Raw genomic sequence first — 57,671 nt, 5'->3', positions numbered from 1 at the left:
GTCACTCAGTGTGGAGGACCATCCTCATGGCAAAGGCGCTTCTCGGTTACGTCGGCGGCTCCGACCCGCGACTCCTCGCCGAGATGCGACGGCTCCAGCAGCGTGTCCAGGACCTGGAATCCGAGCTCGTACGGATCCAGGACGAGAACGACGCGCTCACCGCCGCCGCCCAGCACCAAGAGTCGCTGCTCGACAGCATCGACATCGACGTACCTCAGGCGGAGCCGGCGCTGACCTGACCGATGGGCCCTCGTGGCCGGTCGGGTCCGTAAGCGTCAGCCGCCGGGATCATCACCCGGATCGTCGCCGGAATCACCGTCGGATCATTGAAGATCACTGCTCTTGATCTGTCACTTCCGTGACATGTCGTTGATCCGGCATGCGCAGCTGCACCAGAACCACCGTGCGGAGCACCGCACAAGATTTACCAAGGGGCGCTTCGGCGTCCCTTTTTCTTTTCCGTCCGCACCCGCGTCCGGCGTCATTTCCGCCCGGACGTGCACGGAGCCCGCCCCCCGGCGTACCCCTTCCCTTAACGTCTGATGTGCCCTGCACCTTCATGGGTGAAACCGAGAGTGAAAGGTAGAGTCCGGCGGCGTGCACCTCAAGGCCCTGACCCTGCGTGGTTTCAAGTCGTTCGCCTCCGCCACGACGCTCCGGTTCGAACCCGGTATCACCTGTGTCGTCGGCCCCAATGGCTCCGGCAAATCCAATGTGGTGGACGCGCTCTCCTGGGTCATGGGGGAACAGGGAGCCAAATCCCTGCGCGGCGGCAAGATGGAGGACGTCATCTTCGCCGGTACCACCGGGCGCCCGCCGCTCGGCCGGGCCGAGGTGTCGCTGACCATCGACAACTCCGACGGCGCGCTGCCCATCGAGTACGCCGAGGTGACGATCACCCGGATCATGTTCCGCAACGGCGGCAGCGAGTACCAGATCAACGGCGACACCTGCCGCCTCCTGGACATCCAGGAGCTTCTCTCCGACTCCGGCATCGGCCGCGAGATGCACGTCATCGTCGGCCAGGGCCAGCTCGACTCCGTGCTCCACGCCGACCCGGCCGGCCGCCGCGCCTTCATCGAGGAGGCCGCAGGCGTCCTCAAGCACCGCAAGCGCAAGGAGAAGGCGCTGCGGAAGCTGGACGCGATGGGCGCCAACCTCGCCCGCGTCCAGGATCTCACCGACGAGCTGCGACGGCAGCTGAAGCCGCTCGGCAGACAGGCCGCCGTGGCGCGCCGGGCCGCCGTCATCCAGGCCGACCTGCGCGACGCCAGACTGCGGCTGCTCGCCGACGACCTGGTCACGCTCCGCACGGCGCTGCGCGACGAGATCGCCGACGAGGCCGCGCTCAAGCAGCGCCGCGAGGCCGCCGAGACGGAGCTGAGGGCGGCGCTCGGCCGTGAGGCGGAGCTGGAGGAGGAGGTGCGGCGCCTCGCGCCCCGGCTCCAGCGGGCCCAGCAGACCTGGTACGAGCTCTCCCAGCTGGCCGAGCGGGTCCGCGGCACGGTCTCGCTGGCCGACGCCCGGGTCACGAGCGCCGCCGCCCCCGTGGAGGAGGAGCGGCGCGGCCGCGACCCCGAGGACATGGAGCGGGAGGCCGTCCGGATCCGCGAGCAGGAGGCGGAGCTGACCGCCGCGCTCACCGCGGCCGAGCACGCCCTGGAGGACACCTCGGCCCACCGCGCCGAGCTGGAACGGGAGCTGGCGGCCGAGGAGCGCCGCCTCAAGGACGCCGCCCGCGCCATCGCGGACCGCCGCGAGGGGCTCGCCCGGCTGACCGGCCAGGTCAACGCGGCCCGGGGACGGGCCGCTTCGGCGCAGGCCGAGATCGACCGGCTGGCCGCGGCCCGGGACGAGGCACGGGAGCGGGCGGTCGCCGCCCAGGAGGAGTACGAGCAGCTGAAGGCCGAGGTGGCCGGGCTGGACGCCGGGGACGAGGAACTCGGCGAACAGCACGAGACCGCCCGGCAGGAACTGGCCCGGGCGGAGGCGGAGCTCACCGCGGCCCGGGAGACGGCCACCGCCGAGGAGCGGCGGCGGGCGGCGGTGGCGGCCCGTCACGACGCGCTGGCCCTCGGGCTGCGCCGCAAGGACGGTACGGGCGCGCTGCTCGGGGCGCGGGACCGGCCGGCCGGGCTGCTCGGTCCGGCCGCGGAACTGCTGACCGTGGCGGCGGGGTACGAGGTGGCGGTCGCGGCGGCGCTCGGCGCGGCGGCCGACGCGGTCGCGGCGACGGACCCGGCCTCGGCGGCGGAGGCCATCCGGCTGCTGCGCAAGCAGGACGCGGGGCGGGCCGCGCTGCTGCTGGGCGGGGGGCGTGCCGGGGCGGCGCGGCAGGTGGCCCCGGCCGTCCGCGTGGATACCGGGCCGCCCGCCGTGGCCGATCTGGTCGGCGGTCCCGCCGAACTGGTGGACGCCGTACGCGTACTGGTGCGGGGCATGGTGGTCGTCGCCACCCTGGAGGACGCCGAGGACCTCGTCGAGGCCCGCCCGGAGCTGACGGCCGTGACCGCCGAGGGCGACATCCTCTCCGCCCACTTCGCGCACGGCGGCTCCGCCGGTGCGCCCAGCCTCCTCGAAGTGCAGGCGTCGGTCGACGAGGCCGCCGCCCAGCTGGAGGAGCTGGCCGTGCGGTGCGCGGAGTCCGCCGAGGCGCAGCGGGCCGCCGGGGAGCGGCGCCGGGCCGCGGCCGGGCTCGTCGACGAGCTGGGGGAGCGGCGCCGGGCCGCCGAGCGGGAGAAGTCCGGGGTCGCCCAGCAGCTGGGGCGGCTGGCCGGGCAGGCCCGGGGCGCGGCGGGCGAGGCCGAGCGGACGACCGCCTCCGCCGCCCGCGCACAGGAGGCCCTGGACCGGGCGGTCGAGGAGGCCGAGGAGCTGGCCGAGCGGCTGCTGGTCGCCGAGGAGGTCCCCGTGGCGGACGAGCCGGACACCGCCGTACGGGACCGGCTCGCCGCCGACGGCGCCAACGCCCGCCAGACCGAGATGGAGGCCCGCCTCCAGGCCCGTACCCACGAGGAGCGGGTCAAGGCGCTCGCGGGCCGGGCGGACGCCCTCGACCGGGGCGCCCGTGCCGAACGGGAGGCCCGGTCCCGCGCCGAGCGGCGCCGGGCCCGCCGCCGCCACGAGGCCCAGGTGGCCGCCGCGGTGGCCTCCGGCGCCCGCCAGCTCCTCGCCCACGTCGAGGTCTCCGTCGTACGGGCCGAGCGGGAGCGGGCCGCGGCCGAGGCGGCGAAGGGGGAGCGGGAGCGGGAGCTGGCGGCGGAGCGAGGCCGGGGCCGCGACCTCAAGAGCGAGCTGGACAAGCTCACCGACTCCGTGCACCGGGGCGAGGTGCTCGGCGCCGAGAAGCGGCTGCGGATCGAGCAGCTGGAGACGAAGGCGCTGGAGGAGCTGGGCGTCGAGCCCGCAGGGCTGACCGCCGAGTACGGCCCCGACCAGCCCGTGCCGCCGTCCCCGGCGGCGGAGGGCGAGGAACTGCCCGAGGACCCGGAGCATCCGCGCAACCGGCCGGCCCCCTTCGTCCGGGCCGAGCAGGAGAAGCGGCTCAGGTCGGCCGAACGGGCGTACCAGCAGCTCGGAAAGGTGAATCCGCTCGCCCTGGAGGAGTTCTCGGCGCTGGAGGAGCGGCACAAGTTCCTCTCCGAGCAGCTGGAGGACCTGAAGAAGACCCGGGCCGATCTGGTCCAGGTCATCAAGGAGGTCGACCAGCGGGTCGAGCAGGTGTTCACGGAGGCGTACCGGGACACCGCCCGCGAGTTCGAGGGCGTCTTCTCGCGGCTCTTCCCGGGCGGCGAGGGCCGGCTCGTCCTGACCGACCCGGAGAACATGCTCGCGACCGGGGTGGACGTCGAGGCACGGCCGCCCGGCAAGAAGGTCAAGCGGCTCTCGCTGCTCTCCGGCGGGGAGCGCTCGCTGACGGCGGTGGCGCTGCTGGTCTCCATCTTCAAGGCCCGGCCGAGCCCGTTCTACGTGATGGACGAGGTGGAGGCGGCGCTCGACGACACCAACCTCCAGCGGCTGATCCGGATCATGGAGGAGCTCCAGGAGAGCTCGCAGCTCATCGTGATCACGCATCAGAAGCGGACGATGGAGGTCGCCGACGCGCTGTACGGCGTGTCGATGCAGGGCGACGGCGTCTCCAAGGTGATCAGCCAGCGGCTGCGCTGAGCCGGGTGCCCGGCGTCCACCGCCCGAGTGGTGGACGCCGGAAAGATGTGCGCCACTGGGGGATGACCCGTCAGGAGCACATGTGACCAGTACAGCGCAGGGACCGGCGGCCGGGGCGAGCCAGCCCGACCACCTCGGCCACGTCATCTTCATCACCGCGGCCGCCGCCATGGGCGGCTTCCTGTTCGGCTACGACAGCTCGGTCATCAACGGCGCCGTCGAGGCCATCCGCAGCCGCTACGACATCGGCTCCGCCACCCTCGCCCAGGTCATCGCCATCGCCCTGATCGGCTGTGCGATCGGCGCGGCCACCGCCGGCCGGATCGCCGACCGCATCGGCCGCATCCAGTGCATGCGGATCGCCGCCGGGCTCTTCACCATCAGCGCGGTCGGTTCGGCCCTGCCGTTCGCCCTCTGGGACCTGGCGATGTGGCGCATCATCGGCGGCTTCGCCATCGGGATGGCCTCGGTGATCGGCCCCGCGTACATCGCGGAGGTCTCGCCACCCGCCTACCGGGGCCGGCTCGGCTCCTTCCAGCAGGCGGCGATCGTCATCGGCATCGCCATCTCCCAGCTGGTCAACTACGGCATCCTGCAACTCGCCGACGGCGACCAGCGCGGCCGGATCGGCGGCCTGGAGGCCTGGCAGTGGATGCTCGGCGTGATGGTCGTCCCGGCCCTCCTGTACGGGCTGCTCTCCTTCGCGATCCCCGAGTCGCCACGGTTCCTGATCTCGGTCGGCCGCACGGAGCGGGCCCGCAGGATCCTCGCCGAGGTCGAGGGCAAGGGCGTCGACCTCGACGCCCGGGTGGCCGAGATCGAGACCGCCATGCACCGCGAGCACAAGTCCACCTTCCGGGACCTGCTCGGCGGCCGCTTCGGCTTCCTGCCGATCGTCTGGATCGGCATCGGCCTCTCGGTCTTCCAGCAACTCGTCGGCATCAACGTGGCGTTCTACTACTCGGCGACGCTCTGGCAGTCCGTCGGCATCGACCCGACCGAGTCCTTCTTCTACTCGTTCACCACGTCCATCATCAACATCATCGGTACGGTCATCGCGATGGTCCTGGTCGACCGGGTGGGCCGCAAACCGCTCGCCCTCGCGGGCTCCACCGGCATGGCCGTCGCCCTCGCCTTCGAGGCCTGGGCCTTCTCCGCGAAGCTGGTCGACGGCAAACTGCCCAGCCCGCAGGGGGCGGTGGCGCTCGTCGCGGCCCATGTCTTCGTGCTCTTCTTCGCCCTGTCGTGGGGCGTCGTCGTCTGGGTCTTCCTCGGCGAGATGTTCCCGAACCGGATCCGCGCCGCCGCGCTCGGCGTCGCCGCCTCCGCCCAGTGGCTCGCCAACTGGGCGATCACCGCGAGCTTCCCGAGCCTGTCCGAGTGGAACCTCTCGGCCACGTACGTCATCTACGCCTGCTTCGCCACGCTCTCCATCCCCTTCGTGCTCCTCTTCGTCAAGGAGACCAAGGGCAAGGCGCTGGAGGAGATGGGCTGAGCGGCGCTCGGGCCCCTCAGTGCCCGAGCGCCGCGCAGAACAGCCGCAGGCTGCGCCACCCCTCCTCGACCGGCATCCCGCCGCACAGCGGATGCAGCACCAGGCTGTCCAGCTCCCCGGCCGCCGCCGAGCACTCCTCGGGGGTGAGGACCCGGTAGACCCCCTCGGCCCGCAGCTCCGCCACCGTCGTCGCCGCCGAACGCACCGCCGAACGGATGTCCTTGGACTGCCAGGAGGCGTACGTGCGCGCCTCGTGCAGGAAGTGCTCGCCGTACACGGCCCACGTCCGGTCCGGATCCTCGGAGACGTGCAGCAGCGGCGTCACGGCGGACGGCATCATGCAGAAGCCGTCCGTCCCGAACGCGGCGCGCCGCTCGTGGTAGTACGCCTCCAGCTCCGGCAGGTGCGCGCTCGGGAAGAACGGCAGCCCGAGCCGGGCCGCCCGCCGCGCCGCCGCCCGCGAACTGCCGCCCACCAGCAGCATCGGGTGCGGCTGGGTGTACGGGCGCGGCGTGACCCGCACCGTCCGCCCCCGGTACGGGAACGGCTCGCCGGTCCACGCCTGGAGCAGCGTCTCCAGCAGCTCGTCCTGGAGCCGCCCGCGCCTGCCCCACTCGACGCCCGCCTGCTCGTACTCCTCGGGCCGGTAGCCGATCCCGGCCACCGTCACCAGCCGGCCGGCGCTCAGCAGGTCCAGTACGGCGATGTCCTCGGCCAGCCGCAGCGGATCGTGCAGCGGGCCGATGATCGCCGAGACCGTGACCGCTATCCGGGAGGTGGCGCCGAAGACGGCGCCCGCGAAGGCGAAGGGGGAGGGCAGCCAGGAGTTGGCGGTGCCGTGGTGCTCCTCGGTCTGCACGGTGTCGACGCCGTGCCCGTCGGCGTACGCGGCCATCTCCAGCGCGGCACGGTAGCGGGCCGAGAGCGGCTCGGGCGCGGCGTCGGGATCGACGAGATTGAACCGGACCACTGTGAAGGCCATGAGACGTGTCCCCATCGTCGGCGGGCGCGGCGAACGGGACATTAGCTGACGAGGCGTCAGATGTGTAGGGGTGCGTCCTCGGTCCTTCCGCCGTCGGCCCGGGGCTGTCCGGCGGGGCGCGGCAGTACGGCGTACAGGGTGGCGGAGACCGCGATCGCGGCCGCCCAGCCGAGCCCCAGGCGCCCGGCCCAAGTGGTGGCGAGCGGGCCGGTGAACCACCGCACCCGGGTGAGCAGCAGTCCCGTCGCCAGGCCGGCGGCCCAGGCGGCCACGGCCGGTACGGCGAAGCCCCGGGTGTACCAGTAGGCGCTGGACGGCGTGGTGTCCAGGAGCGCCGCCGGGTCGTACGCCCGGCCGCGCAGCAGGTCCACGGCGAAGACGCCGATCCAGGCGGAGAACGTCACGGCGAGCAGCGTCAGGAAGGAGACGAACGCGTCCAGGAAACCGGCCGCCGTGAACATCAGCCAGATCCCCAGACCCAGGCTGATCACGGCGTTCATCCCGACCGCCCACGCGCGCGGGACCCGGAACCCCAGCGTCTGCGCGGTGAACCCGGCCGAGTACAGCGACATCGCGTTGATCAGCACCATTCCGGCCACGACGAACAGCAGGTACGGCACCGCGAGCCACCCCGGCAGCAGCGGACCGAGGAACGCGACCGGATCGCGGGCGGCGGCCAGCCCCGGCTCGGCGACGGCCATCACCGCCCCCATCGCCACCATCGGCAGATAGACGAGAGCGGCACCGGCCACGGTCGCCCCGGTCATCGCCCAGCCGGACGCCGTACGCGGCAGGTAGCGGGCGAAGTCCGGGCTCGACGGGGCCCAGCTGATCCCGCCCGCCGCCAGCGTGCCGACCCCCGCGACCACCATCGCCGCCGGCCCGGGCGGCCGGGCGAGCACGGCGTGCCAGTCCGTCGCACCGGCCAGATGGACCAGTACGAGCACGCTGACGCCGCCGAAGAGGTACGCCGACCAGGTGCAGCACACCCGCAACGCCCCTATGCCCAGCCCCGACACCAGCCAGCTGCACCCCACGAAGACGAGCAGGACCACCAGGGTCGTGCGCCGGCCGGCCGGGACGCCGAGGAGTCGGTCCAGCACCGCCAGCGCCGCGTAGGTGCCGGTGACCGCGTTCACCGTCTCCCAGCCCCAGCGGGCCACCCAGGTCAGCGCACCGGGCAGCAGGTTGCCGCGCTGCCCGAAGACGGCCCGGGACAGCGCCATGCCCGGCGCCCCGCCCCGGCTGCCCGCGACCGAGACCAGGCCGACCAGCCCGAAACCGAGCACCGAGGCCAGCGCCGCGACCGCCAGCACCTGCCAGAGGTTCAGCCGGTCGAGGACGACGAGCCCCGCGCCGATGGTGAGGAGGAGCACGGTCAGATTCGCGCCGACCCAGGTGGGGAAGAGGGCCCGGACCCGGCCGGTGCGCTCGCTGTCGGGGACGGGCTCCAGGCCACGGGTCTCCACAGGCAGGATCGTACCTTTCCTCCCAAAGAGTGCATAACGATCGGGCGGATGTCCGGGCGATCCTTCGGGACGGTCCCGCCGGTCGGACGTGACTGATACTGGGTGGGTTATGGAATTCGTCATCCTTGCTGTAGTCATCGCCCTGGTCGCGGTCGGCGTGATCAGCGGGCTCGTGGTCAGCGGCCGCAAGAAGAAGCAGCTGCCCCCGGCACCGTCGAGCACGCCGACCATCACACCTCCCGCCGAGCCCCATGTCGGCGAGGAGGCCGAGACGCCGCGCGAGGAACCGCGCCGCACCATCGAGGAGGTCGGCCCGCCGGAGGCCGGGGCCCCCGCCGAGGAGGCCCCCGGGGCCGTCGAGCCGGAGGCGCCCGCCGTCCCGGCCATCGAGGTGCCCGAGCCCACCGCCGGCCGGCTGGTACGGCTGCGCGCCCGGCTCGCCCGCTCGCAGAACTCCCTCGGCAAGGGGCTGCTCACGCTCCTGTCCCGGGACAACCTCGACGAGGACACCTGGGAGGAGATCGAGGACACCCTCCTCACCGCCGACGTCGGCGTCGCCCCCACCCAGGAGCTGGTGGAGCGGCTCCGCGAGCGCGTCCGGGTGCTCGGCACCCGTACCCCCGAAGGGCTGCGCGGGCTGCTGCGCGAGGAGCTCCTCACCCTGCTCGGCACCGACTTCGACCGCGCGGTCAAGACGGAGAGCGGTCTCGACACCCCCGGCGTCGTGATGGTCGTCGGCGTCAACGGCACCGGCAAGACCACCACCACCGGCAAGCTGGCCCGGGTGCTCGTCGCCGACGGCCGCAGCGTCGTGCTCGGCGCGGCCGACACCTTCCGCGCCGCCGCCGCCGACCAGCTCCAGACCTGGGGCGAGCGCGTCGGCGCCCGCACCGTACGCGGCCCCGAGGGCGGCGACCCCGCCTCGATCGCCTTCGACGCGGTCAAGGAGGGCATCGCCGAGGGCGCCGACGTGGTGCTCATCGACACCGCCGGTCGGCTGCACACCAAGACCGGCCTCATGGACGAGCTCGGCAAGGTCAAGCGGGTCGTCGAGAAGCACGGTCCGCTCGACGAGATCCTGCTCGTCCTCGACGCCACGACCGGGCAGAACGGCCTGGTGCAGGCCCGGGTGTTCGCCGAGGTCGTGGACATCACCGGCATCGTGCTCACCAAGCTGGACGGCACCGCCAAGGGCGGCATCGTCGTCGCCGTCCAGCGCGAGCTGGGCGTGCCGGTCAAGCTGGTCGGTCTCGGCGAGGGCCCGGACGACCTGGCCCCCTTCGAGCCGGAGGCGTTCGTCGACGCCCTGATCGGCGACTGACCCCGTCCTCGGACCCGTCCGGGAGCCCGACCGTACGGCACCGCCGCGGTCGGGCTCCCGGCGTCAGGGGGGTGCCCGGTGGTCCCGGGTCAGCCGCAGAGGGGGGCGCGGTGGCAGCTGTACGCCAGGGTGCCGAGCAGCAGCCGGGCCTGCGGCGGGGTGGCCGCCGTGTCCAGCACCGGGGGGCGCAGCCAGCGGACCGGGCCCAGGCCGCCCTCGTCGGAGGGCGGGGCCGTGATGTGGCAGCCGGGCCCGAGCGCCTTCAGGTCCAGCCCGGCGTCGTCCCAGCCCATCCGGTAGAGCAGCTGCGGGAGCTCGGCGGCGGCCCCGGGGGCCACGAAGAACCGCGCCCGCCCGGCCGGGGTCACCGCGACCGGGCCGAGCGGCAGTCCCATCCGTTCCATCCGCACCAGCGCCCGGCGCCCGGCCGCCTCCGCGACGTCCAGCACGTCGAACGTACGGCCCACCGGCAGCAGCATCGCGGCACCCGGCACCCGGGCCCATGCCCGGGCCGCCGCGTCGAGCGTGGCACCGGCGGGTACCTCGGGGGCGCCGTCCAGCGGATGGGCGCCGGGGGAGGGGCAGGCGGCCTCGCCGCACGAGCAGCGGCCCGCAGCGGCCCGCGCACCCGGCGCGACGGCCCAGCCCCACAGCCCGGTGTACTCGGCCAGTGCCGTGCACTCGGCGGCACGGCCGCGACGCCGTGAGCCGGTGCGGATCTCGCGGATGCCGCCGATCGTGAAGCCCATACCCCCTCCAACGGGTCCGACTCGCCGGTGGTTACGACGGCCACGGCACGGCCGGGGCGCCGTGCGGCCCCGCCGTCGTCGTCGGTCCGGAGTGCGCCCGGTGGCATCCGGGAGCGCGCGATTCCGCCCGCGCCCCGGCCCGCATCACCGCGCCCCCTGGTGATCGTGTGCGTCAAGTGAATCGCGCCCGATGCGGGTGGTGTTCATTCGAAGGGGTGGCGAATGGTGGCGATTCCGTAATCCCTCTCGCCCAGGGGGTGATCGTAGGATTACCGTCGGTACACGAACCATGGAAGTATGTGCGCCCACGGGTATGCCGGAGGCAAGTCGACTACTCGTTCGATGGCGCATTCTCTCCGTAGCGGCGCCATCGGCTCAGGGCATTCTGGTAGTGGTTCGCGCGACAGGTATCCAGCGGGATGGGGGCGTTCCAGTGAGTGGCAGCGGCGCAGGCGTTTCGAATGCCGGAAAGCGCCCCAACGCACAACTGAGCTCGTGGTTCGTGCGCAGCGGCTGGTCCAAGGGGGAGCTGGCCCGCCAGGTGAACCGCCGGGCGCGCCAGATGGGCGCCCACCACATCAGCACCGACACCTCCCGGGTGCGGCGCTGGCTCGACGGGGAGAACCCGCGCGAGCCGATCCCGCGCATCCTCTCCGAGCTCTTCTCGGAGCGCTTCGGTTCCGTCGTCGCCGTCGAGGACCTGGGGCTGCGCTCCGCGCACCAGTCGCCCTCGGTCGCCGGTGTCGACCTGCCCTGGGCGGGCCCGCAGACCGTCGCCCTGCTCAGCGAGTTCTCCCGCAGCGACCTGATGCTCGCCCGGCGCGGATTCCTGGGCTCCTCGCTCGCCCTGGCCGCCGGGCCCGCGCTGATCGAGCCCATGCAGCGCTGGCTGGTGCCCGTCCCCGCCTCCGCCCGGACCGCACCGGAGCCCGCGGCCCCGTCCCACCGCCCGTCCCGGCTCTCCGGCCCCGAGCTCGACCTGCTGGAGTCCACCACCGCGATGTTCCGCCAGTGGGACGCGCAGTGCGGTGGCGGGCTGCGCCGCAAGGCCGTCGTCGGACAGCTCCACGAGGTCACCGACCTGCTCCAGGAGCCGCAGCCGGAGGCCACCGCCAAGCGGCTCTTCCGGTGCGCCGCCGAGCTGTCCGAGCTGGCCGGCTGGATGAGCTACGACGTGGGCCTCCAGCCCACCGCCCAGAAGTACTTCGTGCTCGCCCTGCACGCCGCCAAGGAGGCCGGGGACAAGCCGCTGGGCTCGTACATCCTCTCCAGCATGAGCCGTCAGATGATCCACCTCGGGCGCCCCGACGACGCCCTGGAGCTGATCCATCTCGCGCAGTACGGCAGCCGGGACTGCGCCACCCCGCGCACCCAGGCCATGCTGTATGCGATGGAGGCCCGCGCGTACGCCAACATGGGCCAGCCCAGCAAGTGCCGGCGGGCCGTCCGGATGGCCGAGGACACCTTCCTCGACGTCGGGCTCGACGGCGAGCCCGAGCCCGACTGGATCCGCTTCTTCTCCGAGGCCGAGCTCAACGGCGAGAACTCCCACTCCTACCGCGACCTCGCCTACGTGGCGGGCCGCAGCCCCACGTACGCCTCGCTCGCCGAGCCCCTGATGGAGAAGGCCGTCCAGCTCTTCGAGGAGGACGACGAGCACCAGCGGTCGTACGCGCTCAACCTGATCGGCCTCGCCACCGTCCACCTCCTCAAGCGCGAGCCGGAGCAGTCCACCGTCCTGGCCGAGCGGGCCCTGCGGGTCGCCCGGAAGGTCCGCTCCGAGCGGGTCAACACCCGCCTCCGCAAGACCGTCGACACCGCCGCCCGGGACTTCGGGGACATCCCCGAGGTCGCCCGGCTCACCGACCTGCTCACCGAACAGCTGCCGGAGACCGCGGAAGCGGTCTAGACACCCCGAGCGGCACCCCGACCCCGGCCACGCCGGCCACCCCGTACCGACCGACTTCGGCTCCCCCCATTGCCAGGTCAGCGGGTGACCGACGTGGCCGGTCCGCGTCCGCGTACCCCTCGGTGCTCCCGTCAACTCCCGGTTCATGACGGCGTAACACGCCGGACCTCTTCGTCACCGCCGCGAAACACCGTGCGGCATCGGTGGAAACCGCGCTGGGCGAATCTCGTGGCCACAACCGGCCCGCACCCTTCCCCAGTGGTCCCGCACGTGGTGCCGCTCCCCACCGCCCGCACGCGGCCGCTTCGACGACGAGGAGACGCCGATGCCCCCAGGCATCACGACGCTTGCCGCAGACACCCCGACGCTGTCTGCCGCCAACACCGGGTTCATGCTGATCTGCTCCGCCCTGGTGATGCTCATGACCCCCGCCCTGGCCTTCTTCTACGGCGGCATGGTCCGGGTCAAGAGCACCCTCAACATGCTGATGATGAGCTTCATCAGCCTCGGGATCGTCACGGTCCTGTGGGTGCTCTACGGATTCGGCCTCGCCTTCGGCACCGACGTCGGCTCCGTCGTCGGCTGGAGCTCCGACTACCTCGGGCTCAGCGGCATCGGCGTCACCCAGCTCTGGGACGGCTACACCATCCCGGTCTACGTCTTCGCCGTCTTCCAGCTGATGTTCGCCGTACTCACCCCGGCCCTGATCAGCGGCGCCCTCGCCGACCGGGTGAAGTTCACCGCCTGGGCCCTGTTCATCACGCTCTGGGCCACCGTCGTCTACTTCCCCGTCGCCCACTGGGTCTGGGGCACGGGCGGCTGGCTGTACGAGATGGGCGTCATCGACTTCGCGGGCGGCACGGCCGTCCACATCAACGCCGGGGCCGCCGCGCTCGGCGTGATCCTGGTCATCGGCAAGCGGGTCGGCTTCAAGAAGGACCCGATGCGCCCGCACAGCCTGCCGCTCGTCATGCTCGGCGCCGGGCTGCTCTGGTTCGGCTGGTTCGGCTTCAACGCCGGGTCCTGGCTCGGCAACGACGACGGCGTCGGCGCGGTGATGTTCGTCAACACCCAGGTCGCCACCGGTGCCGCGATGCTCGCCTGGCTCGGCTACGAGAAGCTCCGCCACGGCTCCTTCACCACCCTCGGCGCGGCCTCCGGCGCGGTTGCCGGGCTCGTCGCGATCACCCCGTCCGGCGGCGCGGTCAGCCCGCTCGGCGCGATCGCGGTCGGAGCGGTCGCCGGGGTGCTCTGCGCCATGGCCGTCGGCCTGAAGTACCGCTTCGGCTACGACGACTCGCTGGACGTGGTCGGCGTCCACCTGGTCGGCGGGATCGTCGGCTCCCTGCTCGTCGGATTCCTCGCCACCGGCGGGGTCCAGTCCGACGCCAAGGGCCTCTTCTACGGCGGCGGCCTCGACCAGCTCGGCAAGCAGACCGTGGGCGTCCTCGCCGTCCTCGCGTACTCCCTGGTCGTCTCGGCGGCCCTCGCCTTCCTGCTGGACCGGACGATCGGCATGCGGGTCACCGAGGACGACGAGATCTCCGGCATCGACCGGGTCGAACACGCCGAGACCGCCTACGACCACAGCGGAGCGGGCGGCGGATCCGCCCCGCGCACCACGGCGGACCCCGCCCCCGGCACCACCGCAGCGGCGAAGACGGAGAAGGTGGACGCATGAGACTCATCACCGCGGTCGTGAAGCCCCACCGCCTCGACGCGATCAAGGAGGCCCTCCAGGCCTTCGGCGTCCAGGGCCTCACGGTCACCGAAGCGAGCGGATACGGCCGCCAGCGCGGCCACACCGAGGTCTACCGGGGCGCCGAGTACACCGTCGACCTCGTCCCCAAGATCCGCATCGAGGTCCTGGCCGAGGACGCGGACGCCGAACAGCTCATCGACGTCGTCGTCGAGGCCGCCCGCACCGGCAAGATCGGCGACGGCAAGGTCTGGAGCGTGCCGGTGGAGACCGCCGTCCGGGTCCGGACCGGCGAACGCGGCCCGGACGCCCTCTGACCGGGGCCGGCCCGGACCCGTACGGCCCGCGGCGGCCTCCCCCTGGGCCCCGCGGGCCGTACGTCCCGGACCGGCTTCCTCCGCCGGCCCCCGTACGGCATTCCCGAGACGAAAGGCAGCCGGGTGACGAGCACCGAACCGACCACCGGACCGGCGGACCCTGAGCCCGGCGGCTACCCGGCGGCCCGGCTGCGCCTCCTCCAGGGCACCGGGCCGGCCGGGCCGCCGCGCCGCGCCGCCCTCGCCGCGCTCACCGACGACTGGCTCACCACCCTGTTCACCGCCGCAGCCCGGCACACCGGCGTCGACGGCGCCGCCCTCGTCGCCGTCGGCGGCTACGGACGCGGCGAACTCTCCCCGCGCAGCGACCTCGACCTGCTGCTCCTGCACGACGGCAAGGCCGGTCCCGCCGCCGTCGCCGCCCTCGCCGACCACCTCTGGTACCCGGTCTGGGACCTGGGCATCGCCCTCGACCACTCCGTACGCACCCCCGCCGAGGCCCGCCGGGCGGCCGGTGCCGACCTCAGGGTCCAGCTCGGACTGCTCGACGCCCGGCCCGTCGCCGGGGACGCCCGGCTCGCCGCCGCGCTGCGCACCGCCGTCCTCGCCGACTGGCGCGCCCAGGCACCCGGTCGGCTCCCCGCCCTCGACGCGCTCTGCCGCGAACGCGCCGCACGCCTGGGCGAGCTGCGCTTCCTCCTCGAACCCGACCTCAAGGAGGCCCGCGGCGGACTCCGGGACGCCACCGCGCTGCGCGCCGTCGCCGCCTCCTGGATCGCCGACGCCCCCCGCGAGGGCCTCGCCGACGCCCGCCGCGTCCTGCTCGACACCCGCGACGCCCTCCACCTCACCACCGGCCGCGCCACCGACCGGCTCGCCCTCCAGGAACAGGACCAGGTCGCCGCCGCACTCGGCCTGCCCGACGCGGACGCCCTGCTCCGCCGGGTCTACGGGGCCGCCCGCACCGTCTCGTACGCCGCCGACGTCACCTGGCGCGAGGTCGGGCGGGTGCTGCGCGCCCGGTCCGCCCGGCCCCGGCTGCGCGGCGTGCTGGGCGGCGGGCGGGCCACCGCCGAGCCCCGCACCCCGCTCGCCGAGGGCGTCGTCGAGACCGGCGGCGAAGCGGTCCTCGCCCGCACCGCGCGCCCCGAACACGACCCGGTGCTCCCGCTGCGCGCCGCCGCCGCGGCCGCCCAGGCCGGGCTGCCGCTCTCCCGGCACGCCGTGCGCAGGCTCGCCACCGCCGGGCACCCGCTGCCGGTGCCCTGGCCCGCCGAGGCCCGCGAACAACTCGTCACCCTGCTCGGCGCGGGCGCCGCCACCGTCCAGGTCTGGGAGGCGCTGGAGGCCGAAGGGCTGATCACCCGGTCCCTCCCGGCCTGGGAGCACGTCCACTGCCGGCCCCAGCGCAACCCCGTCCACACCTGGACCGTCGACCGCCACCTGGTCGAGACCGCCGTACGCGCCTCGGCCCTCACCCGCCGCGTCCACCGCCCCGACCTCCTCCTGGTCGCGGCCCTCCTCCACGACATCGGCAAGGGGATGCCCGGCGACCACGCCGTCGCCGGTGCGGCCGTCGCCCGGGACACCGCCGTCCGGATCGGCTTCGACCGGCACGACGCGGACCTCGTCGCCACCCTCGTCCGCCACCACCTGCTCCTCGTCGAGACCGCCACCCGGCGCGACCTGGACGACCCGGCGACCCTCCGCCTCGTCGCGGACGCGGTCGGCGGCGTCACCGCGCTGGAGCTGCTGCACGCGCTCACCGAGGCCGACGCCCTCGCCACCGGGCCCGCCGCCTGGTCCGCCTGGCGCGCCGCGCTCGTCGCCGACCTGGTGGAACGCGTCACCGCCGTGCTCGCCGGGCACGCCCCCGAGGAGCCGGAACCGGCCGCCCCCGGCGCGGAGCAGGAACGCCTCGCCGTCGAGGCCCTGCGCACCGGCGGCCCGGTCCTCGCCCTGCACACCCGTACCGGACCCCCCGGACCGGAGGACGGCCCCGAGCCCGTCGGCGTCGAACTCCACATCGCGCTGCCCGACCGGCCCGGGGTGCTGCCCGCGGCGGCGGGCGTCCTCGCCCTGCACCGCCTCACCGTGCGCTCCGCCGAACTGCGCGCCGTGGAACTCCCCGGCGGGCTCGGCGGCTTCGGGGAGGTGCTGCTGCTCGGCTGGCGGGTGGCGGCCGAGTACGGCCCGCTGCCCCGGGCCGACCGGCTCCGCGCCGATCTGGTCCGCGCGCTGGACGGCACCCTGGACATCACGGCCCGGCTCGCCGAACGCGAGGCCGCCGCCCGGCCCCGCCGGGGCGCCCAGGCCCCGCCGCCGAGGGTGGCCGTCGCGGAGGGCGGCTCCCGGCGGGCGACGGTGATCGAAGTGCGCGCCCAGGACGCCCCGGGACTGCTGCACCGGATCGGCCGGGCGCTCGAAGGCCACGGGGTACGGGTGCGCAGCGCGCACGTGTCGACGCTGGGCGCCAACGCGGTGGACGCCTTCTACGTCACGGACCCGGACGGGAAGCCGCTGCCCGGGGAGCGGGCGTCGGCGGTGGCCGGTGCGGTGGAGGCCGCGCTGCGGGCCTGAGCGCCCGCGCCGCGGAATTCCCGGGCAGGGGTCGTCGTCACGGCCGGGCCGGATACCCTGGGGTACCGAATCCACTTTGCCCCCGACCCTGAGGACCGACGAGCGCCGTGTTCGATACTCTCTCCGACCGCCTTGCCGCGACTTTCAAGAACCTCAGGGGCAAGGGCCGCTTGTCCGAGGCGGACATCGACGCCACGGCTCGCGAGATCCGTATCGCCCTGCTCGAAGCGGACGTCGCGCTTCCGGTCGTCCGCGCCTTCATCGCCAGCGTCAAGGAGCGGGCGCGCGGTGCCGAGGTCTCCCAGGCGCTGAACCCCGCGCAGCAGGTCGTCAAGATCGTCAACGAGGAGCTCGTCGGCATCCTCGGCGGCGAGACCCGGCGGCTGCGGTTCGCCAAGAACCCGCCCACCGTCATCATGCTCGCCGGCCTCCAGGGTGCCGGTAAGACCACCCTCGCCGGAAAGCTCGGCCTCTGGCTGAAGGGCCAGGGCCACTCCCCGCTGCTCGTCGCCTGCGACCTCCAGCGCCCCAACGCCGTCAACCAGCTCAGCGTCGTCGCCGACCGCGCCGGTGTCGCGGTGTACGCCCCCGAGCCGGGCAACGGCGTCGGCGACCCGGTCCAGGTCGCCAAGGACTCGATCGAGCACGCCCGGTCCAAGCAGTACGACGTGGTGATCGTCGACACCGCCGGCCGCCTCGGCATCGACCAGGAGCTGATGCAGCAGGCCGCGGACATCCGCGACGCCGTCAGCCCGGACGAGATCCTCTTCGTCGTCGACGCGATGATCGGTCAGGACGCGGTCAACACCGCGGAGTCCTTCCGTGACGGCGTCGGCTTCGACGGCGTGGTGCTCTCCAAGCTCGACGGCGACGCCCGCGGTGGTGCGGCCCTGTCGATCGCCCATGTCACGGGCAAGCAGATCATGTTCGCGTCGAACGGTGAGAAGCTCGAGGACTTCGACGCCTTCCACCCCGACCGCATGGCGTCCCGCATCCTCGACATGGGTGACCTGCTCACCCTGATCGAGCAGGCGGAGAAGACCTTCAGCCAGGAAGAGGCCGCCAAGATGGCCTCCAAGCTGGCGTCCAGCAAGGGCAAGGACTTCACGCTCGACGACTTCCTGGCCCAGATGGAGCAGGTCAGGAAGATGGGCTCCATCTCCAAGCTGCTCGGGATGCTGCCCGGCATGGGGCAGATCAAGGACCAGATCAACAACATCGACGAGCGCGACGTGGACCGCACCGCCGCGATCATCAAGTCGATGACCCCGAAGGAGCGCGCCGAGCCGACGATCATCAACGGATCGCGCCGGGCCCGTATCGCCAAGGGTTCCGGTGTCGACGTCAGCGCCGTGAAGAACCTGATCGAGCGGTTCCTCGACGCGCGCAAGATGATGTCGAAGATGGCCCAGGGCGGCGGCATGCCGGGAATGCCCGGGATGCCGGGCATGGGTGGTGGCCCCGGCCGGCAGAAGAAGCAGGTCAAGCAGGCCAAGGGCAAGCGCAAGAGCGGCAACCCGATGAAGCGCAAGGCCGAGGAGCAGGCCGCGGCGGCCCGCCGGGCGCAGGCGGCGCAGGGCGGCGCCCTCGGACTGCCCGCGCAGGAGGACAAGAACTTCGAGCTGCCGGACGAGTTTAAGAAGTTCATGGGCTGACCCGCCCGTGCTCCGGGCCGGTGACGGCCCGACGGTGTCCCGAGGGGGCGCCCGCCACCACGGCGGGCGCCCCCTCGGCGCGTACGGCCCCGCGCCCCGTCCCTCCAAGAGCCCAGCGGGACACCCCTTGGGAGGGCTCTGCCCGCATTCCTCACTTAATGTCGCATTAACGGCCGTCGGCAGAGGAGCGCGCGTGACCAACCCCGTACCTCCCCGCGACCGGACCGACCAGCCCTGGCGCTCCGAGGGCGCCCCGCCGCCCCCGTCGCCCGGCCGGAAGATGCCGGGCGGCTGGAGCGGGCTGCTGCTCACCGCGCTCGCCGTCTACCTGGTCGCCAACCTGGTGCTCTCCTTCTTCAACGGGGAGGAGGAGCGGACGGTCTCGTACACCGAGTTCAGCAAGCAGGTCACCTCGGGCAACGTCGAGAAGATCTACTCCAAGGGCGACACCATCGAGGGGCAGCTCAAGAAGGAGGCGAAGGTCCCGGGGAGCGACAAGAAGTACACCAACTTCGTCACCCAGCGCCCCGCCTTCGCGGACGACAACCTCTGGGCCGAACTGGTCAAGGACAACGTCACCGTCACCGCCGAACCCGTCGTCCAGCAGCGCAGCTTCCTCGCCAACCTGCTGATCTCGCTCGCGCCCATGCTGCTCCTCATCGCGCTCTGGGTGTTCATCGCCCGGCGGATGGCCAGGGGCATGGGCGGCGGGATGGGCGGCTTCGGCCGCAAGCCCCCGCCCAAGCCCGTCGAGCTGGAAGGCGCCAGGCGCACCACCTTCGAGGACGTGGCCGGGATCGACGAGGTCGAGGGCGAGCTCAACGACGTCGTGGACTTCCTGAAGAATCCGCAGGCCTACCGCCGCATGGGCGCCCGGATGCCCGGCGGGGTGCTGCTCGCGGGGCCGCCCGGCACCGGGAAGACCCTGCTGGCGCGGGCCGTCGCGGGCGAGGCGGGGGTGCCGTTCTTCTCGGCGTCGGCCTCCGAGTTCATCGAGATGATCGTCGGCGTCGGCGCCGGCCGGGTCCGGGAACTCTTCGCGGAGGCGCGCAAGGTCGCCCCGGCCATCATCTTCATCGACGAGATCGACACCATCGGCCGGGCCCGCAGCGCAGGCTCCGGCATGGGCGGCCACGACGAGCGCGAGCAGACGCTCAACCAGATCCTCACCGAGATGGACGGCTTCTCCGGCTCGGAGGGCGTCGTCGTGCTCGCCGCCACCAACCGCGCGGACGTGCTCGACCCGGCGCTCACCCGGCCCGGCCGCTTCGACCGGATCGTGCAGGTCAGCCCGCCGGACCGGAGCGGCCGGGAGGCGATCCTGGAGATCCACACCCGGCAGATCCCGCTGGCCCCCGACGTCGACCTGGCGCAGGTCGCCGGGACCACCCCCGGGATGACCGGCGCCGACCTGGCCAACCTGGCCAACGAGGCCGCGCTGCTGGCGGTCAAGCGACGCCAGTCCGAGGTCACCCAGCCCGACTTCTCCGACGCCCTGGAGAAGGTCCAGCTCGGCGCCGAACGCTCCCTGGTCATGACCGACGAGGAGCGCCGCCGCACGGCGTACCACGAGAGCGGCCACGCGCTGCTCGGCATGGTCCAGCCAGGCGCCGACCCGGTCCGCAAGGTGACGATCGTGCCGCGCGGCCGGGCGCTGGGCGTCACGCTCTCCACCCCGGACGCCGACAAGTACGCCTACACCGAGGAGTACCTGCGCGGCCGGATCGTCGGGGCGCTCGGCGGCATGGCGGCCGAGCAGGTGGTCTTCGGAGTGATCACCACCGGCGCCGAGAGCGATCTGGAGCAGGTCACCAACCTGGCCCGGGGGATGGTCGGCCGCTGGGGCATGAGCCAGAAGGTGGGCAGGCTGACGGCGATCCCGGCCGACGCCCAGCAGGCGTACGGCCTGTCGGCGGCGCCCGCCACCCTCGACGCGGTCGACGGCGAGATGCGTCGGATCGTCGACGAGTGCTACGAGGTGGCCTGCCGGCTCCTGCGGGAGAACCGCGAGCGGCTGGACGCCCTCTCCGCCGCGCTGCTGGAGCACGAGACGCTCGACGAGGACGCGGCGTACCGGGCGGCCGGGATCACCCGGCTGACCAAGTGACGGAGGCCCGCGCGGTCCGCGCGGGCCTCAGACGGTGCACACCAGATAGCGGAAGACGTTCGGCAGCCACACCGTGCCGTCCCCGCGCCGGTGCGGCCGCAGCGCCCGCGCGGCCTCCCGCTCCACCCGCGCCCGGCCCGTCGCCCGCACCGCCGCGTCCAGCAGCCCGGTGCAGGTCAGCGCCCGCACCGCACTTCCCAGGTCCGGATAGGCGAACGGGCAGGCCACCCGGCCCGAACCGTTCGGATTCAGCCCGGCCCGCACGGCCAGCTCCTCCAGGTCGTCCCGTCCCGAGAGCCGCCCCGCCACCCGCAGCACGGGCGCCGCCGCACACCGCTCCGGCGGACCCCAGCCGGTGAGCACCACCGTGCCGCCCCGCGCGGCCAGCCCCGTCGCCGACCGCACCGCGGCCACCAGCTCCGCGGCGCCCTCGGAGGCACAGCCGGCCGGGGCGAACGCGGTGATCAGGTCGTACGGCACCCCGTCGGGCGGCCGGGCCAGCGCCAGCCGCTCCGGATCGCCGTCCACGCCGGTGACCCGCGCCCCGCGCGCGGCCGCCAGCAGCAGCGCCGGGCCCGTCGCGCGGCCGAGGGAGAGCAGCCGGGTGCCGGTGCCCACGTCGAGGCGCTCGTACACCGCTTCGTACAGCGGCGTGAGCATCCGCTCCTGGAGTCCGTCCCGGTCGGGTTCCCGGTCCCGGTCCTCCCGTTCCCGGCCCTGATCCGGACCGTGGTCCCGCTTCCCGTCCCGGGCGCGGCCGCCCGGCCCCGGGTGTCGTGCGGGTGCCTCCGTGCGGCTGCGGTGCCGGACGAGCGTACGTGTCATGGAAAGCGCCCCAATCCGCCGGTTCCCGGCCGTGGTCCGATCGGTACTCCCCGAGTACGTGCTCCGGGCACGTGATCTCCCCCGCGCGCGTGTCGCCCCCGCCCGCGACGCACGCCCCGCGCCTCGCCTCAGTCTCACCCGACACGCCGGACCGGGCACGTCGAGCGCCCGGCGCCCCGGTGACGGCGGCGCGGGCCGGTGTCAGGTCCATACCGCGCGCCCGGTATCGTCGCCCCCGGTGGCACGCGCCCACCGGCGCCGGGCCCGCCGCGACAAGCCGCCCGCCCCCGCCGCACCGTCCGGATCCGCGCGTCCGGCGTACGCGCGCTACGTACCACCTTGAGGCGAGCTGCGCGGCTTCTCCGCAGTTCTGCGCACCCGCCCTCGTCGGGACGCATCACAGAGCAACTGACTGGTACGTGCAAATTATTTGGGATGGCCCGGAATCGGAACACCGGGGCACTCGTGCTCGTTGGTCACGACGTGAGCACGACACCACCTGTACTTGCCGCAGAGCTGGCACAGGCGTGGGCCGACATTCAGCGGTACCACCCCGAGCTGCCTGATCTGGCCGCGCCCGAGTCCCTGATCGGAGAATCCTCGTCCGCCTGTGGCGCCGAGCTCTCCTTCGAACGACTGCTCCACGAGGCAGTCCATGGCATCGCCGCCGCGCGAGGCGTCCGCGACACCTCGCGCGCGGGCCGCTACCACAACCGCAGATTCCTCGCGATCGCCGAGGAGCTGGGCCTCGACCACGTCGAGGAGCCCCACCCCAGCAGCGGCTTCTCGCTGGTCGCCCTGAACCCCGAGGCCAAGCGCCGGTACCGCCCGACGATCGAGCGGCTGCAGCGCGCCCTCAAGGCGCACACGGTCGCCACCGCCGCCGACACCAAGCGCTCCTTCCGCGGGCCGGCCGCCCGGCACGGCTCCTCCGGCGGGGGCGTCCGGGTCAAGGCCGTGTGCGACTGCGGACGCAACGTCCGGGTCGTCCCGTCGGTCCTGGCGCAGGCGCCGATCGTCTGCGGAGGGTGCGGGAAGCCCTTCCGGATCCCGGAAGCCGCGGTCGCGGTGGGGTGACCCGATGCGGTGTGGCACAATGGCTAGCTGTACTCGACAGTCGCACAGGACCCCTCTCTCCTCCGGCTGACGCGTCCATCGGGCACCCGAGTACCGCAACCCCACGTGGCATCTTCGTTGTGCCCAACCACGTCATAGACCAGGAGACACCACTCCCGTGGCAGTCAAGATCAAGCTGAAGCGTCTGGGCAAGATCCGTTCGCCTCACTACCGCATCGTCGTCGCCGACTCCCGTACCCGCCGTGACGGCCGGGCCATCGAGGAGATCGGCCTGTACCACCCGGTGCAGAACCCCTCGCGCATCGAGGTCAACTCGGAGCGTGCGCAGTACTGGCTGTCCGTCGGTGCCCAGCCGACCGAGCCGGTCCTCGCGATCCTGAAGCTCACCGGTGACTGGCAGGCCCACAAGGGCCTCCCGGCCCCCGCGCCGCTGCTGCAGCCCGAGCCGAAGGCCGACAAGCGGGCCCTCTTCGAGAGCCTGGGCGACGGCGAGGAGGCCAAGGGCGAGGCCATCACGCAGAAGGCGAAGAAGTCCGACAAGAAGGCTGACGAGGCTGCCGACGCGGCCGAGTCGACCGAGGCCTGAGCATGCTCGAGGAGGCTCTCGAGCACCTCGTGAAAGGCATTGTCGACAACCCCGACGATGTGCAGGTCGCCTCGCGCAACCTGCGCCGCGGTCGCGTGCTGGAGGTCCGGGTCCACCCCGACGACCTCGGCAAGGTGATCGGCCGTAACGGCCGCACCGCCCGCGCGCTGCGTACCGTCGTGGGCGCCATCGGCGGCCGTGGCATCCGCGTCGACCTCGTCGATGTGGACCAGGTTCGCTGACTGAGTTGAACACCGGCACGGGCCGGGGAGGGCCATGCGCCCGCCCCGGCCCGTCGTCGTATGACAGGAGAGACACAAGGTGCAGTTGGTAGTCGCGCGGATCGGCCGTGCCCATGGCATCAAGGGCGAGGTCACCGTCGAGGTCCGTACGGACGAGCCGGAGCTGCGGCTCGCCCCCGGGGCCGTGCTCGCCACCGAACCGGCGGGCACCGGACCGCTGACGATCGAGACCGGCCGGGTGCACAGCGGGCGGCTGCTGCTGCGTTTCGAGGGCGTGCGCGACCGTACGGCCGCCGAGGCCCTGCGCAACACGCTCCTGATCGCCGAGGTCGACCCGACCGAGCTCCCGGAGGACCCGGAGGAGTTCTACGACCACCAGCTCATGGACCTCGACGTGGTCCTCGCCGACGGCACCGAGATCGGGCGGATCACCGAGATCACGCACCTGCCGTCGCAGGACCTCTTCATCGTCGAGCGGCCGGACGGCAGCGAGGTGATGATCCCGTTCGTCGAGGAGATCGTCACCGAGATCGACCTGGACGAGCAGCGCGCGGTGATCGATCCGCCGCCCGGCCTGATCGACGCCGACCAGGCCGTGATCGCCTCCGCCCGGGACGAGGCGGGCGACGGCGCCCCGGCCGAGGGTGAGGACCGCTGATGCGGCTCGACGTCGTCACGATCTTCCCGGAGTACCTGGACCCGCTGAACGTCTCCCTGGTCGGCAAGGCCCGCGCGAGCGGCCGCCTCGGCGTCCACGTGCACGACCTGCGCTCCTGGACCCACGACCGGCACCACACGGTCGACGACACCCCGGCCGGCGGCGGACCCGGCATGGTCATGAAGACCGAGCCCTGGGGCGAGGCGCTGGACGACGTGCTGGCCGACGGGTACGAGGCCGGGGCGCACTCCCCGGTACTGGTGGTGCCCACGCCCAGCGGCCGCCCCTTCACCCAGGAACTCGCCGTCGAGCTCTCCGAGCGCCCGTGGCTGATCTTCACCCCGGCCCGCTACGAGGGCATCGACCGCCGGGTGACGGAGGAGTACGCCACCCGGATGCCGGTCGTCGAGGTGTCCATCGGCGACTACGTGCTGGCTGGCGGGGAGGCCGCGGTCCTGGTCGTCACCGAGGCGGTGGCCCGGCTGCTGCCCGGCGTGCTCGGCAATGCCGAATCGCACCGGGACGACTCCTTCGCCCCCGGCGCCATGGCCAACCTGCTGGAGGGGCCGGTCTACACCAAGCCGCCCGAGTGGCGCGGCCGGTCCATCCCCGAGGTGCTGCTCAGCGGCCACCACGGGAGGATCGCCCGCTGGCGGCGGGACGAGGCGTTCCGCCGTACCGCCCTCCACCGGCCCGATCTGATCGAGCGCTGCGACGCAGCGGGCTTCGACAAGAAGGACCGGGAGATGCTCTCGATCCTCGGCTGGTCACCCGCACCGGACGGCCGATTTTGGCGCAGGCCCGAGGTCGTGGAAGAATAGGCCGCTGCTGTACGTCCGGCGTGCGCCCCTGCCACAGGGGGAACCCCGACCGTCCCCACGCGAGCGGGGATGGTCCCGACGCCCGTCCGACGCGATCAGCACCTCCGTTCCTCCCTAGTTCCCGTCGATGACCTGTGGCATCGGCGAAGAAAGCAGACAACATGGCTTCCCTGCTCGACGACGTCAATGCCTCGTCGCTGCGTACCGACGTCCCGTCGTTCCGCCCCGGTGACACCGTCAACGTCCACGTCCGCGTGATCGAGGGCAACCGCTCCCGTATCCAGCAGTTCAAGGGCGTAGTCATCCGCCGCCAGGGCGCGGGCGTCAGCGAGACCTTCACGGTCCGCAAGGTCTCCTTCAGCGTCGGCGTCGAGCGCACCTTCCCGGTGCACAGCCCGATCTTCGAGAAGATCGAGCTCGTCACCCGCGGTGACGTCCGTCGCGCCAAGCTGTACTACCTCCGTGAGCTGCGCGGCAAGGCCGCGAAGATCAAGGAGAAGCGCGACAACTGAGCTGCCTCCCTGGTCCACAGGATGGCCGGATAGGCTCTGGCCCCGATGGACACGGAAGCTGAGCTCTCGGAGCGCGATCCCTCCTCCGCACCCACGACGGTGCCGGGGGAGAGGTCGCGCTCCTTGCGTATTCCGGACCGGCCCGACGGTCCGACGAACTGGACCTGGCGACGGACCGCGCTCCTCGGGGCCGTCTGCGCGGTCTTCGTACTGCTCCTGAGCAATTACGTGGTGCAGCCGTATCAGATCCCCAGCGGCTCGATGGAACCGACGCTGGAGGTGGGGGACCGGGTGCTGGTCAACAAGCTGGCGTACCGTTCCGGCTCCGGGCCGCACCGCGGTGACGTGGTGGTCTTCGACGGCACCGGATCGTTCGTGCAGGAGCCCCCGGAGGAGAGCCCCGTCGCCGCCCTGGTGCACTCGGCGGCCGCCTCCCTCGGGCTGGCCGAGCCCGACGAGACCGACTACGTGAAACGCGTGGTGGGCGTGGGCGGCGACCGGGTGGTCTGCTGCGACGGGAAGGGTCGCATCGAGGTGAACGGCCGGCCGGTCACCGAGGACTACCTGTACCCGGGGGACGCGGCTTCCCGGGTGCGCTTCGACATCGTCGTCCCCGACGGCACCCTGTGGATGATGGGCGACCACCGCAGCAACTCCCGTGACTCCCGCGACCACCTCGGGGAACCGGGCGGCGGCATGGTCCCGGTCGAGAAGGTGATCGGCCGGGTGGACTGGATCGGCTGGCCGCTCGGCCGGCTGGGCTCGCTGCCGGGCGGGGGCCGTGGGTAGCCGCGGCCGCGGCCGGAGCGGGGACGGCCCGGAGGACGACGGACCCCCGGCCGCGCGCACCCCACGTACCAGGGTGGAGCGGCGGAAGCTGGCGCGCCGGGTCAAATGGCGGCGGCGGGGCTCCGCCGCCCGGGAGATCCCGCTGCTCATCCTGGTGGCGGTGCTGATCGCGCTCGTCCTCAAGACCTTCCTGGTGCAGGCGTTCGTGATCCCCTCGGGATCGATGGAGCAGACCATCAAGATCGGCGACCGGGTGCTGGTGGACAAGCTGACGCCCTGGTTCGGCTCCCGGCCCGAGCGCGGCGACGTCGTCGTCTTCCGCGACCCCGGGGGCTGGCTGAGGAAGGAGAGCGGCGCCAAGAAGGAGTCGCCGGTCGTCGTGAAGCAGGTCAAGGAGGCCCTGACCTTCATCGGGCTGCTGCCCTCGGACGACGAGCAGGATCTGATCAAGCGGGTCGTCGGGGTCGGCGGCGACACGGTGAAGTGCTGCGGCAAGGACGGCCGGATCACCGTCAACGGCGTACCGCTGGACGAGCCCTACCTCTACCCGGGGAATCCGCCCTCCCTCATCAAATTCGAGGTAAAGGTTCCGGAGGGCCGGATCTTCGTGATGGGCGACCACCGATCCGATTCGGCCGATTCCCGCTACCACCTGGACGACCCGGGACACGGCACGGTCTCCGAGGAGCAGGTCGTGGGGCGTGCCATGGTGATCGCCTGGCCGGTCGGCCACTGGCGAGAACTGGACGAACCGGAGACCTTCTCACAGGTTCCGCGGGCACGCGCCGGAACGACCGGCGCACCGGTCCCGTCGCATACGGTGGCGTCCCCCGATCTCAACGGATTGGCTCCTCTCCCGAGCCCTGCGGAACTTCCGCTCGTTATGGGAGTGGTGGGCCTGCACCGGCTAGGGAGCAGGCGGTGGCACGGAGTAAGGAGTGGATGTGGGGGATTTGGCCGTCGGCGCACGATCCGGACACGAGGAACCCGAGGACCGGCCGGGCCGTTCGGGCAACGCCGAGTCCGCCGGGGCGGCGGGTCACGCGAGGAGCGACGGTGAGACTCCGGACGGCGGCGGGGCGGTGAAGAAGCCGCGCTCCTTCTGGAAGGAGCTGCCCCTGCTCGTCGTCATCGCGCTCGTTCTCGCGTTGCTGATCAAGACGTTCCTGGTGCAGGCGTTCTCGATTCCCTCGGATTCGATGCAGAACACCCTTCAGCGGGGTGACCGGGTGCTGGTGGACAAGCTGACGCCGTGGTTCGGTTCGGAGCCCGAGCGCGGCGAGGTCGTCGTCTTCCACGACCCGGGCGGCTGGCTGGACGACACCCCCGAGGTCCACCCGAACGCGGTCCAGAAGTTCCTCAGCTTCATCGGTCTCATGCCCTCCGCCGAGGAGAAGGACCTGATCAAGCGGGTCATCGCGATCGGCGGCGACACGGTGGAGTGCAAGGAGAACGGCCCCGTCGTGGTCAACGGCAAGGCCCTGGACGAGAAGTCCTTCATCTTCCCCGGGAACACGCCCTGCAACGACGATCCGTTCGGCCCGATCAAGGTGCCCGAGGGGCGGATCTGGGTGATGGGCGACCACCGCCAGGACTCCCGCGACTCCCGCTACCACCAGGAACTGCCGGGCAACGGCACGGTCTCCAACGACGAGGTCGTCGGCCGGGCCTTCGTCGTGGCCTGGCCGATCGACCGCTGGGCGACGCTGCCCATCCCGAAGACCTTCGACCAGCCGGGGCTGAACGCCGCGCTGGGAGCGGCTCCCGGGGTGCTGGGTCTCGCCGGTGCCGTGCCGTTCGTGCTGTGGCGCCGCAGGCGGGCCGTTCTGGCCGACCGGCGTACCTCCCCGGCCGACAGCACGCCGTGATCCGTCGCGCCGTGCCGGTCCCGCGGACCCGGCGGGCTGTGCCACGGCCCGAGTCCGCGATATGAAGGACACCGGTGCTCCGGAACGGGGCACCGGGTGATACGGATGAACCGCCCTCCGGTTGTTCGGCGAGTACGCCGAACAACCGGAGGGCGGTTGCCGTGCGTGGGCCCCGGACTCCGGGAACCCGCCCGCGGCGATGCGGCCGGGAACGAGCAGCGGCACTGCGGAACTCCCGTTCGTTGTTCGGGGCAGTGGGCCTGAACGGACAGGGCCCCGGAGCAGGCGGGGCGCAGAGTGAGGACTGGATGTGAGTGACGTGGCTGCCGGTGCACGATCTGGACATGGAGAGCCCGCGGAGAGGCCCGGCCCGCCCGCCGACGCCGTCCCCGGCCCGCCGGAGCGGGCGGCGGACCCGGACACACCCGGGGCGGGGCGGACCGAGGACGGGGACCTCGACGACGAAGGGACGAGGAAGCCGCAGCGGCCGTTCTGGAAGGAGCTGCCGCTGCTCATCGTGGTCGCCCTGGTCCTGGCGTTGTTGATCAAGACGTTCCTGGTGCAGGCGTTCTCGATTCCCTCGGATTCGATGCAGAACACCCTTCAGCGGGGTGACCGGGTGCTGGTGGACAAGCTGACGCCGTGGTTCGGTTCGGAGCCCGAGCGCGGCGAGGTCGTCGTCTTCCACGACCCGGAGAACTGGCTGGCCGGCGAGCCGACCCCCGAGTCGAACGTGGTGCAGGACGTGCTGAGCTTCATCGGCCTGATGCCCTCGGCCAAGGAGAAGGACCTGATCAAGCGGGTCATCGCGGTCGGCGGCGACACCGTGCAGTGCGCGAAGGGGGGCCCGGTCAAGGTCAACGGGAAGGCCCTCGACGAGCCGTACATCTTCCCGGGCAACTCGGCCTGCGACGACAAGCCCTTTGGACCGTTCACGGTGCCCGACGGCAAGATCTGGGTGATGGGCGACCACCGGCAGAACTCCTGGGACTCGCGCTACCACATCGACGAGAAGACCAAGGGCTTCGTGCCCGTCGACGAGGTCGTCGGCCGCGCCGTCGTCGTGGCCTGGCCGATCAACCGCTGGTCGACGCTGCCCGTCCCGGACACCTTCGACCAGCCGGGGCTGAGCGCCGCCGCGGCCGTGGCCCCCGGTGCGATCGGCCTGGCCGGGGCGCTTCCGCTGGTGCTGTGGCGCCGCCGCAGGCTGACCGGCGGGCGTACCGCCGGGTAGGGTGCCGACTCGGATCGGTGATCACCGAGGTGGGGAGGCCGGGATGAGCGGTGAAGGACGTACGGGCGACGGCCGGAGCCGGCTCGGCGGTGTGCTGTCGGGTCTGGCGGTGGCCGTCGGCTGCGTGCTCTTCCTGGGCGGGTTCGCCTGGGGGGCCGTGGTCTACGAGCCGTACACGGTGCCGACCCAGTCGATGACCCCCACCGTGAACGCGGGCGACCGGGTGCTCGCGGAACGGATCGACGGCGGTGAGGTGCGCCGCGGCGACGTGGTGGTCTTCACCGACCCGGCCTGGGGCGACATGCCGATGGTGAAGCGGGTCGTAGGGATCGGCGGCGACCGGATCTCCTGCTGCGGCAAGGACGGCCGGCTCCGGGTCAACGGCCGGCCGCTCGAAGAACCGTATCTGCGGTACAAGGAGCGGGCCTCGGTCGAGGACTTCACGGCCGAGGTGCCCGAGGGCCAGCTCTTCCTGCTGGGCGACGACCGCACCGCCTCGCTGGACTCCCGGGTCCACCTGGAGGACGCGGGGAAGGGCTCGGTCCCCCGCTCCGAGGTGCGGGCCCGGGTGGACGCCATCGCCTGGCCGATGAACGGCATGGTGGACCGGCCGAGCGCCTTCGCCGGTCTTCCCGGCGGGGTCTCCTCGCCCGGACCGCTCCGGACCCAGCTCTGGGCCGTGGTCGTGGGCGTGGTGCTCATCCTGGGCGGCGCGGCGTACGGGCCGGTCGAGACGCTGCTCACCCGCTCGGCGCGGAACGGGCGGGAGAGGCGGCCCGCCGATGCGCACTGAACGGCGCAAGGTCGCCCGCGTGGTGCTCCTCGACCCCGACGACCGCATCCTGCTGCTGCACGGCTTCGAACCGGACGACCCGCGGCGCGACTGGTGGTTCACCCCCGGCGGAGGCCTGGAGGGCGACGAGACCCGGGAGCAGGCCGCCCTGCGCGAACTCGCCGAGGAGACCGGGATCACCGCGGTCGAGCTCGGCCCGCTGCTCTGGCGGCGGATGTGCTCGTTCCCGTTCGACGGCCGCCGCTGGGAGCAGGACGAGTGGTACTACCTGGCGCGCACGGACCGGACCGACACCGACACCAGCGGACAGACCGGGCTGGAGCGGCGCAGCGTCTCGGGGCTGAGATGGTGGACCTCCGCCGAACTGTCGGCGGCGCGTGAGACGGTGTACCCGACCAGGCTCGCCGGGCTGCTGCGCACGCTGCTCGACGAGGGTCCTCCGCGAACGCCACTGGTTCTCGACCCCGAAATCGCCTAGGGGCCGAGGGCCTGGCGCACAATGGGGGGACGCACGGCTGAAGGGGAACATGCCAATGAGCGCCGAGGACCTCGAAAAGTACGAGACCGAGATGGAGCTGAAGCTCTACCGGGAGTACCGCGACGTCGTCGGTCTGTTCAAATACGTGATCGAGACCGAGCGGCGCTTCTACCTCACCAACGACTACGAGATGCAGGTGCATTCGGTCCAGGGCGAGGTGTTCTTCGAGGTGTCGATGGCGGACGCCTGGGTCTGGGACATGTACCGGCCCGCGCGGTTCGTCAAACAGGTACGGGTGCTGACGTTCAAGGACGTCAACATCGAGGAGCTCAACAAGAGCGATCTTGAGCTCCCGGGCGGCTGATCCCGCCTCAGGAAGGGGCTGATTCCCTCTTCCGGGTGGCCGGGTTGTCCACAGTCCCGGAGTTGTCCACCAAGATCCACAAGCCGGGGCCGAAGGCGTCAGAGTCGGTCCCGGAGGTGGTGCCGAAATGAACGCACGGGGGGCACTCGGGCGGTACGGCGAGGATCTGGCGGCGCGGCTGCTGGCCGAGGCCGGCATGTCCGTACTGGAACGGAACTGGCGCTGTCGCGCCGGTGAGGTCGACATCGTCGCGATGGACGGCGACGCGCTCGTTCTCTGCGAGGTGAAGACCCGCAGGGCGGGCGCGTTCGAACATCCGATGGCGGCCGTCACGCCGGTGAAGGCGGAGCGGCTGCGGAGACTGGCCGGTATCTGGCTGGACCGGCACGGCGGCCCGCCGCCCGGCGGGGTCCGGATCGACCTGGTCGGGGTCGTGCTGCCCAGGCGCGGGGCGCCCGTCGCGGAGCATGCGCGGGGGGTGGCCTGAGATGGGGTTCGCACGGGCCTGTTCGGTGGCGCTCGTCGGCGTCGAGGGTGTGGTGGTGGAGGTCCAGGCGGACCTGGAGGCGGGGGTGGCGGCGTTCACCCTGGTCGGCCTGCCGGACAAGAGCCTGGTGGAGAGCCGGGACCGGGTCAGGGCCGCGGTGACGAACTCGGGGGCCGAGTGGCCGCAGAAGAAGCTCACGGTGGGCCTGTCGCCCGCCTCCGTGCCCAAGAGCGGTTCGGGCTTCGACCTCGCCGTCGCCTGCGCGGTGCTCGGGGCGGCCGAGCGGATCGACCCGGCGTCGATCGCCGATGTGGTGATGATCGGTGAGCTGGGACTCGATGGGCGGGTCAGGCCGGTACGCGGGGTGCTCCCGGCCGTGCTCGCCGCCGCGGAGGCCGGATACCGGCAGGTCGTCGTGCCCGAGCAGACGGCGGGGGAGGCCGCGCTGGTCCCCGGGGTCTCCGTCCTCGGGGTACGGAGCCTGCGGCAGCTGATCGCGGTGCTCTGCGAGGAGCCCGTCCCCGACGAGCCGGAACCCCACGAGGAGGGGCGGCCCGACACCATGCTGGCCGGGCTGATGGTGCCCGGCGAGGGCGTCGGCACCGGGCTCGCCCGCAACGCCGGGCACGGCGAGGGAAGCGCGCCGGACCTGGCGGACGTGGCGGGGCAGCCGCTGGCCCGCATGGCCCTGGAGGTCGCCGCGGCCGGGGGCCATCATCTGCTGCTCTCGGGGCCGCCGGGCGCGGGCAAGACCATGCTGGCGGAGCGGCTGCCCGCGATCCTGCCCCCGCTGACCAGGCAGGAGTCCCTGGAGGTGACGGCGGTCCACTCGGTGGCGGGCATCCTTCCGCCGGGCGAGCCCCTGGTCGCCCGACCGCCCTACTGCGCGCCCCACCACTCGGCGACCATGCAGTCGCTGGTCGGCGGGGGCAACGGGCTGCCGAGGCCCGGCGCCGTCTCGTTGGCCCATCGCGGAGTTCTCTTCCTGGACGAGGCCCCGGAGTTCTCGGTCCGGGTGCTGGACGCGCTGCGCCAGCCCCTGGAGTCGGGCCATGTCGTGGTGGCGCGCAGCGCCGGGGTGGTGCGGCTGCCCGCCAGGTTCCAGATGGTGCTGGCCGCCAACCCGTGCCCGTGCGGGCGGCACCGCCTCAACGGGGAGGGCTGTGAATGCTCGTCGGCCACGGTCAGGCGCTATCAGTCGAGGCTCTCCGGGCCGCTGCTCGACCGGCTGGATCTGCGGGTCACCGTCGCCCCGGTCCGGCGTGAGGACCTGATCGGCCAGGGCGGCAGGGGCGAGTCGACCGCCCTCGTCGCGGCCCGGGTGCGGGAGGCCAGGGCGCGGGCCGCGAAACGGCTGGCGGGGACGGGCCGGTCGACCAACAGCGAGGTGTCCGGCCATGAGCTGCGGACCGGCCTGGCCGCCGCTCCGGGCGCGCTCGCCGAGGCCGAGCGGGACCTGGCCCGGGGCATGCTCACCGCCCGGGGCCTGGACCGGGTGCTCAGGGTGGCGTGGACCGTCGCCGACCTGCGCGGGGCCGAGCGCCCTGAGGCGTCCGACGTCGCGCAGGCGCTGGAGTTGCGCACCGGTGTTCCGAGGGGCGCCCGGACGGGCGCGGGAGCGTCATGAACCGGGCGGTGGCGAAGGACCCGGAGGAGGGCGGCCGGGGACTGGGCGCGGAGGTCGGACCGGGTGGGGCGGTGAGCGGCGAGGAGAGGTTGGCGCGGGCGGCCCTGACCCGCATCGTCGAACCCGGGGACGAGCGCGGCGGGCGCTGGCTGCGCGAGTGCGGTGCCGTCGAACTGGTGCGGCGTCTCACCGGCACGGACGGTGCGGCGGAACGGCTCGGCGGCATGACCCCGAAGCGGCTCGCCGGGTACCGGCTGCGGGCGGAGAGGGCCGAGCCGGAACGGGACCTCGCGGCGATCACCGCCCTCGGCGGGCGGTTCGTCTGCCCCGGGGACCGGGAGTGGCCCAGTCAGCTGGACGACCTCGGGGATGTTCGGCCGACCGGACTGTGGGTGCGCGGCCCCCGCGACCTGCGGCTCTGGGCACTGCGCTCGGTGGCCGTGGTCGGCGCACGGGCCTGCACGCCCTACGGATCGCACATGGCGGCCGGACTCGGCGCGGGACTCGCCGAGCTGGGCTGGGTGGTCGTGTCAGGAGCCGCGTTCGGGGTCGACGGCGCGGCACACCGCGGCGCGCTCGCCGTGGGCGGGGCGACGGCGGCGGTCCTGGCCTGCGGGGTGGACGTCCCCTACCCCCGGGGACACGCCGAACTGATCGGGCGTATCGCGGAACAGGGGCTCGTCATCGGAGAGTTGCCCCCGTCCGATCATCCGACCCGCGGCAGATTCATCCAGCGCAACCGGGTCATCGCGGCGTTGACGCGCGGCACGGTCGTCGTCGAGGCGGAGTACCGCAGCGGTTCGCTGGTCACCGCCCGCTGCGCACAACGGCTCGGCCGCCTGTCGATGGGGGTGCCCGGCCCCGCGACCAGCGGACTCTCGGCGGGAGTCCACGAGCTGCTGCGCGGCGAGGCGGTCCTGGTGACCGATGCCTCGGAAATCGTCGAACTGGTCGGGGACATGGGGGAGCTGGCACCGGCCAGAACCGGCCCCGTACACCCCCGGGACCTGCTGGACCCGGTCACCGCCCGAGTCCTGGACGCGCTGCCGGGGCGGGGCGCCGCCGACGGGCGTGAGGTGGCGCGCACCGCCGGGACCAGCGCCGACGAGGCGCTCGGCCGACTGTACGAACTGCACTCACTGGGGTTCGTCGAACGGGATGGCGAGGGATGGCGGTTGGCGCCGCCGGCGACTCGCCGTGACGACGCGCGGCGGGGCGGTACTTGACCTGGGGCATTCGGGTGAAAAGGTGATGCCGATGACTTCGGTGGATCCCTCGGAGACGCCTCCGGGGCCGACGCGCGCCGCGACGGCCCCGGATCCCATTCATGTCGGATCGGCCGGATTCGCGGACCGCTGATCCCTTATCCTGCGCGGACCGCTACCTCACGGTCACGCTACGCTCACGAGGACCCCGACTCAGACATACGTCCCAGCACCCACAGCAGAACGGCTCAAGGCACCACATGCCCCAGCACACCTCCGGGTCTGACCGCGCGGCAGTACCACCGGCTGCGCGTGGCACTGTGCGCCCCCCTGCGCCCTCCTCGCTCGACGAGCTGTGGCGTTCGTACAAGTCCACCGGCGACGAGCGGCTGCGGGAGCAGTTGATCCTGCACTACTCGCCGCTGGTGAAGTACGTCGCGGGCCGGGTGAGCGTGGGCCTGCCGTCCAACGTCGAGCAGGCGGACTTCGTCTCCTCGGGGGTCTTCGGCCTGATCGACGCGATCGAGAAGTTCGACATCGAGCGCGCGATCAAGTTCGAGACGTACGCCATCACCCGCATCCGCGGCGCGATGATCGACGAACTGCGGGCGCTGGACTGGATCCCGCGCTCGGTGCGGCAGAAGGCGCGGGCGGTGGAGCGTGCCTACGCCACGCTGGAGGCACAGCTGCGGCGCACCCCCTCCGAGTCCGAGGTGGCCGCCGAGATGGGGATCGCCCTGGAGGAACTGCACGCTGTTTTCAGCCAGTTGTCGCTGGCCAACGTCGTCGCCCTGGAGGAGCTGCTGCACGTCGGCGGCGAGGGCGGCGACCGGCTCAGCCTCATGGACACGCTGGAGGACACCACCGCCGACGACCCGGTCGAGGTGGCTGAGGACCGTGAGCTCAGACGGCTGCTCGCACGGGCCATCAACACGCTCCCGGAGCGCGAGAAGACAGTCGTGACGCTCTACTACTACGAGGGCCTCACCCTCGCCGAGATCGGCAACGTCCTCGGGGTGACCGAGAGCAGGGTCAGTCAGATCCACACCAAATCGGTGCTGCAGCTGCGCGCGAAACTGGCCGACGCCGGGCGCTGAACCGCATCCGGCGCAGCGTGGCTTCGGCCACGCACCAGGGCCGTACGCTCCCTCCCGAACACCCTCGCCGTAGAGTGGACACGTGCCCAGGATTCGAGCGGCCTCGGTGGCCGAGCACCGGACGATGCAGCGCGGCGCCCTCCTGGACGCCGCACGCACCCTGCTGTCCGAGGGCGGCACGGAGGCGCTGACCTTCCCCGCCCTCGCCGAGCGCACGGGCCTGGCCCGGTCCTCGGTGTACGAGTACTTCCGCTCCCGTGCGGCCGTCGTCGAAGAGCTCTGCGCCGTCGACTTCCCGGTCTGGGCGGCCGAGGTCGAGCACGCGATGGAGCAGGCCGCGACGCCCGAGGAGAAGATCGAGGCCTATGTGCGCCGCCAGCTAGACCTGGTCGGCGACCGGCGCCACCGGGCGGTCGTCGCCATCTCCGCGAGCGAGCTGGACGCCGGGGCGCGGGAGAAGATCAGGGCCGCGCACGGCGGGCTGATCGCCATGATCGTCGAGGCGCTCGGTGCGCTCGGCCACAGTCGGCCGAGGCTGGCGGCGATGCTGCTCCAGGGCTCGGTGGACGCCGCGGTGCGGCGGATCGAACTGGCCGCGGCCGAGGAGCCGTCCGCGATCGCGGACACCGCCGTCGCCATGATCCTCCACGGCGTACGGGGCGCACAGGACTGACGCGGCACCACCGGAGCTCTCCCTACCGACCGGGTTCGGGTACACCGAACACCGGGAGCAGCCGGGACGGACCTCGACGCAGCAGCCGGGGCGGCAGCAGTGACAACGGGTCCAGGTAGGTGTCGCCGCGCCGCAGCCCCCAGTGCAGACAGCCCGAGGCGCAGTGGAACGGCCCGGCCTCCAGGGCGGCCACCTCCTGCCCCGCCACCACCTCGCCGCCCTCGGGAACCACCGCGCCCACCGGCTCGTACGTGGTCCGCAGCGGCGGGTCACCACTGCCGGACACCTCGACCACCAGTACCCCGCGCCCCGCCACACGCCCCGCGAACGCCACCTTTCCCGGTGCCGCGGCGAGTACCCGCGCACCCGGACCGGCGGCGAGGTCGACACCGCGATGGCCGCGCGCGTAGGGGCCGGCCGGGGGCTCCCAGCCCCGTACGACCGCGGGTCGTCCGGCCAGCGGCCAGCTCCGCGCCCCGTCGGCCCCCGTGCCCGGGGAGGGGGCCGGCCCTGGCTGCGGGGCCGGGGAGCCCACGGAATCCGGTGCGCCCGGCGGGGCGCCGGCCGTCGCGGCCGACGGGCCGCACACCGCAGCGAGCAGCCCCGCCACCGCGGCCGCCAGCACCCCGCGCACCCGTCTCCGCCCGGGCCAGGACCGGGGAAGGGCAGCGGCCGGTGCGGACGGGGCATCCGGTACGGGCGGGGCCCCCGGGGCCTTCGGATCAGTCGTGCATCGCATGGCGGAACCGTCCCGCAGTCCGCCGATCCGCGGGGATCTTGACCTGGAACTGTGGACGACGGACCCATTGTGGACAGCGCCGTCACCCGGCACCCGGACCGTCCCGTACACTTCTTACGGCGACCCGGGCCACCGGGTCGACTTCGCACGCCCCGCCACCTCCCTCTTCGCGGATGGTGGCCGCGCTCCTCGGTCCTTCGTGGCACGGCGCGTCGGGGCGTCAGGCGCGACAGCAATCCTGCGGTCGCGACAACCGAGCACCTCAAGGAGTACGGCCATGGCCGTCGTCACGATGCGGGAGCTGCTGGAGAGCGGCGTCCACTTCGGTCACCAGACCCGTCGCTGGAACCCGAAGATGAAGCGCTTCATCTTCACCGAGCGCAACGGCATCTACATCATCGACCTGCTCCAGTCGCTGTCGTACATCGACCGCGCCTACGAGTTCGTCAAGGAGACCGTCGCCCACGGCGGCTCCATCATGTTCGTGGGTACCAAGAAGCAGGCCCAGGAGGCCATCGCCGAGCAGGCGACCCGCGTCGGCATGCCGTACGTCAACCAGCGCTGGCTGGGTGGCATGCTCACCAACTTCTCCACCGTCTACAAGCGCCTTCAGCGTCTGAAGGAGCTTGAGCTCATCGACTTCGAGGACGTGGCCGCCTCCGGCCTCACCAAGAAGGAGCTCCTGGTTCTCTCCCGCGAGAAGGCCAAGCTGGAGAAGACCCTCGGTGGTATCCGCGAGATGCAGAAGGTGCCGAGCGCCGTCTGGATCGTCGACACCAAGAAGGAGCACATCGCCGTCGGTGAGGCGCGCAAGCTCCACATCCCGGTCGTCGCGATCCTCGACACCAACTGCGACCCCGACGAGGTCGACTACAAGATTCCGGGCAACGACGACGCGATCCGCTCCGTCACCCTGCTCACCCGCGTGATCGCCGACGCCGTCGCCGAGGGCCTCATCGCCCGTTCCGGTGCCGCCACCGGTGACTCGAAGCCGGGCGAGAAGGCCGCCGGCGAGCCGCTCGCCGAGTGGGAGCGCGACCTGCTCGAGGGCGACAAGAAGGCCGACGCCGAGGTGCAGTCCTCCGCCGAGACCGAGAAGGCCGCCGAGGCTGAGAAGACCGAGGCCCCGGCTGCTGAGGCCGAGGCCCCGGCCGCGGACGCCGAGCAGGCCTGACACCCGTCACGGCTGCGGACGGCGGGGGCGGGTGCCACAAGCACCGCCCCCGCCGTCCACCCGTAGATCTTTCAGACTTCGAGAGAGAAACACAGACTCATGGCGAACTACACCGCCGCTGACGTCAAGAAGCTCCGCGAGCTGACCGGCGCCGGCATGATGGACTGCAAGAAGGCGCTCGACGAGGCCGAGGGCAACGTCGACAAGGCCGTCGAGGCGCTCCGTATCAAGGGCCAGAAGGGCGTCGCCAAGCGCGAGGGCCGTTCTGCCGAGAACGGCGCCGTCGTCTCCCTCATCTCCGAGGACCAGACGTCCGGCGTTCTGCTGGAGCTCAAGTGCGAGACGGACTTCGTCGCCAAGGGCGAGAAGTTCCAGAGCGTCGCGAACACCCTCGCCGCGCACGTCGCCGCCACCTCCCCGGCCGACCTGGAGGCGCTGCTCGCCTCCGAGATCGAGGCCGGCAAGACCGTCCAGGCGTACGTCGACGAGGCCAACGCCAACCTCGGCGAGAAGATCGTCCTGGACCGCTTCGCGCAGTTCACCGGTGCGTACGTCTCCGCGTACATGCACCGCACCATGCCCGACCTGCCGCCGCAGATCGGTGTCCTGGTCGAGCTGGACAAGGCCGACGCCGAGCTGGCCAAGGGCATCGCGCAGCACATCGCCGCGTTCGCCCCGAAGTACCTGTCCCGCGAGGACGTCCCGGCCGAGGTCGTCGAGGCCGAGCGCCGCGTCGCCGAGGAGACCACCCGCGCCGAGGGCAAGCCGGAGGCCGCGCTCCCGAAGATCGTCGAGGGTCGCGTCAACGGCTTCTTCAAGGAGGCCACCCTCCTGGGCCAGCCGTACGCGCTGGACAACAAGAAGTCCGTTCAGAAGGTCCTGGACGAGGCCGGTGTCACCCTGAAGCGCTTCACGCGCATCAAGGTCGGCATCTGAGTCCGTCCGCGAACAACGGTGGACCCCGCGATAGGGTCTAGTGCAGTCGTCGGCCGCACTCACGCCGTACGACCGCAGATCTGACGAGGAGGCCATTGCCGCTGAGGGACACCAGACCCACCGGCAATGGCCTTCTTCGTATGTGCACGAGGAGAATCTCCATGAACAAGGGCGCGGACGCCGCCACAGGCGACCACAAGCGCGAGGACGGCAAGGCGGGCGGACGCTTCATGCTGAAGCTGTCCGGAGAGGCATTCGCCGGCGGCGGGGGCCTCGGCGTCGACCCCGACGTCGTACACGCCATCGCCAGGGAAATCGCGGCGGTCGTCCGTGACGGCGCGGAAATCGCGGTCGTCATCGGCGGCGGCAACTTCTTCCGCGGTGCCGAGCTCCAGCAGCGCGGTATGGACCGGGCCCGTTCCGACTACATGGGCATGCTCGGCACGGTCATGAACTGCCTGGCCCTCCAGGACTTCCTGGAGAAGGAGGGCATCGACTCCCGCGTCCAGACCGCCATCACCATGGGGCAGGTCGCGGAGCCGTACATCCCGCTGCGCGCCGTTCGCCACCTGGAGAAGGGCCGCGTCGTCATCTTCGGCGCCGGTATGGGAATGCCGTACTTCTCCACCGACACCACCGCCGCCCAGCGCGCCCTGGAGATCGACGCAGAGGCACTCCTGATGGGCAAGAACGGGGTGGACGGGGTCTACGACTCCGACCCGAAGCGCAACCCCGACGCGGTGAAGTTCGACGCACTTGAGTACGGCGAGGTTCTCGCCCGCGATCTCAAGGTCGCCGACGCCACCGCCATCACGCTCTGCCGTGACAACGACCTGCCGATCCTCGTCTTCGAGCTCACCGCCACCGGCAATATCGCCCGCGCGGTCAAGGGTGAGAAGATCGGCACGCTCGTGAGTGACCGGAGCACCCGGCTCGGATGATTCCGGGCGCCTCCCCGGCGTACGGCGGGGAGGCCCGGCCGCCCCGGAATCCGCCGGGACCGGTCCGGAGGATGGACAACGGCCTGCCGGTCGGACACCGTGCAGGTGAGGACGCGACGCAGGACCCGCCGGGCCCGAGTACGACGGGCCCACTCAAGACACGCAGGAGCACGTGGTGATCGAAGAAATCCTCCTTGAGGCCGAGGAGAAGATGGAGAAGGCCGTCGTCGTCGCGAAGGAGGACTTCGCCGCGATCCGCACCGGCCGCGCGCACCCGGCGATGTTCAACAAGATCGTCGCCGACTACTACGGCGCGCTGACCCCGATCAACCAGCTGGCCTCGTTCTCGGTTCCCGAGCCGCGCATGGCCGTCGTGACGCCGTTCGACAAGAGCGCGCTGCGCAACATCGAGCAGGCCATCCGCGACTCGGACCTCGGCGTCAACCCGAGCAACGACGGCAACATCATCCGAGTGACCTTCCCGGAGCTCACCGAGGAGCGCCGCCGCGACTACATCAAGGTCGCCAAGGGCAAGGCCGAGGACTCCAAGATCTCCATCCGCGCGGTGCGCCGCAAGGCCAAGGAGAACCTGGACAAGCTGGTCAAGGACAAGGAGTCGGGCGAGGACGAGGTCCGTCGCGCCGAGAAGGAGCTCGACGACACCACCGCGAAGTACGTCGCGCAGGTCGACGAGCTGCTCAAGCACAAGGAAGCCGAGCTGCTCGAAGTCTGATGAACGACTCTTCCCGGGGCGTCCCGCAGGCGGCCGGCCACTGGGGCGCGCCCGAGATGCGGGCCGCTCCGGTGGGTCCTGCTTACGATGTGCGTGTGCCGGACGTTCCCGGTGCAGGCAGAGACGCCGACGACCGTGATGACCGGGACCGGGGGGCCGGACGCCTGAGCGGCGGCCCCCTGTTCCGTGACGAGATCCCGCAGGAGCCCATGTCCACCGCGCCGCCGTCCCCGCAGAAGAAGCGTGCGGGCCGTGATCTGCGAGCCGCCATAGGGGTCGGTGTGGGGCTCGGCGCCGTCATCGTCGCCTCGCTCTTCATCGTGAAGGCCGTCTTCGTCGCCGTCATCGTCCTCGCCGTCGTGGTGGGGCTGTGGGAGCTGACCTCCCGGCTCCAGGAGCGCAAGGGCATCCGGGCGCCGCTGATCCCGCTCGCGGTGGGCGGCGCGGCGATGGTGGTGGCCGGTTACGTGAAGGGCGCCGAAGGCGCCTGGGTGGCGATGGCGCTGACCGCGCTGGCGGTGCTGGTCTGGCGGATGGCCCAGCCGCCCGAGGACTACCTCAGGGACGTCACGGCCGGTGTCTTCGCCGCGTTCTACGTACCGTTCCTCGCCACCTTCGTTGCCATGCTCCTGACCGCCGACGACGGGCCGCAGCGGGTGCTCACCTTCCTGCTGCTGACCGTGGTCAGCGACACCGGCGCGTACGCCGTCGGCTGGCGGTTCGGGAAGAACAAGCTCGCGCCGCGCATCAGCCCCGGAAAGACCCGGGAGGGCCTGTTCGGAGCCGTCGCCTTCGCGATGGTCGCCGGGGCGCTGTGCATGCAGTTCCTGATCGACGGCGGGTCCTGGTGGCAGGGGCTCCTGCTTGGGCTCGCGGTCGCGGCCAGCGCCACCCTGGGCGACCTGGGCGAGTCGATGATCAAGCGGGATCTCGGGATCAAGGACATGGGCACGCTGCTGCCGGGGCACGGCGGCATCATGGACCGGCTGGACTCGCTGCTGCCGACCGCGCCGGTGGTCTGGCTGCTGCTGGTGCTGTTCGTCGGCTCCGCCTGATCAGCACCCCGCTGACCTGCTATTTCACCGGTGAGGGCCCGCTGTCCACAGGACGGCGGGCCCTCACCGTTCTGTCTGCGACACTGGAAGAACCATGCCTAAGCCCGGAGAACTCACTTTCGTCGCGCCCCGCGGAGCCAAGAAGCCGCCGCGGCACCTCGCCGACCTCACGCCCGCCGAGCGCAGGGAGGCCGTCGCCGCGATCGGCGAGAAGCCGTTCCGCGCCCAGCAGCTCTCGCAGCACTACTTCGCGCGGTACACGCACGACCCCGCCGGGTGGACCAACATCCCCGCCGGTTCGCGGGAGAAGCTCGCCGAGGCGATGTTCCCCGACCTGATGTCGGTGGTCCGCCACATCAGCTGCGACGACGACACCACCCGCAAGACGCTCTGGAAGCTCCATGACGGGACGCTCGTGGAGTCCGTCCTGATGCGCTACCCCGAGCGGGTGACGATGTGCATCTCCTCGCAGGCGGGCTGCGGGATGAACTGCCCGTTCTGCGCGACCGGGCAGGCCGGGCTCGACCGCAATCTGTCCACCGCCGAGATCGTCCACCAGATCGTCGACGGCATGCGGGCGCTGCGGGACGGGGAGGTCCCCGGCGGTCCGGCCAGGCTCTCCAACATCGTCTTCATGGGCATGGGCGAGCCGCTCGCCAACTACAACCGGGTGGTCGGCGCGATCCGCCGGCTGACCGACCCGGAGCCGGACGGACTGGGGCTCTCGCAGCGGGGGATCACGGTCTCCACCGTGGGCCTGGTGCCGGCGATGCTCCGGTTCGCCGACGAGGGCTTCAAGTGCCGGCTCGCCGTGTCGCTGCACGCGCCGGACGACGAGCTGCGCGACACCCTCGTGCCGGTGAACACCCGCTGGAAGGTGGCCGAGGTGCTGGACGCCGCGTGGGAGTACGCGGAGAAGTCCGGCCGCCGCATCTCCATCGAGTACGCGCTCATCCGGGACATCAACGACCAGGCGTGGCGCGGCGACCGGCTGGGCCGGCTGCTCAAGGGCAAGCGCGTACACGTCAACCTGATCCCGCTGAACCCCACGCCCGGCTCCAAGTGGACCGCCTCGCGGCCCGAGGACGAGCGGGCCTTCGTCGAGGCGATCGCGGCCCACGGCGTGCCGGTGACCGTACGGGACACCCGGGGCCAGGAGATCGACGGGGCCTGCGGGCAGCTGGCGGCGTCCGAGCGCTGAGCGCGCCGGGGTGTGTCCGGTCCGGCGGAGGACGGCCGGAACGGACACACCCCGGGGCGGTCGCCGGGGCCCGTGTAATCTGGGCCCGAAATCAACTTCATATTCCGACAGGGGAGCGCCACAGCGCTGAGAGTGCGGCACCGAGGACAGGTCGGCCGCAGACCCTCTGAACCTCGCCCGGGTCATTCCGGGTAGGAAGTTCGGTCATCAACTCATGCTGTTGCGCCCTGCCCGCTTTCCGCGGGTGGGGCCGCGTCTCTTCCTGGCCAAAACCCAGGAGGAATCCACAATGAGCACCACACGCAGGACCGGTCGGCTCGCGGTCTCGGCCCTCGCCGCCGCGGTCGGCGTCACCGCACTCGCCGGATGCGGAGGCTCCGACGACACGGCCGCCGGCTCCGGCGGCACCAAGGGCTCCGGCTCCAAGACCGTGACGCTGGTCAGCCACGACTCCTTCAACGCCTCCAAGGAGGTCCTGGCGGAGTTCACCAAGGAGACCGGCTACACCGTCAAGGTGCTGAAGAGCGGCGACGCGGGCGTCGCGCTCAACCAGGAGATCCTGACCAAGGGCTCGCCCCGGGGCGACGTGTTCTTCGGCGTCGACAACACCCTGCTCTCCCGCGCCCTCGACAGCGGGCTCTTCACCCCGTACGAGGCCAAGGGCCTCGACCGGGTCGCGAAGGACACGGTGCTTGACGCCGAGCACCGGGTCACCCCGGTCGACACCGGCGACATCTGCGTCAACTACGACAAGAAGTACTTCGCCGACAGGAAGCTCGCACCGCCGGCCGGCTTCGACGACCTGGCGAAACCCGCGTACAAGAACCTGCTGGTCACCGAGAACGCCGCTACCTCGTCGCCCGGCCTCGGCTTCCTCCTCGGCACGGTCGCGGCCTACGGCGAGGACGGCTACCAGGACTACTGGAAGAAGCTCAAGGCCAACGGCGTCAAGGTCGTCGACGGCTGGGAGCAGGCGTACAACGAGGAGTTCTCCGGTTCGGCGGGCGGCAAGAAGGCCAAGGCCGACCGGCCGCTCGTCGTCTCGTACGCCTCCAGCCCGCCCGTCGAGGTGCTGTACGCGAAGCCGCAGCCGGCCCAGGCGCCGACCGGGGTGGTCACCGGGGCCTGCTTCCGGCAGATCGAGTTCGCCGGGCTGCTGGACGGGGCGTCGAACGAGAAGGGCGGCAAGGCCCTGCTGGACTTCCTGATCAGCAAGAAGTTCCAGGAGGACATGCCGCTCAACATGTTCGTGAACCCGGTCTCCGAGGAGGCGAAGCTGCCGGAGCTGTTCACGAAGTTCGGTGCCACGGTGGACCGGCCGAAGACCGTCGCCCCGGAACTGATCGCCAAGAACCGTGAGCAGTGGGTCCAGTCGTGGTCCTCGCTCGTCGTGAAGTAACGAGGGCCGCGGGACGCGGGCCGGGACCGGGCGGCGGGGCCGCGCGCCCGGCCCGCGGTCCGGCCCTGCGGCGGGGCGCGACGCGGTTCGGCCTGATGGCCGTGCCCGTCGCGTTCTTCGCGCTGTTCTTCGCCTACCCGGTCGCCGCGATCGTCGGCCGGGGGCTGAAGGCGGACGGCGTCTGGCAGTTCGGGCGGATCGGCGAGGTGCTGGGCCGGCCGGAGATCCGCGAGGTGCTCTGGTTCACCTGCTGGCAGGCGCTCGCCTCGACCGCCCTGACCCTGTTGATCGCGCTGCCCGGCGCCTATGTCTTCGCCCGCTTCGACTTCCCCGGCAAGCAACTGCTGCGGGCGGTCGTCACGGTGCCGTTCGTGCTGCCGACCGTCGTCGTCGGGACCGCCTTCCTGGCCCTGCTCGGACGCGGCGGATTCCTCGACGAACTCTGGGGCGTACGGCTCGACACGACCGTCTGGGCGATCCTGCTCGCCCATGTCTTCTTCAACTACGCGGTGGTCGTCCGCACGGTCGGCGGGCTGTGGGCCCAGCTCGACCCCCGGCAGGAGGAGGCGGCCAGGGTGCTGGGCGCCGGACGGTTCGCCGCCTGGCGCCGGGTCACCCTGCCCGCGCTGGCCCCCGCGGTGGCCGCCGCCGCGCTGATGGTCTTCCTCTTCACCTTCACCTCCTTCGGGGTCGTGCAGATCCTCGGCGGTCCCGGCTTCGCCACCCTGGAGGTGGAGATCTACCGGCAGACCGCGCAGCTCCTCGCCCTGACGACCGCCGCCGTGCTGACCCTGGTGCAGTTCGCCGCGGTCGGTGCGATCCTCGCCGTGCACGCCTGGACCGTACGGCGCAGGGAGACCGCTCTGCGCCTGGTCGACCCGGCGCGCACGGCGCGCAGGCCGCGCGGTGCCGGGCAGTGGGCGCTGCTGGGCGGGGTGCTGCTGACCGTACTGCTGCTGATCCTGCTGCCCCTCGGGGTGCTCGTGGAGCGCTCCGTGAACACCGGGGACGGCCATGGGCTCGACTACTACCGGGCGCTGGGATCGGCGGACGCGAGCGGCGGTACGTTCCTGGTCGCGCCGCTCGAAGCGGTCGCCAACTCCCTCCAGTACGCCCTGGTCGCCACGGTCATCGCGGTGGTGATCGGCGGGCTCGCCGCTGCGGCGCTGACCCGGCGGGCGGGCCGGTTGGCGCGCGGTTTCGACGCGCTGCTGATGCTGCCGCTCGGGGTCTCCGCGGTCACCGTCGGCTTCGGTTTCCTGATCACTCTGGACAAGCCGCCGCTGGACCTGCGGACCTCCTGGATCCTGGTGCCGCTCGCCCAGGCGCTGGTCGGGGTGCCCTTCGTCGTACGGACCATGCTGCCGGTGCTGCGCGCGGTGGACGGGCGGCTGCGGGAGGCGGCGGCGGTGCTCGGGGCCTCGCCGCTGCGGGCCTGGCGGGAGGTCGATCTGCCGCTGGTACGGCGGGCGCTGCTGGTCGCGGCCGGTTTCGCCTTCGCCGTCTCGCTCGGCGAGTTCGGCGCGACGGTGTTCATCGCACGGCCCGACCGTCCGACGCTGCCGGTCGCCGTGGCCCGGCTGCTGGGGCGGGCCGGGGAGCTGAACTACGGCCAGGCGATGGCGCTCAGCACCATATTGATGGTGGTCTGCGCCGTCTCACTGCTGCTGCTCGAACGGGTCCGCACGGACCGGACCGGGGAGTTCTAGAGATGTCCGGGGAGTTCTGGAGATGCTGACACTGGAATCGGCCACCGTCCGCTTCGGCGGGCGGGCGGCGCTCGACGCGGTGGACCTGGCGGTCGCCGAGCACGAGATCGTCACCGTGCTGGGACCGAGCGGAAGCGGCAAGTCCACTCTGCTGCGGGTGGTCGCCGGGCTCCAGCACCTGGAGGGCGGCCGGGTGCTGCTGGACGGTACGGACCAGTCGGGGGTGCCGGTGCACCGGCGGGGCCTCGGCCTGATGTTCCAGGACCATCAGCTCTTCCCGCACCGGGACGTCGGTGCCAACGTCGCCTTCGGGCTGCGGATGCGCGGCGCCTCCCGCCGCGACCAGGAACGCCGGGTCGGCGAACTCCTCGACCTGGTGGGCCTGCCCGGGGCCGAGCGGCGCGCCGTCGCCACGCTCTCCGGCGGCGAGCAGCAGCGCGTCGCCCTCGCCCGGGCCCTCGCCCCCAGCCCCAAGCTGCTGATGCTGGACGAGCCGCTGGGCCAGCTCGACCGGGGGCTGCGCGAACGGCTCGTCGTCGAACTGCGGGCGCTCTTCCGGAAGCTGGGCACGACCGTGCTCGCCGTCACGCACGACCAGGGCGAGGCGTTCGCGCTGGCCGACCGGACGGTGGTGATGCGCGAGGGCCGGATCGCCCAGGTGGGCACCGCGCTGGAGGTGTGGCGCCGGCCCGCCTCCGCCTTCGTGGCCGGATTCCTCGGCTTCGACAACGTGGTGGCGGCGACGGTGACCGGTGGGCTCGCCGACACGGTGTGGGGCAAGGTGCCGGTGCCGGAGGGCTCGCCGCAGGGGGAGTGCGAGGTGCTGGTACGGCCGAACGGGGTACGGATCGGCTCCCCGGAACAGGGGCTGCGCTGCGTGGCCGGGGGACGGACGTTCCGCGGCAGCCGGGTCATGGTGCGGCTGACCCCGCCGACCGGTCCGGAGCTGGAGGCGGAGTGCGCGCCCCGGGACGCCCCCGAGGAGGGGGCGGCGGTCGGCGTCGGGTTCGACGCGGCGGAGGTCGTCGTCCTGGAGCCCGCCCGCTGATCCGGGCCCCGGGTGAGTGGGCCGTCCCTTCCGGATCCTGCCGGGCCCGCGAGCCGTGGCCGGCCCGGAAGGAACGGTCCGCGGCCCGGTGTTCAGGCTGCCAGCGGCAGTGCGGCCAGCTCGGCGACGAGCCAGGTCAGCGGGGCGAAGACCAGCAGCAGGGCGGTGGCGCGCAGCGCGGTCGCGGCGCGCAGGGCCGAGGCGGGGGCCCCGAGCCGCAGCAGCGCCCGCGCCGTCCGCGCCCGGTCCTGCCGGGCCTCCAGCGCCGAGGTCAGCAGGGTCGCCGTCGTGCAGCCGAGCACCAGCACCCCGCCCAGCGCCGCCAGCGGACCGGGCGGACGGGTGCCGGCCCCGTACAGCGCGTATCCGGCGACCGTGGCGGCGAGCACCGCGCACACCACGCCGAGCGGACGCCCGATCCGGCGCGCCTCGTCCATCAGTACCCGGCCCGCCAGCAGGCGTACGGCGCCGGGGCGCACCGCCTGGAGCAGCCGTCCGCACAGATGGGCCAGGCCCGGTCCCGCCACGGCCAGCCCGACGGCCGCCAGCGTCCAGCCCGCCAGCACCCCGGCCGGGGTGGCTTCCAGGCGGCCGGGCAGCGGGAGCAGGCCGCGCCCGCCGCTGCGCGCCATGTACGCCTCGATGGCGAGACCGGCCGAGGCCAGCGCCACGCCCCACGGCAGTCCCGCCGGGGGCGCCGCCGGGCCGGGCGGTTCCGGTTCGGTCAGGACGTCCGGGTCGGGGACCTTGCGGGAGACCGGTGCGGGCAGCCGTTCGGCGCGCAGCGCGTAGGCGCTCAGCCCGGCCGCGCTCACCGGGACCAGGGCCAGCAGCACCAGCGCTGCGGCGAGCGGCAGCGGGGCACCGGCGTCGAGCAGCCCTGCCGCCGCGCCGTCGAACGGCAGCCCGGACAGGTCGCCGCGCAGATGCAGGAAGAGGAGCAGCGCCACGGCGGAGCCGAGGGTGCAGGAGACGGCGGTGGAGACCGCGCCGAGCACGGCGAGCCGGACCGGCCCGAGGCCCACGGCGGAGAGCCCGGAGCGGGGCCGGGTGCTCGGGTCCGTACGGGCCACCGCGATCGCGAACTGCACGGTGGCGGCGAGCGGCACCAGGCACCACAGCAGGCGCGGCACCGCCGCGTCGGCGTGCCCCGGGTGCGCGGCGGCTTGGCCGAGCGCGCACAGCAGCAGGAAGCCGACCCCGGCGGAGGCGGCGGCGACCAGCAGCCGCCGCAACAGGACCAGCGGGTGGGAGCCCCGGGCTAGACGGAGAGCGAGCACGCCGGCCGGCCTTCGGTGTCGGAGCTGCCGGGCAGGGCGACGGTGGCGACCCGGCGGCCGTCGAGCAGCGGGATCGCGCGGTCGGCGAGGGCGGCGATCTCCGCGTCGTGGGTGGCGAGCACGATCGTGATGCCGTGCGAGCGGGCCGCGCTGGTGAGGGTGCGCAGGACGTGGGTGCGGTCGTCGCGGTGCAGGGTCGCGGTGGGCTCGTCGGCGAAGATCACGGTGGGGGCACCGGCCAGGGCGCGGGCCACGGCGATCCGCTGGCGCTGGTTCTGGAGCAGGGTGTGCGGCCGCTGCCGGGCGCAGCCGCCGATGTCGAGCCGCTCCAGCCACTCCAGGGCGGACTTCTTGGCCTCGCGGCGCGGGGTGCCGCGCAGCAGCAGCGGGAGGGCGGTGTTCTCCCAGGTGTTCAGCTCGGGCACCAGCTGCGGCTCGGGGGCGATCCAGCCGAAGCGGTCGCGGCGCAGCCGCTCGCGCAGCCGGGGGCCCATGGTGTGGACGGGCACGCTGTTGAACCACACCTCGCCCTGTTCGGGCACCAGCTGACCGGACAGACAGTGCAGCAGGGTGGTCTTTCCGCAGCCCCGGGGGCCGGTCACGGCAAGGATCTCGCCGTCGCGGACCCCCACGGAGACGCCGCCGAGGGCGGGCGATCCGTTGTGGGAGTGGTGCAGGGAACGCGCCCAGATCACATCGTTGTCCGGCGGGGCCACCATGGCGTACACCTCGGTTCAGATCGAAATTCCCGTCCCTCGTACGGGGGAACGAAAACAAGGCCGATCGGTCACCGGCACCGTAAGGATTCGAACCGCGGTGAGCGCACAGCACACGGCCCGGATGCGTCCCTCCCACTCGATTGGGCGCATCCGGGCCGTACGGACCGTGCGGGGGCGACGGCCGGCGATCCGTGGTCGGCCGGCCGTCGCGGAGGTGGTTACAGCTTGGTCCACGCCTCCGTGAGGACGTTGCGCAGAATGCCCTCGATCTCGTCGAACGTCGACTGGTCGGAGATCAGCGGCGGCGCGAGCTGGACGACCGGGTCGCCACGGTCGTCGGCCCGGCAGTACAGGCCGTTCTCGTACAGCGCCTTGGAGAGGAAGCCGTACAGGACGCGCTCGGTCTCCTCGTCGGTGAAGGTCTCCTTGGTGGCCTTGTCCTTCACCAGCTCGATGCCGTAGAAGAAGCCGTTGCCGCGGACGTCGCCGACGATCGGCAGGTCGAGGAGCTTCTGCAGCGTCGTGAAGAAGGCGTTCTCGTTGTCCAGCACGTGCTGGTTGAGGCCCTCGCGCTCGAAGATGTCGAGGTTGGCGAGGCCGACCGCCGCGGAGACCGGGTGGCCACCGAAGGTGTAGCCGTGCAGGAAGGTGTTGCCACCCTCGTAGAACGGCGCGGCGACGCGGTCCGAGACGATGCAGGCGCCGATGGGGGAGTAGCCCGAGGTCATGCCCTTGGCGCAGGTGATCATGTCCGGCACGTAGCCGAACTTGTCACAGGCGAACATCGTGCCGAGGCGGCCGAAGGCGCAGATGACCTCGTCGGAGACGAGCAGCACGTCGTACTTGTCGCAGATCTCGCGGACCCGCTGGAAGTACCCGGGCGGCGGCGGGAAGCAGCCACCGGCGTTCTGCACCGGCTCCAGGAAGACCGCGGCGACGGTCTCCGGGCCCTCGAAGAGGATCTCCTGCTCGATCTGGTCGGCGGCCCAGCGGCCGAAGGCCTCGGGGTCGTCGCCGTGGATCGGGGCGCGGTAGATGTTGGTGTTCGGCACCTTGTGGGCACCGGGGACCAGCGGCTCGAAGGGGGCCTTCAGGGCCGGCAGGCCGGTGATGGACAGGGCGCCCTGCGGGGTGCCGTGGTAGGCGACCGCGCGGGAGATGACCTTGTACTTGGTCGGCTTGCCCTGCAGCTTGAAGTACTGCTTGGCCAGCTTCCAGGCGGTCTCCACGGCCTCGCCGCCACCGGTGGTGAAGAAGACCTTGTTGAGGTCGCCCGGCGCGTAGTCGGCCAGGCGCTCGGCCAGCTCGACGGCCTTCGGGTGGGCGTAGGACCACACCGGGAAGAAGGCCAGCTCCTGGCCCTGCTTGTACGCCGTCTCGGCGAGCTCGTGACGGCCGTGACCGGCGTTGACCACGAACAGGCCGGACAGGCCGTCCAGGTAGCGCTTGCCCTGGTCGTCGTAGATGTAGGTGCCCTCACCACGGACGATGGTGGGAACGGGCGCGGTCTCGTAGTCCGACATGCGGGTGAAGTGCATCCACAGGTGGTCGTACGCGGTTCGGCTGAGGTCCTTGCTCACGGCTATCGGGTTCCCCACATATAGGTCTGCTTCTTGAGCTTCAGGTAAACAAAGCTCTCGGTGGAGCGCACACCGGGGAGGGCCCGGATGCGTTTGTTGATCGTGTCCAGCAGGTGGTCGTCGTCCTCGCAGACGATCTCCACCATCAGGTCGAAGGAGCCCGCGGTCATCACCACGTACTCGCACTCGGCCATGGCCGAGAGTGCCTCGGCGACGGGGTCGAGGTCGCCCTCGACATTGATGCCGACCATCGCCTGGCGCCGGAACCCCACGGTGAGGGGATCGGTGACGGCGACGATCTGCATCACGCCCTGATCCAGCAGCTTCTGGACGCGCTGCCGCACGGCCGCCTCGGAAAGGCCGACGGCCTTGCCTATGGCGGCGTACGGGCGGCGCCCGTCCTCCTGGAGCTGCTCGATGATGGCGAGAGAGACGGCATCGACCGCTGGTGACGATCCGTTCCCGGTCCTGGAGTCTGCGCTGCGACTGGCCACGCATCCACTGTGCACGGGACTCGTCAGTCTGGCAACCCCAGATCGATGAAATCCGTTGTTTGAGGGTCTCGATCTCACTGAATCCGAAGTTCACGGCGGGTGGGCATGTCGAAAGCGACACCCGAACCACTACGCTGGGGATCTCACCCATTGACGTGTGACAGGAGGGGTGGTTGTGACCACCGAGGTGCGCCGTCTGCGCAACTACATCAACGGAGAGTTCCGGGACGCCGCTGACGGGCGGACCATCGACGTGGTCAACCCGGTGACGGAAGAGGTCTACGCGACCTCGCCGCTCTCCGGCCAGGCCGATGTCGACGCCGCGATGGAAGCCGCCGCGGCCGCGTTCCCCGCCTGGCGCGACGCCACGCCCGCCGAGCGCCAGAAGGCCCTGCTGAAGATCGCGGACGCCTTCGAGGAGCGCGCCGAGGACCTGATCGCCGCCGAGTCGGAGAACACCGGCAAGCCGATCGAGCTCACCCGGGTCGAAGAGGTCCCCCCGATGGTGGACCAGATCCGTTTCTTCGCGGGCGCCGCCCGGCTCCTGGAGGGCCGCTCGGCCGGTGAGTACATGGAGGGCCTGACCTCCATCGTCCGCCGCGAGCCGGTCGGCGTCTGCGCGCAGGTCGCGCCGTGGAACTACCCGATGATGATGGCCGTCTGGAAGTTCGCCCCGGCGCTCGCCGCGGGCAACACCGTCGTCATCAAGCCGTCCGACACCACCCCGGCGTCGACGGTGCTGATCGCCGAGATCATCGGCCAGATCCTGCCCAAGGGCGTCTTCAACGTCATCTGCGGCGACCGGGACACCGGCCGCGCGATGGTCGAGCACCGGACCCCGGCGATGGCCTCCATCACCGGCTCGGTACGGGCCGGCATGCAGGTCGCCGAGTCCGCCGCCAAGGACGTCAAGCGCGTCCACCTGGAGCTCGGCGGCAAGGCCCCGGTCGTCGTCTTCGAGGACGCCGACATCGCCACGGCCGTCGAGGGCATCGCCGGCGCGGGCTACTTCAACGCCGGCCAGGACTGCACCGCCGCGACCCGCGTCCTGGTCCACGAGTCCATCCACGACGAGTTCGTCGCCGAGCTCGCCAAGGCCGCCGCCGACACCAGGACCGGTCTGCCGGACGACGCGGACGTGGCGTACGGGCCGCTCAACAACGCCAACCAGCTGAAGCAGGTCAGCGGCTTCATCGAGCGTCTGCCCGCGCACGCCAAGGTCGAGGCGGGCGGCCACCGCGTCGGCGAGAAGGGCTACTTCTACGCCGCGACGGTCGTCTCCGGCCTCAAGCAGGACGACGAGATCATCCAGAACGAGGTCTTCGGCCCGGTCATCACCGTCCAGAAGTTCACGGACGAGGCCCAGGCCCTGGAGTACGCCAACGGCGTCGAGTACGCCCTGGCCTCCTCGGTGTGGACCAAGGACCACGCCCGCGCCATGCGCATGTCCAAGAACCTCGACTTCGGCTGTGTGTGGATCAACACCCACATCCCGCTCGTCGCCGAGATGCCGCACGGCGGCTTCAAGAAGTCCGGCTACGGCAAGGACCTCTCCGCCTACGGCTTCGAGGACTACACCCGCATCAAGCACGTCATGACCTCCCTCGACGGCTGACGAGCGGACACGGCCGGCGAACAGCCGGCCGGCGGGTCACGGCCCCGGGCGCACGCCCGGGGCCGTGACCGTTCCCGGGCACCGGCGGCGGACCGGACGGATCGACAGGGTGTGCGGCCGGTGCCGCCGCCGCTGGACGGTTGGTCCATTGCCCGTCCGGCGGCCCGACCGGCATCCTTCGCTGGTGCGAGCAATCCCGAAGAACCCCATGTCCCGCCGCTCCCTGCTGCGCGCCCTCGGAGCCACGGCGGCCGGTACCGCGCTGGCCGGGTGCGGTGTGCCCGCCGCTTACGTGGCGCCCGGTGACCGCGCCGGGCGCGACACCTCGGCGAGCGACCACAGCCTGCACTTCGCGAACTGGCCGCTCTACATCGACACCGACGACGAGAACACGTCGAAGCGGCCCACTCTCGACGCCTTCTCCAAGCGGACCGGGATCTCCGTCACGTACACGGAGGAGATCAACGACAACGACGAGTTCTTCGGGAAGATCAGCCCGGCGCTGATGAACCACCAGCAGACCGGCCGCGACCTCATCGTGATCAGCGACTGGATGTCCGCCCGGTTCGTCCGGCTGGGCTGGGTGCAGGAGATGGACCGGGCGAAGCAGCCGAACGTCGCCAAGTACCTCGACCCGCAGCTGCGGTCGCCCGCCTTCGACAAGGGCCGCCTGTACAGCGTCCCCTGGCAGTCCGGGATCACCGGCATCGCGTACAACCGCAAGAAGCTCGGCCGCGAGATCAAGCACCTGAGCGACCTGTGGGCGGACGACCTGCGCGGCAAGGTGACGCTCATGTCCGGGCTCGACGAGTCCATCGCCCTGCTGATGCAGGGCAACGGCGTCGACGTCACCCGCTGGCAGCGGGACGACTTCTTCCTGGTGTGCGAACAGATCGAGAAGCTGGTGAAGAAGCGGCACATCCGCCGCTTCACCGGCAACGACTACATCAAGGACCTGTCCACCGGCGACGTCCTGGCCTGCCAGGCCTACTCCGGCGACGTCATCCAGCTCCAGGCCGACAACCCGGAGATCGAGTTCGTGGTGCCCGAGGAGGGCGGCGAACTCTGGGCGGAGTCGATGATGATTCCCAACCTCGCCCGCCACAAGCGCAACGCGGAGCAGATCATCGACTACTACTACGAGCCGGAGGTCGCCGCCGAGCTGGCGACCTGGGTCAACTACGTCTGCCCGGTGCCCGCCGCCCGCGAGGTGCTCGCCTCCGCCAAGGACAAGGAGACCGCCGAGCTCGCCGAGGACCCGCTGATCTTCCCCGACGACGACATGCGCAAGCGGCTCGCCATCGCCCGCGACGTCACCTCCGAGGAGCGCACCGAGTTCGCGAAGAAGTGGAACGGCATCGTCGGTCTCTGAGCGGCGGGGCCGGGCCGGGAGACGCGCCCCCAAGGAGCGTCCCGGGCCGGGCAGGGGGCGGCCCCGGAGGGCCCTGAACACGGGCGTACGCTGCGGGACATGAGCGAGCGAAGAGCCTTGCTGAGGCGCATACGCGTGTGGTTGGCCGTCTTTGTCGTCTGTCTCGTACTGAGCGGGGTGACCGCCTTTCCGCTCGTGCACGAACTCCATTGGGCCGAGGACCTGTTGAGGTCCTCGGCCTCTCCCGTCCCGGAGCACTTCCCGGCACTGATGGAGTGGATCACCAAGGTCCGCACCGGGCTCGACGAGGCCGACGCGAAGTACCCCTTCGTGCTGTACGGCACCGACTGGCTGGCCTTCGCGCATCTCGTCATCGCGGTCGCCTTCTACGGGCCCTACCGCGACCCGGTCCGCAACATCTGGGTCATCGAGTTCGGCATGATCGCCTGCGCCGGGATCATCCCGCTCGCGCTGATCTGCGGCCCCATCCGCTCCATTCCCTTCTGGTGGTCCGTCATCGACATGTCGTTCGGCGTCTTCGGAGTGATCCCGCTGCTCGTCGTGCGCCGCATGATCAAGCGGCTGGAGTCGCTGGAGCGGACCCCGCTCCCCGGTCCGGCCGCGCCGACGGCACCGGCCGCCCCGGCCGGCTGACCCGTCGGGCCCCGGGCCCCGGTCGGCCGACGGGCCCGGGGTTCAGCCGGCCGACGGGGCGCCGAAGGCGGCGACCACGATGCCCAGCGCCGTCGGGTTCATCTCCTCACCCTTCGCGTCCGTGGAGTTGACGCTGTAGACGAGCGTCCGGGAGAGGTCGCGGGTGGCCGCGACCACCGTGTTGTACCCCCAGCGGCCACCCGTCTTGCCCCAGACGTCACGCCCGCCCAGCCGCATCACCGACAGACCCGCGCTGTACGCGGCGGGTTTGCCCGTTCCGTACTCGCGGACCGCGTCACCGGGCAGCGTGAACATCGCCTCGAGCAGCGGACCGCGCACCACCCGGCCACCGAACAGCGCCCGGGTGAAGCGCTCCAGGTCCGCGGTGGTCGATATCAGATCGCCCGCCGCCCACGCCTCCGTCGCCCCCCACACCGTCACATCGCGTAGATCGCCCGCGCCGAAGATCTGGTACCCGTGGTTGTGCGGACCCCGGATCGCCGGGTCGGCCCCCGGGAAGTAGGTGTCCCTCAGGCGGAGCGGCTCAAGAATGCGGCGGGAGACCTGCGCGGCGTACGCCGTGCCCGTGACCCGCTCGATCAGCAGCCCCGCCACGGTGTAGCCGATGTTGTCGTAGTGCTGCTGGGTGCCGGGCGCGAAGTCCGGCTCGCGCGAGGTGGCCTCCCGCACGGTCCGCACCGGATCGTGCCGGTCGAAGCGGTGCGCGTACCAGTCCTCCAGGGTGCCCCCGTCCCCCACGGACGGGATGCCGCTCGTGTGGTCCAGGAGCTGGCGCACCGTCACCGTCCCGTACGCCGCCGGGATCAGGTCCGGCAGATAGCGCCGCACCGGGGCGTCCAGCCCGATCCGGCCCTCCCCGGCCAGCTGCAGCACCACCGCGGCGGTGAAGACCTTGGTCACCGATCCGGCCCGGAAGCGCCCGCCCGGGTCCGCCGGCCGCCCGGAGGCCAGATCGTGGACACCCGCGCTGCCCCGCCAGGAGCCCTCGGTGCCCGAGACGCGGACCAGCGCGGCGGTCGCGTCGTCCCTCGGCAGCCCGGCGAGCGCGGACCGCAGCGCCCCGGCGTCCGGGGCCTGCCCGGTGACCGCCCGCTGCGCGGCGCCTCCCGCGGCGGACGGGGCGCCGGACGCCGCCAGGGCCGGGGCGGCGGGGCCCGCCGCGATACCGAGAACCAGCGCTGCCGCGACGGCGGTGCGGGACATGCGTACGTTCATCTCCGGTGCCTCCTGGGCGTGGAACCCCAACTGCTGTCGGATTCCATCCTGTTGAAGGCGGCCTCCGGGCGGATCACCCGGCCGGGGGGTCATGGGAGGGAGATGCCCTCGCTCGCGCGGGGGAGGGGAGCGCCACGTCTCCCTCCCCCGGGGGACTCACCCCGCCGAGGGAGTCACCAGACCGCACTCGTACGCGCAGATCACCGCCTGGACACGGTCGCGCAGCCCCAGCTTCGACAGCACATTGCCGACATGGGTCTTCACCGTGTGCTCGCTGACCACCAGCGCCGCCGCGATCTCCGCGTTCGACAGCCCACGGGCCAGGTGCAGCAGCGTCTCGCGCTCCCGGCCGGTCAGCGCCTCCAGCCGGGCCGAGGGCGCCGAGGCCGCCGGCCGCGCCGTGTACTCGGCGATCAGCCGCCGCGCCACCGACGGCGCGAGCAGCGACTCCCCGGCCGCCACCACCCGTACCGCGTGCACCAGGTCGTCCCGGCGGACGTCCTTGAGCAGGAAGCCGCTCGCGCCCGCGCGCAGCGCCTCGAAGACGTAGTCGTCGGAGTCGAAGGTGGTCAGCATCACCGTCCGGCAGTCGGTCCCGGCGCTGAGGGCACGGCAGGCCTCGATGCCGTCCGTGCCGGGCATCCGGATGTCGAGCAGCGCCACGTCGGGCGCCAGCCGCCGTACCGCCGCCACCGCCGCGTCCCCGTCGCCGGCCTCGGCCACCACCTCGATGTCCGGCTGCGCGTCCAGGATCATCGCGAAGCCGCTGCGTACCAGCTCCTGGTCGTCGGCCACCACCACACGGATCGTCACCGTGCCTCTCCCCCCACTCGTTCGCTCCCGGCACCGGTGCCGGTACCTGTTCTCGGGACGGTCCACGGAATCGTCACCCGCAGCCGGAACCCCCGCCCGTCCGGGCCGGGGCCGGTGGCGGCCGTGCCGCCGTGCGCGGTGGCCCGCTCCCGGACGCCGACCAGCCCGAGCCCGGCTCCGGGGCCGTCGCCGGGGCCCCGTCCGTCGTCGGTGACGGTGAGGACCAGCGCCTCGGTTCCGTGGTCCAGCAGGATGTGGACCGCGTCCGCGTCCGCGTGCTTGACCACGTTGGTCAGGGCCTCCTGCACGATCCGGTAGACGGTGGCGCCGACCGCCGGGCCGGGCTCCCGGAGACCGCCCGTCACTTGGTACGAGACGGCGAGGCCGCTGTCGCGCACCCGCTCCACCAGTCCGGGCAGCGCCGCCGTCCCGGGCTGCGGCGCGCGCGGCGCGTCCGGCGAGGCATCCGGCTCCCGCAGCAGACCGAGCATCCGGCGCAGCTGGACCATCGCGTCCCGGCCCGTCTCCGAGATCGCCTCGAAGGCCGCCTCGGCGCGCTCGGGCGCCGTACGCACCGCCACCGGACCCGCCTCCGCCTGCACGATCATCAGGCTCACCGCATGGGACAGGATGTCGTGCATCTCCCGGGCGATCCGGGCCCGTTCGCGGGTCACGGCCCGCTCGGCCTCGATCCGGCGCGTCAGCTCCAGCTGCCGGGCCCGGTCCTCCACCGCGCGCAGATACGCCTTGCGCACCACCGTCAGCCGTCCGAAGACGTAGGTCGCCGCGAACACGAACAGCGAGAAGAGCAGCTCCCGCAGGTCCTGGCCGTCCAGCCCCACCGAGACCAGCACCGCCACCGCCGTCAGCACCATCACCCCGATCCGCTTCGGCGGCGGGGACAGCTCGGCCACGGTGTAGACGGCCACGATCCCGGTGTACGGGAGCGGCTGGCCCGGCCCGTCCAGCACCGAGTTGTACAGCGCGCCGGTCGCCAGCACCGCGAGCAGCACCAGGACCGGCGCCCGCCGGCGCAGGAGCAGCGGCACCACCGTCAGCGTGGTCAGCCCGTACGCCGTCCAGGTCGCGGGCGGCAGGTCCGGGGCGCGCGGCACCACGAACGGCATCGTCATGACCGCCTGCACGAGCAGGACGACGAGCAGGTCGACGGTGCGGGGACCGGGGCC

51 protein-coding genes, 1 pseudogene and 1 riboswitch (1 of these 53 only partly in view) are annotated in these 57,671 nt (G+C 72.2%); of the genes and pseudogenes, 40 read left to right on the top strand and 12 right to left on the bottom strand.

The window, feature by feature from the left end:
• Positions 1-26: 26 nt before the first annotated feature.
• From ACIQGQ_RS21360 to ACIQGQ_RS21350, 3 genes are all read left to right on the top strand, one after another.
• On the top strand, positions 27-239 hold the full coding sequence (locus tag ACIQGQ_RS21360) for a hypothetical protein (RefSeq protein WP_352276296.1): 213 nt from the start codon (positions 27-29) through the stop codon (positions 237-239).
• Positions 240-597: 358 nt separating this feature from the next.
• Positions 598-4,167: a chromosome segregation protein SMC gene (gene smc, locus ACIQGQ_RS21355; protein ID WP_402398171.1), complete on the top strand. Its 3,570-nt coding sequence runs from the start codon at positions 598-600 to the stop codon at positions 4,165-4,167.
• An 82-nt stretch (positions 4,168-4,249) separates the two neighbouring features.
• The gene (locus tag ACIQGQ_RS21350) at positions 4,250-5,662 is read left to right on the top strand and encodes a sugar porter family MFS transporter (RefSeq protein ID WP_402398169.1); all 1,413 of its coding nucleotides are present in this window, start codon (positions 4,250-4,252) and stop codon (positions 5,660-5,662) included.
• A gap of 16 nt (positions 5,663-5,678) precedes the next feature.
• Here the strand turns inward: ACIQGQ_RS21350 and ACIQGQ_RS21345 are convergent, their stop codons facing one another.
• Together ACIQGQ_RS21345 and ACIQGQ_RS21340 are read right to left on the bottom strand one after the other, a co-directional pair.
• Entirely contained in the window at positions 5,679-6,644 is a 966-nt protein-coding gene (locus ACIQGQ_RS21345; RefSeq protein ID WP_402398167.1) for an LLM class flavin-dependent oxidoreductase, read from the bottom strand.
• A gap of 56 nt (positions 6,645-6,700) precedes the next feature.
• Positions 6,701-8,113, bottom strand: a complete 1,413-nt coding sequence (locus tag ACIQGQ_RS21340) for a purine-cytosine permease family protein (protein ID WP_402398165.1) — start codon at positions 8,111-8,113, stop codon at positions 6,701-6,703.
• A gap of 109 nt (positions 8,114-8,222) precedes the next feature.
• Here ACIQGQ_RS21340 and ftsY point away from each other — a divergent pair, with 109 nt between their 5' ends.
• Positions 8,223-9,434 carry a signal recognition particle-docking protein FtsY gene (gene ftsY, locus ACIQGQ_RS21335; RefSeq protein ID WP_402398163.1) on the top strand — a complete coding sequence of 404 codons (1,212 nt, stop codon included), beginning with the start codon at positions 8,223-8,225 and terminating at the stop codon, positions 9,432-9,434.
• Between the two features lie 89 nt (positions 9,435-9,523).
• On the opposite strand, the gene ACIQGQ_RS21330 is transcribed toward ftsY, so the two are convergent.
• The gene (locus ACIQGQ_RS21330) at positions 9,524-10,183 is read right to left on the bottom strand and encodes a bifunctional DNA primase/polymerase (protein WP_402398160.1); all 660 of its coding nucleotides are present in this window, start codon (positions 10,181-10,183) and stop codon (positions 9,524-9,526) included.
• A 433-nt stretch (positions 10,184-10,616) separates the two neighbouring features.
• Between ACIQGQ_RS21330 and ACIQGQ_RS21325 the strand changes: the two genes are divergently transcribed.
• The 6 genes from ACIQGQ_RS21325 (at position 10,617) to ftsH (ending at position 20,450) form a co-directional block, all read left to right on the top strand.
• Positions 10,617-12,092 carry a hypothetical protein gene (locus ACIQGQ_RS21325; RefSeq protein WP_402398158.1) on the top strand — a complete coding sequence of 492 codons (1,476 nt, stop codon included), beginning with the start codon at positions 10,617-10,619 and terminating at the stop codon, positions 12,090-12,092.
• Positions 12,093-12,417: 325 nt separating this feature from the next.
• On the top strand, positions 12,418-13,773 hold the full coding sequence (locus ACIQGQ_RS21320) for an ammonium transporter (protein WP_402398156.1): 1,356 nt from the start codon (positions 12,418-12,420) through the stop codon (positions 13,771-13,773).
• Entirely contained in the window at positions 13,770-14,108 is a 339-nt protein-coding gene (locus tag ACIQGQ_RS21315) for a P-II family nitrogen regulator (RefSeq protein ID WP_366296029.1), read from the top strand. The genes ACIQGQ_RS21320 and ACIQGQ_RS21315 overlap by 4 nt, the downstream gene beginning before the upstream one ends.
• A 123-nt stretch (positions 14,109-14,231) precedes the next feature.
• Positions 14,232-16,688, top strand: coding sequence for a [protein-PII] uridylyltransferase (locus ACIQGQ_RS21310; RefSeq protein ID WP_402398154.1), 2,457 nt, complete (start codon positions 14,232-14,234; stop codon positions 16,686-16,688).
• 107 nt (positions 16,689-16,795) lie between these two features.
• On the top strand, positions 16,796-18,343 hold the full coding sequence (gene ffh / locus ACIQGQ_RS21305; protein ID WP_402398152.1) for a signal recognition particle protein: 1,548 nt from the start codon (positions 16,796-16,798) through the stop codon (positions 18,341-18,343).
• Positions 18,344-18,536: 193 nt separating this feature from the next.
• The gene (gene ftsH, locus ACIQGQ_RS21300; RefSeq protein ID WP_402398150.1) at positions 18,537-20,450 is read left to right on the top strand and encodes an ATP-dependent zinc metalloprotease FtsH; all 1,914 of its coding nucleotides are present in this window, start codon (positions 18,537-18,539) and stop codon (positions 20,448-20,450) included.
• A 27-nt stretch (positions 20,451-20,477) separates the two neighbouring features.
• On the opposite strand, the gene ACIQGQ_RS21295 is transcribed toward ftsH, so the two are convergent.
• Positions 20,478-21,275: an SAM-dependent methyltransferase gene (locus tag ACIQGQ_RS21295; RefSeq protein WP_402398148.1), complete on the bottom strand. Its 798-nt coding sequence runs from the start codon at positions 21,273-21,275 to the stop codon at positions 20,478-20,480.
• A gap of 483 nt (positions 21,276-21,758) precedes the next feature.
• Between ACIQGQ_RS21295 and ACIQGQ_RS21290 the strand changes: the two genes are divergently transcribed.
• From ACIQGQ_RS21290 to ACIQGQ_RS21205, 18 genes are all read left to right on the top strand, one after another.
• Positions 21,759-22,352, top strand: coding sequence for a hypothetical protein (locus ACIQGQ_RS21290; RefSeq protein ID WP_352276316.1), 594 nt, complete (start codon positions 21,759-21,761; stop codon positions 22,350-22,352).
• Between the two features lie 157 nt (positions 22,353-22,509).
• The gene (rpsP, locus tag ACIQGQ_RS21285) at positions 22,510-22,938 is read left to right on the top strand and encodes a 30S ribosomal protein S16 (RefSeq protein WP_352276318.1); all 429 of its coding nucleotides are present in this window, start codon (positions 22,510-22,512) and stop codon (positions 22,936-22,938) included.
• A 2-nt stretch (positions 22,939-22,940) separates the two neighbouring features.
• Positions 22,941-23,180 carry an RNA-binding protein gene (locus ACIQGQ_RS21280; protein WP_005311361.1) on the top strand — a complete coding sequence of 80 codons (240 nt, stop codon included), beginning with the start codon at positions 22,941-22,943 and terminating at the stop codon, positions 23,178-23,180.
• Between the two features lie 79 nt (positions 23,181-23,259).
• On the top strand, positions 23,260-23,838 hold the full coding sequence (gene rimM, locus ACIQGQ_RS21275) for a ribosome maturation factor RimM (protein WP_402398145.1): 579 nt from the start codon (positions 23,260-23,262) through the stop codon (positions 23,836-23,838).
• Positions 23,838-24,659, top strand: coding sequence for a tRNA (guanosine(37)-N1)-methyltransferase TrmD (gene trmD / locus ACIQGQ_RS21270; protein WP_402398144.1), 822 nt, complete (start codon positions 23,838-23,840; stop codon positions 24,657-24,659). The genes rimM and trmD overlap by 1 nt, the downstream gene beginning before the upstream one ends.
• A gap of 161 nt (positions 24,660-24,820) precedes the next feature.
• On the top strand, positions 24,821-25,171 hold the full coding sequence (gene rplS / locus ACIQGQ_RS21265) for a 50S ribosomal protein L19 (protein ID WP_402398142.1): 351 nt from the start codon (positions 24,821-24,823) through the stop codon (positions 25,169-25,171).
• Positions 25,172-25,216: 45 nt separating this feature from the next.
• Positions 25,217-25,960 carry a signal peptidase I gene (gene lepB / locus ACIQGQ_RS21260; protein WP_402398140.1) on the top strand — a complete coding sequence of 248 codons (744 nt, stop codon included), beginning with the start codon at positions 25,217-25,219 and terminating at the stop codon, positions 25,958-25,960.
• A complete protein-coding gene (lepB, locus tag ACIQGQ_RS21255) occupies positions 25,953-27,020 on the top strand; it encodes a signal peptidase I (protein ID WP_402398138.1) in 1,068 nt (355 codons plus the stop codon). The genes lepB (ACIQGQ_RS21260) and lepB (ACIQGQ_RS21255) overlap by 8 nt, the downstream gene beginning before the upstream one ends.
• Entirely contained in the window at positions 26,914-27,828 is a 915-nt protein-coding gene (lepB, locus tag ACIQGQ_RS21250; RefSeq protein WP_402398307.1) for a signal peptidase I, read from the top strand. The genes lepB (ACIQGQ_RS21255) and lepB (ACIQGQ_RS21250) overlap by 107 nt, the downstream gene beginning before the upstream one ends.
• Before the next feature lie 319 nt (positions 27,829-28,147).
• Entirely contained in the window at positions 28,148-29,062 is a 915-nt protein-coding gene (lepB, locus tag ACIQGQ_RS21245; protein ID WP_402398306.1) for a signal peptidase I, read from the top strand.
• 43 nt (positions 29,063-29,105) lie between these two features.
• The gene (gene lepB, locus ACIQGQ_RS21240) at positions 29,106-29,855 is read left to right on the top strand and encodes a signal peptidase I (protein ID WP_402398136.1); all 750 of its coding nucleotides are present in this window, start codon (positions 29,106-29,108) and stop codon (positions 29,853-29,855) included.
• On the top strand, positions 29,845-30,333 hold the full coding sequence (locus tag ACIQGQ_RS21235) for an NUDIX hydrolase (protein WP_352276331.1): 489 nt from the start codon (positions 29,845-29,847) through the stop codon (positions 30,331-30,333). Before lepB (ACIQGQ_RS21240) ends, ACIQGQ_RS21235 begins: the two co-directional genes overlap by 11 nt.
• 55 nt (positions 30,334-30,388) lie before the next feature.
• On the top strand, positions 30,389-30,697 hold the full coding sequence (locus ACIQGQ_RS21230) for a DUF2469 domain-containing protein (protein WP_003965949.1): 309 nt from the start codon (positions 30,389-30,391) through the stop codon (positions 30,695-30,697).
• 127 nt (positions 30,698-30,824) lie between these two features.
• Complete coding sequence (locus ACIQGQ_RS21225; RefSeq protein WP_366296011.1) at positions 30,825-31,184, top strand: YraN family protein; 360 nt, start codon at positions 30,825-30,827, stop codon at positions 31,182-31,184.
• 1 nt (position 31,185) lies between these two features.
• Complete coding sequence (locus tag ACIQGQ_RS21220; protein WP_402398133.1) at positions 31,186-32,811, top strand: YifB family Mg chelatase-like AAA ATPase; 1,626 nt, start codon at positions 31,186-31,188, stop codon at positions 32,809-32,811.
• The gene (gene dprA / locus ACIQGQ_RS21215) at positions 32,808-34,037 is read left to right on the top strand and encodes a DNA-processing protein DprA (RefSeq protein ID WP_402398131.1); all 1,230 of its coding nucleotides are present in this window, start codon (positions 32,808-32,810) and stop codon (positions 34,035-34,037) included. Before ACIQGQ_RS21220 ends, dprA begins: the two co-directional genes overlap by 4 nt.
• Positions 34,038-34,276: 239 nt before the next feature.
• Positions 34,277-35,113, top strand: coding sequence for an RNA polymerase sigma factor WhiG (whiG, locus tag ACIQGQ_RS21210; protein WP_402398128.1), 837 nt, complete (start codon positions 34,277-34,279; stop codon positions 35,111-35,113).
• 106 nt (positions 35,114-35,219) lie between these two features.
• Entirely contained in the window at positions 35,220-35,786 is a 567-nt protein-coding gene (locus tag ACIQGQ_RS21205; protein ID WP_366296145.1) for a helix-turn-helix domain-containing protein, read from the top strand.
• A 22-nt stretch (positions 35,787-35,808) separates the two neighbouring features.
• Here the strand turns inward: ACIQGQ_RS21205 and ACIQGQ_RS21200 are convergent, their stop codons facing one another.
• Positions 35,809-36,525: a peptidoglycan DD-metalloendopeptidase family protein gene (locus ACIQGQ_RS21200; RefSeq protein WP_402398126.1), complete on the bottom strand. Its 717-nt coding sequence runs from the start codon at positions 36,523-36,525 to the stop codon at positions 35,809-35,811.
• Positions 36,526-36,802: 277 nt separating this feature from the next.
• Between ACIQGQ_RS21200 and rpsB the strand changes: the two genes are divergently transcribed.
• From rpsB to ACIQGQ_RS21155, 9 genes are all read left to right on the top strand, one after another.
• Entirely contained in the window at positions 36,803-37,699 is an 897-nt protein-coding gene (gene rpsB / locus ACIQGQ_RS21195) for a 30S ribosomal protein S2 (RefSeq protein WP_402398124.1), read from the top strand.
• 99 nt (positions 37,700-37,798) lie between these two features.
• Positions 37,799-38,635, top strand: a complete 837-nt coding sequence (gene tsf / locus ACIQGQ_RS21190; protein ID WP_366296004.1) for a translation elongation factor Ts — start codon at positions 37,799-37,801, stop codon at positions 38,633-38,635.
• Between the two features lie 161 nt (positions 38,636-38,796).
• Positions 38,797-39,576, top strand: a complete 780-nt coding sequence (gene pyrH / locus ACIQGQ_RS21185; RefSeq protein ID WP_366296002.1) for a UMP kinase — start codon at positions 38,797-38,799, stop codon at positions 39,574-39,576.
• Between the two features lie 175 nt (positions 39,577-39,751).
• Positions 39,752-40,309, top strand: a complete 558-nt coding sequence (gene frr, locus ACIQGQ_RS21180; RefSeq protein WP_352276476.1) for a ribosome recycling factor — start codon at positions 39,752-39,754, stop codon at positions 40,307-40,309.
• Entirely contained in the window at positions 40,309-41,364 is a 1,056-nt protein-coding gene (locus ACIQGQ_RS21175) for a phosphatidate cytidylyltransferase (protein WP_402398121.1), read from the top strand. Before frr ends, ACIQGQ_RS21175 begins: the two co-directional genes overlap by 1 nt.
• 94 nt (positions 41,365-41,458) lie before the next feature.
• On the top strand, positions 41,459-42,565 hold the full coding sequence (gene rlmN / locus ACIQGQ_RS21170; protein ID WP_352276357.1) for a 23S rRNA (adenine(2503)-C(2))-methyltransferase RlmN: 1,107 nt from the start codon (positions 41,459-41,461) through the stop codon (positions 42,563-42,565).
• Between the two features lie 99 nt (positions 42,566-42,664).
• Positions 42,665-42,781: riboswitch (TPP riboswitch) on the top strand.
• 73 nt (positions 42,782-42,854) lie between these two features.
• Entirely contained in the window at positions 42,855-43,964 is a 1,110-nt protein-coding gene (locus tag ACIQGQ_RS21165; protein ID WP_402398118.1) for a thiamine ABC transporter substrate binding subunit, read from the top strand.
• A 95-nt stretch (positions 43,965-44,059) separates the two neighbouring features.
• Positions 44,060-45,673 carry an ABC transporter permease gene (locus ACIQGQ_RS21160; RefSeq protein WP_402398116.1) on the top strand — a complete coding sequence of 538 codons (1,614 nt, stop codon included), beginning with the start codon at positions 44,060-44,062 and terminating at the stop codon, positions 45,671-45,673.
• Positions 45,674-45,695: 22 nt separating this feature from the next.
• Entirely contained in the window at positions 45,696-46,721 is a 1,026-nt protein-coding gene (locus ACIQGQ_RS21155) for an ABC transporter ATP-binding protein (protein WP_402398114.1), read from the top strand.
• Positions 46,722-46,813: 92 nt separating this feature from the next.
• Here the strand turns inward: ACIQGQ_RS21155 and ACIQGQ_RS21150 are convergent, their stop codons facing one another.
• From ACIQGQ_RS21150 to ACIQGQ_RS21135, 4 genes are all read right to left on the bottom strand, one after another.
• Positions 46,814-48,001: a hypothetical protein gene (locus ACIQGQ_RS21150; protein WP_402398112.1), complete on the bottom strand. Its 1,188-nt coding sequence runs from the start codon at positions 47,999-48,001 to the stop codon at positions 46,814-46,816.
• Positions 47,983-48,720, bottom strand: a complete 738-nt coding sequence (locus ACIQGQ_RS21145) for an ABC transporter ATP-binding protein (protein ID WP_402398110.1) — start codon at positions 48,718-48,720, stop codon at positions 47,983-47,985. Before ACIQGQ_RS21145 ends, ACIQGQ_RS21150 begins: the two co-directional genes overlap by 19 nt.
• A gap of 218 nt (positions 48,721-48,938) precedes the next feature.
• Positions 48,939-50,318, bottom strand: a complete 1,380-nt coding sequence (locus ACIQGQ_RS21140) for an aspartate aminotransferase family protein (protein WP_352276364.1) — start codon at positions 50,316-50,318, stop codon at positions 48,939-48,941.
• The gene (locus ACIQGQ_RS21135; RefSeq protein ID WP_352276365.1) at positions 50,303-50,809 is read right to left on the bottom strand and encodes an Lrp/AsnC family transcriptional regulator; all 507 of its coding nucleotides are present in this window, start codon (positions 50,807-50,809) and stop codon (positions 50,303-50,305) included. The genes ACIQGQ_RS21140 and ACIQGQ_RS21135 overlap by 16 nt, the downstream gene beginning before the upstream one ends.
• A gap of 160 nt (positions 50,810-50,969) precedes the next feature.
• On the opposite strand from ACIQGQ_RS21135, the gene ACIQGQ_RS21130 reads away from it, so the two are divergent.
• From ACIQGQ_RS21130 to ACIQGQ_RS21120, 3 genes are all read left to right on the top strand, one after another.
• Complete coding sequence (locus tag ACIQGQ_RS21130; protein WP_402398107.1) at positions 50,970-52,409, top strand: gamma-aminobutyraldehyde dehydrogenase; 1,440 nt, start codon at positions 50,970-50,972, stop codon at positions 52,407-52,409.
• Positions 52,410-52,617: 208 nt separating this feature from the next.
• Positions 52,618-53,781, top strand: coding sequence for a spermidine/putrescine ABC transporter substrate-binding protein (locus ACIQGQ_RS21125; protein ID WP_402398305.1), 1,164 nt, complete (start codon positions 52,618-52,620; stop codon positions 53,779-53,781).
• Positions 53,782-53,880: 99 nt separating this feature from the next.
• On the top strand, positions 53,881-54,435 hold the full coding sequence (locus ACIQGQ_RS21120) for a hypothetical protein (RefSeq protein ID WP_402398105.1): 555 nt from the start codon (positions 53,881-53,883) through the stop codon (positions 54,433-54,435).
• Positions 54,436-54,477: 42 nt separating this feature from the next.
• Here ACIQGQ_RS21120 and ACIQGQ_RS21115 read toward each other — a convergent pair whose 3' ends face one another.
• The 3 genes and pseudogenes from ACIQGQ_RS21115 to ACIQGQ_RS21105 form a co-directional block, all read right to left on the bottom strand.
• Entirely contained in the window at positions 54,478-55,671 is a 1,194-nt protein-coding gene (locus tag ACIQGQ_RS21115; protein ID WP_402398103.1) for a serine hydrolase domain-containing protein, read from the bottom strand.
• Between the two features lie 73 nt (positions 55,672-55,744).
• Positions 55,745-56,484: pseudogene (locus ACIQGQ_RS21110) on the bottom strand (response regulator).
• Positions 56,481-57,671, bottom strand: the 3' portion of a protein-coding gene (locus ACIQGQ_RS21105; RefSeq protein WP_402398101.1) for a sensor histidine kinase. Its footprint extends 39 nt past the window's final position; 1,191 of the gene's 1,230 nt are visible here — the last part of the coding sequence; the start codon falls outside the window, past its right edge; the stop codon is at positions 56,481-56,483. The pseudogene ACIQGQ_RS21110 and the gene ACIQGQ_RS21105 overlap by 4 nt, the downstream one beginning before the upstream one ends.

The sequence above is a fragment of the Streptomyces sp. NPDC092952 genome, assembly GCF_044754785.1.
In the GTDB taxonomy this organism is placed as follows: Bacteria; Actinomycetota; Actinomycetes; order Streptomycetales; family Streptomycetaceae; genus Streptomyces.
Note: the sequence above shows the minus strand (reverse complement) of the source record. Positions and strands in the feature narration are given on the sequence as shown.

Coding starts and splice junctions, on each gene's coding strand:
- ACIQGQ_RS21315 (WP_366296029.1), top strand. CDS start 13,770: ATGAGACTCATCACCGCGGTCGTGAAGCCCCACCGCCTCGACGCGATC.
- ACIQGQ_RS21125 (WP_402398305.1), top strand. CDS start 52,618: ATGTCCCGCCGCTCCCTGCTGCGCGCCCTCGGAGCCACGGCGGCCGGT.
- ACIQGQ_RS21295 (WP_402398148.1), bottom strand. CDS start 21,275: ATGACACGTACGCTCGTCCGGCACCGCAGCCGCACGGAGGCACCCGCA.
- pyrH (WP_366296002.1), top strand. CDS start 38,797: ATGAACAAGGGCGCGGACGCCGCCACAGGCGACCACAAGCGCGAGGAC.
- tsf (WP_366296004.1), top strand. CDS start 37,799: ATGGCGAACTACACCGCCGCTGACGTCAAGAAGCTCCGCGAGCTGACC.
- rlmN (WP_352276357.1), top strand. CDS start 41,459: ATGCCTAAGCCCGGAGAACTCACTTTCGTCGCGCCCCGCGGAGCCAAG.
- dprA (WP_402398131.1), top strand. CDS start 32,808: ATGAACCGGGCGGTGGCGAAGGACCCGGAGGAGGGCGGCCGGGGACTG.
- ACIQGQ_RS21155 (WP_402398114.1), top strand. CDS start 45,696: ATGCTGACACTGGAATCGGCCACCGTCCGCTTCGGCGGGCGGGCGGCG.
- whiG (WP_402398128.1), top strand. CDS start 34,277: ATGCCCCAGCACACCTCCGGGTCTGACCGCGCGGCAGTACCACCGGCT.
- ACIQGQ_RS21115 (WP_402398103.1), bottom strand. CDS start 55,671: ATGAACGTACGCATGTCCCGCACCGCCGTCGCGGCAGCGCTGGTTCTC.
- ACIQGQ_RS21120 (WP_402398105.1), top strand. CDS start 53,881: ATGAGCGAGCGAAGAGCCTTGCTGAGGCGCATACGCGTGTGGTTGGCC.
- lepB (WP_402398140.1), top strand. CDS start 25,217: ATGGACACGGAAGCTGAGCTCTCGGAGCGCGATCCCTCCTCCGCACCC.
- lepB (WP_402398136.1), top strand. CDS start 29,106: ATGAGCGGTGAAGGACGTACGGGCGACGGCCGGAGCCGGCTCGGCGGT.
- ACIQGQ_RS21165 (WP_402398118.1), top strand. CDS start 42,855: ATGAGCACCACACGCAGGACCGGTCGGCTCGCGGTCTCGGCCCTCGCC.
- trmD (WP_402398144.1), top strand. CDS start 23,838: ATGCGGCTCGACGTCGTCACGATCTTCCCGGAGTACCTGGACCCGCTG.
- ACIQGQ_RS21320 (WP_402398156.1), top strand. CDS start 12,418: ATGCCCCCAGGCATCACGACGCTTGCCGCAGACACCCCGACGCTGTCT.
- ACIQGQ_RS21160 (WP_402398116.1), top strand. CDS start 44,060: ATGGCCGTGCCCGTCGCGTTCTTCGCGCTGTTCTTCGCCTACCCGGTC.
- ACIQGQ_RS21280 (WP_005311361.1), top strand. CDS start 22,941: ATGCTCGAGGAGGCTCTCGAGCACCTCGTGAAAGGCATTGTCGACAAC.
- ACIQGQ_RS21225 (WP_366296011.1), top strand. CDS start 30,825: ATGAACGCACGGGGGGCACTCGGGCGGTACGGCGAGGATCTGGCGGCG.
- ACIQGQ_RS21330 (WP_402398160.1), bottom strand. CDS start 10,183: ATGGGCTTCACGATCGGCGGCATCCGCGAGATCCGCACCGGCTCACGG.
- rplS (WP_402398142.1), top strand. CDS start 24,821: ATGGCTTCCCTGCTCGACGACGTCAATGCCTCGTCGCTGCGTACCGAC.
- ACIQGQ_RS21145 (WP_402398110.1), bottom strand. CDS start 48,720: ATGGTGGCCCCGCCGGACAACGATGTGATCTGGGCGCGTTCCCTGCAC.
- ACIQGQ_RS21200 (WP_402398126.1), bottom strand. CDS start 36,525: ATGCGATGCACGACTGATCCGAAGGCCCCGGGGGCCCCGCCCGTACCG.
- ACIQGQ_RS21175 (WP_402398121.1), top strand. CDS start 40,309: ATGAACGACTCTTCCCGGGGCGTCCCGCAGGCGGCCGGCCACTGGGGC.
- ACIQGQ_RS21360 (WP_352276296.1), top strand. CDS start 27: ATGGCAAAGGCGCTTCTCGGTTACGTCGGCGGCTCCGACCCGCGACTC.
- ACIQGQ_RS21230 (WP_003965949.1), top strand. CDS start 30,389: ATGAGCGCCGAGGACCTCGAAAAGTACGAGACCGAGATGGAGCTGAAG.
- ACIQGQ_RS21220 (WP_402398133.1), top strand. CDS start 31,186: ATGGGGTTCGCACGGGCCTGTTCGGTGGCGCTCGTCGGCGTCGAGGGT.
- rpsB (WP_402398124.1), top strand. CDS start 36,803: ATGGCCGTCGTCACGATGCGGGAGCTGCTGGAGAGCGGCGTCCACTTC.
- ACIQGQ_RS21235 (WP_352276331.1), top strand. CDS start 29,845: ATGCGCACTGAACGGCGCAAGGTCGCCCGCGTGGTGCTCCTCGACCCC.
- ACIQGQ_RS21345 (WP_402398167.1), bottom strand. CDS start 6,644: ATGGCCTTCACAGTGGTCCGGTTCAATCTCGTCGATCCCGACGCCGCG.
- ftsY (WP_402398163.1), top strand. CDS start 8,223: ATGGAATTCGTCATCCTTGCTGTAGTCATCGCCCTGGTCGCGGTCGGC.